Source organism: Caldibacillus debilis DSM 16016 (assembly GCF_000383875.1).
GTDB classification, from domain to species: Bacteria; Bacillota; Bacilli; order Bacillales; family Caldibacillaceae; genus Caldibacillus; species Caldibacillus debilis.
Genome location: NZ_KB912889.1, coordinates 4,717 through 49,084 on the forward strand (window position 1 = coordinate 4,717; position 44,368 = coordinate 49,084).

Annotated in this window: 27 protein-coding genes and 3 pseudogenes; 11 read left to right on the plus strand and 19 right to left on the minus strand. The window is 49.1% G+C overall.

What is annotated here, in order from left to right; all coding sequences use genetic code 11:
- Positions 1–706: 706 nt before the first annotated feature.
- The 4 genes from A3EQ_RS0109165 to A3EQ_RS0109205 all read right to left on the minus strand — a co-directional run bounded on the left by A3EQ_RS0109165 (position 707) and on the right by A3EQ_RS0109205 (position 8,510).
- Positions 707–4,234 (minus strand): AAA family ATPase, encoded by a 3,528-nt coding sequence (locus A3EQ_RS0109165; protein ID WP_020154878.1) that lies wholly within the window; start codon positions 4,232–4,234, stop codon positions 707–709.
- On the minus strand, positions 4,231–5,481 hold the full coding sequence (locus A3EQ_RS0109170) for a metallophosphoesterase family protein (RefSeq protein WP_020154879.1): 1,251 nt from the start codon (positions 5,479–5,481) through the stop codon (positions 4,231–4,233). The genes A3EQ_RS0109165 and A3EQ_RS0109170 overlap by 4 nt, the downstream gene beginning before the upstream one ends.
- A gap of 1,063 nt (positions 5,482–6,544) precedes the next feature.
- Positions 6,545–6,841, minus strand: a complete 297-nt coding sequence (locus tag A3EQ_RS0109190) for a HesB/YadR/YfhF family protein (protein ID WP_026499863.1) — start codon at positions 6,839–6,841, stop codon at positions 6,545–6,547.
- 667 nt (positions 6,842–7,508) lie between these two features.
- Complete coding sequence (locus tag A3EQ_RS0109205; protein WP_020154886.1) at positions 7,509–8,510, minus strand: zinc-dependent alcohol dehydrogenase family protein; 1,002 nt, start codon at positions 8,508–8,510, stop codon at positions 7,509–7,511.
- A gap of 612 nt (positions 8,511–9,122) precedes the next feature.
- On the opposite strand from A3EQ_RS0109205, the gene A3EQ_RS0109215 reads away from it, so the two are divergent.
- The 6 genes from A3EQ_RS0109215 to A3EQ_RS0109240 all read left to right on the plus strand — a co-directional run bounded on the left by A3EQ_RS0109215 (position 9,123) and on the right by A3EQ_RS0109240 (position 15,320).
- Complete coding sequence (locus A3EQ_RS0109215) at positions 9,123–9,761, plus strand: endonuclease III domain-containing protein (RefSeq protein ID WP_051091409.1); 639 nt, start codon at positions 9,123–9,125, stop codon at positions 9,759–9,761.
- Positions 9,762–9,904: 143 nt separating this feature from the next.
- The gene (locus A3EQ_RS0109220; RefSeq protein WP_020154889.1) at positions 9,905–10,627 is read left to right on the plus strand and encodes an ABC transporter ATP-binding protein; all 723 of its coding nucleotides are present in this window, start codon (positions 9,905–9,907) and stop codon (positions 10,625–10,627) included.
- Positions 10,624–11,682 (plus strand): ABC transporter permease, encoded by a 1,059-nt coding sequence (locus A3EQ_RS0109225; protein WP_020154890.1) that lies wholly within the window; start codon positions 10,624–10,626, stop codon positions 11,680–11,682. Before A3EQ_RS0109220 ends, A3EQ_RS0109225 begins: the two co-directional genes overlap by 4 nt.
- A 171-nt stretch (positions 11,683–11,853) precedes the next feature.
- Positions 11,854–12,513 (plus strand): TetR/AcrR family transcriptional regulator, encoded by a 660-nt coding sequence (locus A3EQ_RS0109230; RefSeq protein ID WP_020154891.1) that lies wholly within the window; start codon positions 11,854–11,856, stop codon positions 12,511–12,513.
- Between the two features lie 511 nt (positions 12,514–13,024).
- Positions 13,025–15,085, plus strand: coding sequence for a carbon starvation CstA family protein (locus A3EQ_RS0109235; RefSeq protein WP_020154892.1), 2,061 nt, complete (start codon positions 13,025–13,027; stop codon positions 15,083–15,085).
- Positions 15,086–15,116: 31 nt separating this feature from the next.
- Positions 15,117–15,320 (plus strand): YbdD/YjiX family protein, encoded by a 204-nt coding sequence (locus A3EQ_RS0109240; protein ID WP_020154893.1) that lies wholly within the window; start codon positions 15,117–15,119, stop codon positions 15,318–15,320.
- Between the two features lie 905 nt (positions 15,321–16,225).
- Here A3EQ_RS0109240 and A3EQ_RS0109260 read toward each other — a convergent pair.
- The 8 genes and pseudogenes from A3EQ_RS0109260 to A3EQ_RS0109310 all read right to left on the minus strand — a co-directional run bounded on the left by A3EQ_RS0109260 (position 16,226) and on the right by A3EQ_RS0109310 (position 29,972).
- Positions 16,226–17,512: a TIGR02679 family protein gene (locus A3EQ_RS0109260; RefSeq protein WP_020154896.1), complete on the minus strand. Its 1,287-nt coding sequence runs from the start codon at positions 17,510–17,512 to the stop codon at positions 16,226–16,228.
- Positions 17,513–17,958: 446 nt separating this feature from the next.
- Positions 17,959–22,167 carry a TIGR02680 family protein gene (locus A3EQ_RS20860; protein WP_169382671.1) on the minus strand — a complete coding sequence of 1,403 codons (4,209 nt, stop codon included), beginning with the start codon at positions 22,165–22,167 and terminating at the stop codon, positions 17,959–17,961.
- Positions 22,151–23,338, minus strand: coding sequence for a TIGR02678 family protein (locus tag A3EQ_RS0109275; protein WP_020154899.1), 1,188 nt, complete (start codon positions 23,336–23,338; stop codon positions 22,151–22,153). The genes A3EQ_RS20860 and A3EQ_RS0109275 overlap by 17 nt, the downstream gene beginning before the upstream one ends.
- Before the next feature lie 161 nt (positions 23,339–23,499).
- Positions 23,500–25,020, minus strand: a complete 1,521-nt coding sequence (locus A3EQ_RS0109280) for a TIGR02677 family protein (RefSeq protein WP_040369303.1) — start codon at positions 25,018–25,020, stop codon at positions 23,500–23,502.
- Between the two features lie 772 nt (positions 25,021–25,792).
- Positions 25,793–25,999 (minus strand): annotated as a pseudogene (locus tag A3EQ_RS20865) (hypothetical protein); the annotation flags it as partial.
- A gap of 399 nt (positions 26,000–26,398) precedes the next feature.
- Positions 26,399–27,067 carry a hypothetical protein gene (locus A3EQ_RS0109300; RefSeq protein WP_020154904.1) on the minus strand — a complete coding sequence of 223 codons (669 nt, stop codon included), beginning with the start codon at positions 27,065–27,067 and terminating at the stop codon, positions 26,399–26,401.
- Entirely contained in the window at positions 27,064–27,933 is an 870-nt protein-coding gene (locus A3EQ_RS0109305; protein ID WP_020154905.1) for an ATP-binding cassette domain-containing protein, read from the minus strand. Before A3EQ_RS0109305 ends, A3EQ_RS0109300 begins: the two co-directional genes overlap by 4 nt.
- Positions 27,933–29,972 (minus strand): ABC transporter permease, encoded by a 2,040-nt coding sequence (locus tag A3EQ_RS0109310; RefSeq protein WP_020154906.1) that lies wholly within the window; start codon positions 29,970–29,972, stop codon positions 27,933–27,935. Before A3EQ_RS0109310 ends, A3EQ_RS0109305 begins: the two co-directional genes overlap by 1 nt.
- A gap of 236 nt (positions 29,973–30,208) precedes the next feature.
- Between A3EQ_RS0109310 and A3EQ_RS20870 the strand changes: the two are divergent.
- From A3EQ_RS20870 to A3EQ_RS0109340, 3 genes and pseudogenes are all read left to right on the plus strand, one after another.
- Positions 30,209–31,374, plus strand: a pseudogene (locus tag A3EQ_RS20870) (IS256 family transposase).
- A 372-nt stretch (positions 31,375–31,746) separates the two neighbouring features.
- Entirely contained in the window at positions 31,747–32,997 is a 1,251-nt protein-coding gene (locus A3EQ_RS0109325; RefSeq protein ID WP_244874572.1) for an MFS transporter, read from the plus strand.
- An 870-nt stretch (positions 32,998–33,867) separates the two neighbouring features.
- On the plus strand, positions 33,868–35,049 hold the full coding sequence (locus tag A3EQ_RS0109340; protein WP_020154910.1) for a M24 family metallopeptidase: 1,182 nt from the start codon (positions 33,868–33,870) through the stop codon (positions 35,047–35,049).
- A gap of 488 nt (positions 35,050–35,537) precedes the next feature.
- Here the strand turns inward: A3EQ_RS0109340 and A3EQ_RS0109350 are convergent, their stop codons facing one another.
- The 3 genes from A3EQ_RS0109350 to A3EQ_RS0109360 all read right to left on the minus strand — a co-directional run bounded on the left by A3EQ_RS0109350 (position 35,538) and on the right by A3EQ_RS0109360 (position 39,504).
- Positions 35,538–36,728 (minus strand): MalY/PatB family protein, encoded by a 1,191-nt coding sequence (locus A3EQ_RS0109350; RefSeq protein WP_020154911.1) that lies wholly within the window; start codon positions 36,726–36,728, stop codon positions 35,538–35,540.
- 19 nt (positions 36,729–36,747) lie between these two features.
- Positions 36,748–38,310, minus strand: coding sequence for a maltose/glucose-specific PTS transporter subunit IIBC (gene malX, locus A3EQ_RS0109355; protein ID WP_020154912.1), 1,563 nt, complete (start codon positions 38,308–38,310; stop codon positions 36,748–36,750).
- A gap of 402 nt (positions 38,311–38,712) precedes the next feature.
- Positions 38,713–39,504: a MurR/RpiR family transcriptional regulator gene (locus A3EQ_RS0109360; protein ID WP_026499867.1), complete on the minus strand. Its 792-nt coding sequence runs from the start codon at positions 39,502–39,504 to the stop codon at positions 38,713–38,715.
- 91 nt (positions 39,505–39,595) lie between these two features.
- Between A3EQ_RS0109360 and A3EQ_RS0109365 the strand changes: the two genes are divergently transcribed.
- Complete coding sequence (locus A3EQ_RS0109365; RefSeq protein WP_154652843.1) at positions 39,596–39,793, plus strand: hypothetical protein; 198 nt, start codon at positions 39,596–39,598, stop codon at positions 39,791–39,793.
- Between the two features lie 113 nt (positions 39,794–39,906).
- Positions 39,907–40,134: a hypothetical protein gene (locus tag A3EQ_RS0109370; protein ID WP_020154915.1), complete on the plus strand. Its 228-nt coding sequence runs from the start codon at positions 39,907–39,909 to the stop codon at positions 40,132–40,134.
- A gap of 648 nt (positions 40,135–40,782) precedes the next feature.
- On the opposite strand, the gene A3EQ_RS0109380 is transcribed toward A3EQ_RS0109370, so the two are convergent.
- From A3EQ_RS0109380 to A3EQ_RS22785, 4 genes and pseudogenes are all read right to left on the minus strand, one after another.
- A complete protein-coding gene (locus tag A3EQ_RS0109380; RefSeq protein WP_020154917.1) occupies positions 40,783–41,301 on the minus strand; it encodes a DoxX family protein in 519 nt (172 codons plus the stop codon).
- 306 nt (positions 41,302–41,607) lie between these two features.
- Entirely contained in the window at positions 41,608–42,114 is a 507-nt protein-coding gene (locus tag A3EQ_RS0109390) for a hypothetical protein (protein WP_154652844.1), read from the minus strand.
- Positions 42,115–42,212: 98 nt separating this feature from the next.
- On the minus strand, positions 42,213–43,628 hold the full coding sequence (locus A3EQ_RS0109395) for a SpoVR family protein (protein ID WP_026499868.1): 1,416 nt from the start codon (positions 43,626–43,628) through the stop codon (positions 42,213–42,215).
- Positions 43,629–44,143: 515 nt separating this feature from the next.
- Positions 44,144–44,368 (minus strand): annotated as a pseudogene (locus A3EQ_RS22785) (ISNCY family transposase); the annotation flags it as partial.

Genomic DNA, 44,368 nt, shown 5'->3' on the forward strand with positions numbered 1-44,368 from the left:
CCGCAAGTTTCAATCCCTCATAGGTAAGATACAAACTTTCAACTGCTCCTTCCCAGGTCTCGCCCATATGGTTGTTTCAATCCCTCATAGGTAAGATACAAACGCAACAATCCGGAAATCAGAGAGAAAGCCAAGCAATTGTTTCAATCCCTCATAGGTAAGATACAAACCCCAAAAAATATTGAGAAATCAATGTTTGGAAAAAATTCCTAAATTCTTTAATTAGCATTATACGGCATAGGGATTTTTTTGACAATACCCGGGGATTACTTGATTTGCAAGGATTTCATAGAGATTGTGAAAAGAAAAACAACTGTCGTCGATCCCCCGGGGTTTGTGCGCTATTGGGGGTCGACGACAATTTCGGGACCCGTAATTTCAATCGATCGACTATTGCCGAAAAAACAGGGAAGGATTTTCCTTCCATTTATCCCGTTATCAATTCTGTAGCCGGGCTGTTCCTTATGCTGCAGTGCGATTTACCTACTCAACCATTTATGCAGTAATCTACGCCCAGTCCGAAACATAGATGCCGGTGAGCGTTTTATGACACGGTACTTTCCGCAACCGTCGCGGAACATTTTCAACCCTAGGGGAAACTTTGTAAAATGAAACCGATCCGCCGGATTCTCCCTTTAGTCAAAACCACCCCGCCCAGCCGACAAACCGCCTCCCGTTCGTTCCGGAATCCGGTCCTCGTCCGAACCTACTTCAGCGCCGCTTCCTTATACGCCTGCAAATCATAGGCGCGCAAGCGGCGGGTGTCCTCCATCTGCCCCGCGATTTCCAGGACGGAACGGTGGTGGGTGAAATAAATCAACTGCGTCTTTTCGGACAAGCCGTGGAGAACTTCCAGGGCGGCCTTCGTCCGGTCGTCGTCGAAATTGACGAAAATGTCGTCAAAGATCAGTGGGAGCGGGCCGTTTTCCTCAAGATGGCGGTCGATGAACGCCAGGCGCAGCGACAAATAAAGTTGGTCGCGGGTGCCGTCGCTCAACTCGGCGACCCGGCGCCGGGTGCCGTCTCCGTCAACGGCTTCGATATAGGGCTCGGTTCCTTCGTATTCCACGGACAGGCCCTCGTAACGGCCCAGGGTCAGCCGGCTGAAAAACCGGCTTGCCCGCTCGATGACCGGGGATTCGTTTTGTTCCCGGAACCGCTCGATTTCCCGTTCGAGAAGCCTTTTCGCCAGTTCCACCCGCAAGTACTCGTTCCAATACCGGTCGACTTCGGCCCAATGGGCTTCCGCTTCCTGGGCGTTTTTGACCGCGTCCGCCTGGCTTCCGTCCAATTGATCGAAGGCCTTGGCCAAATCCCAATATCGCTCTCTTTCCTCCTGCAAAATCTTTTCCAGACGGCCGCATTCATCCCCCAGTTTCCCGATTTCGTCCGCCAATCCTTCGGGGTTTTCCGTTTCCTTCACTTCCCGTTCCAGCTGTTCGAGGGGAAGATGGTCGCCCGCTTCCCGGATCAGCTGCTCCTGTTCGGAGCGGCTTTGATCCAGCGATTTGTAGGCTCTCGATTTCTCCACGAGCTCGATTAACGCTTCTTCCGAGCCGCATCCGTATTCTTTTTTGAACCCGTCGATTTGGGAGCGGCGGGCTTTTTCTTCTTCTTTTGCCTGATGCAATGCCAATTCCAAACGCTTCCGTTCCGTCTCCATGCTTTGCCGCCGGACAAAGCCCTCTTTCGCTTCCGACAACCGTTGATAAGCCTGGCGGATAAAGGTTTCCGGCGACGCGAACGGTTCCCCGAGTTTTTCCGCCAACGCCGCGGCCTTCTCCTCGAAGGTTTGGCAGTACGCCCGTTTTTTCGCCAGGGAGGCTTCAATTTTTTCCAATTCCAAAAGGCTTCCGAACAAATCCCGCAGCTTTCCGATATACTTGGCGGCGATCTCCGTCGCTTCCGGGAGATGGGGAAATTTTTCCCGCATATCTGCCCATTCCCCGGCCAGCTGTTTCAGCCGGGCTTCGGCTTCGTCGAGTTTCTCCTGACACGCCTTCAGCTTCTCGTCGGAATCCCGTAATTTTTCCTTGGCATTTTCGATTTTCCTTCTTTTTTCTTCCTCATCCCGGATGATTTTTTCGCATTCGGCCAGGAAGGGTTTCAGCTCGCGGGGTTCCGCCGTCCGGCGAAAGGGCGATGCCGCGGAAACCAGGCGGGCGAGATCCTCTTGAACCTCCGCCACACTTTTCGCGTATTCCTGCTCCGCCCGTTTCCAATCCTTCCAGCCTGCCTGCATCGGAGTGAGGAAATGAACGAGCCACCCTTTCATTTCCGCGGGAGATTTCGGGTCGATGCCGGCCGCCGCCCACTCCTTTTGCCAGGCTTCCCGGAGGGATGCGAAGACCGCTTGTTTTCCTTTTATTTGCCCTTCCAGCCGCTCGATCGCCCTCCCGTTTTTTTCCTTTTGCAGGAGGAGCTGGGCGCGCTGGGCGGTGCGGGCGGATTCTTTGCGCAAAAGATCGGCGATCCGGTCGGCCTCTTCTACCGATTTTTCAAAGGCCTCGGGCAAGGACCGTTCCCCGGCAAAAGCGCGGACCTCTTCCGGCGCAACGCCCCCTTCCAGCCACTCCCGTCGGATCAGCCGCCAGCCCGCATCCCGGAAAGCTCTTGCCTCGGTCAATTCCGCTTCCGTCGGCACGGGACCGTCCAATTCCAACCGTTTCAGGGCAAAATCGATCTCTTCCTGGTCTTGCCGCAATTTTTCCAGCTCGCCTTGCAGTTTTTCCAGTTCCTTTTCCAAATCCTCCCAACGATTTTGGAACCGTTCGATGGTTTCCATTAAAGGAACCGGCAATTTCTCGAGTTCCTCCCACGGCCCGCGCCACAGGGATTGGGCATGCAGCAGGGCATCCAGTTCCGCTCTTTTCCGCTCGATTTCCTCTTTTTTCTTGGACAAGGCGGCCTCCAGATCCCCTTTTTCCCGGATTTCCCGGACAAGCCGCTCCAGGCGGGAAACGTCTTTCGGTTCGCCGAGTGCTTTCAGTTCCGCGACGGCCTTTTCCCGGTCGGCCCGGATCTCCGCGAAGCGCTCCAGGATGCGGTCGTGCTGCGCGCGGGCCGTTTCCGCCGCTTCGGCAAGGGCGAGGATTTTTTCCTCCTCGGCAAATGGGATGCGCAAGGCCGAGGCCGATTCCAGAGCCATGCCCGGCGCCAGGGAGTCAAGGAGAGAAACCAATTCCCTTTCCTTGGCTTCCCGCTGTGAAACCTCATTCGGAATCTCTTCCCGGAGCCGGGTTATATATTGTTTGAGCCCTTCGTACAAGGATTCAATCTCGCTTTCCATTTGCAGGACGAGGGGATCCTGCCGGAGCAGTTTGATTTCTTCCTCTTTTTGGCGGAGATCACCCTTCAGGGCTTCGATCTTTTCGGCGATTTTTTTCCGCTCCTCGATCGTTTGCAAAATTTGTTCGTCCAGGTCTTCGGAAAGAACGGGGCAGCCCGCAAGCTTGTCCAATCGTTCCCGCAGCTCCCACAGCTTGCGGAAGGATTTATGGAGGCGGTTCACCCTTTCCAGTTTTTCCTTTTCCCGTTTCAGGGCGTTGATTTTCCGTTCCAGCTCCCCGATCTTTTTCGCCGCCGCCTCCTTCTCATTTTTCAGGCGGTGCCAGTCTTCCCCTCGGATCGCCGACGTGCGGACGGCCCTTTCCGCGTCGGTAAATGCCCGATACGCAAGGTTGACCGCCTTTTTGGAATTCGACGGAAAGCGCGGATCCAGCAAGGCGGAAGACCGGTCGGACAGCTCCTTGACAAGGTTTTGCAAAAAGGCGAGCCCGCTCCCCGTTTCAAAGAGGGAGATGCCGGCCTGTCCGCCGGATTGCAGCAAGCTTTCCCCGCCGTTTCGGAGCCTTTCATGATCGAAGCCGAACAGCAGGGAAAATTTCTCCTTATCGTAGCCGTTCAACAGCTGAAAGAGCCGTTCCTCCGTGACATCGGATTCTTCTTCGTCGAGGACGAGCTGGCTGTATTTTTTCTTCCGGACGAGGCGCAAAGGACGGCTTTCCCCGTCTTCGATCACGCCGGAAAGCTTGGAACGGGAGATATAGCGGTTTTTCCAGGGACCTTCGATCTTCCCGCCGAAGAGCCAGTCGAGGAGCGCCTGCAGCAGGGTGCTTTTCCCCGCTTCATTGGGGCCGTAGATCAAATAAAGGCCGTTTTTCTCTTTCCCGAAGTCCAACCGGAAATCTTCCCCGCCGGCCAAATGTTCCACGCCGAACGAACGGATCTTCATGGCCTTCCCCCCTTCGTCAACAAGGCGAAAATGTACTCGCGGGCGTCTTGCAAGAGCGGCTCGAGATCTTCCTCCGTTTCCACCCGCGTGGCATCTTCCCTCCGGATATAGGCGCCAAGTTTCGCCTGAACGGCTTTCACGTCCCGCAAAAATTCGCGGATCAGCCCTTCATCCGGCTCCCCATCGATGTTTCGCCGGAATGCAGACAGGGCGTCCTTTCCGCTGGCCGCCCGCCCCCTTTCTTCCGGCGGCTCCGTGTGAAATTTTACTTTTTCGATCCAAATGTCCGCATTCATCATTTGCCCGGCATTGACGATTTCATGGAAAAAGCGGTCCCGGTCCTGCTGGATCGTCCGGTGCAGGGGGGTTCTTCCGAAAAGTTCCACCCTGACGGCCAGAGGATAGCCCGGGTTTTCCGCGGCGAGGGCGGACAAGGCTTCTTCCACCCGCCCGGCAAAATCGCCGATCGTTTCGGCATCGGTCAAATCCACGGAACAAACCTGCCAGCGCAGCACGTCCAGGGGCCGGTGCTCGACCGACACCGCGGATCCGTCCACCTTCACGAGGGTGCAGCCCTTCTCCCCCGTTTCCCGCACGTGCCGGCCCTGGATGTTTCCCGGAAAAACGATATGGGGATTCTCTCGGACCACCTGCCTTTTATGGATATGGCCGAGGGCCCAGTAGTCGTAACCCTTCTGCACCAGCTCTTCCGCCCGGACCGGGGCGTACCGTTCGTGTCCTTCCGCGCCTTCCAGGGACGTATGCAAGAGGCCGATGTTGAAATAGCCGGGGACGGGATCGGGATAGCCGGCGGCGAGGTTCATCCACACCTCCCGTTCTTTGTATCCCTGCCCGTGGATGGCCACCCGCAAGTCCTCGATTGTCACAGTGGCCGGGCGGTCGACGGGAAATTCGGTGACGTTGTCCGGGAGGACGAGCCGGCGGGTGATGTTGCTCGCCGCATCGTGGTTGCCTCGGATCAGATAGACGGGGATCCCCCTTTCCCTGAGGCGGGCCATGCAGGAGTTGAAAAAGAGACCGGTGGAATAGTCCTGCCAATCCCCGTCGTAAACGTCCCCGGCGATCAGGACGAAGTCCACCCCTTCTTTCAGGGCCAAATCGACGAGATTTTCCAGGGCCCTCCGGGTCGCCAGGCGGATTTCATCAACCGGCGCATCCTCTTTTTTTGACAATCCGCGCAACGGGCTGTCCAAATGCAGATCGGCGCAATGGATGAAGGAAAACATGGAACCCCCCCTTAAGAACCGGTTTGATTTGTTTCCAATATAGCAAACGAATGGATGTTCGGCAATCCTTTGCAAAAAAATCCGACGGAAGCGTGCCGTCCTTCGGCATTTCGTTTTCCGGCGGCAAAAAGGTTCGAAGCCGGGTCGGCGGGACCAACCGGAAGACAAAGGAGGGCGGCGTTGTCCTTCCCGGTTTCGCCAGGTTGGGATTGGAAGGAACGGCCCCTTTCAGTTCGTTTCAAGGAAAAACCGTCCAGGATTTTCCGGCAAGGCCTGGTTTGAAAAGGCATCGGCGCCCCGATCCTCGACGCGGAAAAACGCCGGGTTCCCGACCGGACGATTGAAGATGCCGGCATCCATTCCCTTTCACCGGGAAAACGTTTGAGGAGGATTCGGACGTCATCCCCTGCTGCCGCTCGTCGCCCATGCCGCTTTCTCCTGAAAAGTTCAAGGGTCCTCCCCGGGCTCCAAGGAAGTCTTTCTTGGGGAAAAATGATCCCCGGAATGCAATTTTTATCTTTCATTCAGGAAAAATCCCGCGGGAATGATCAACGACGGCTCCGCCATCTTCAAGGGGGCTAAAAAGCGGCCTGCTGATCCCACGAACATCCAAGAAGCCATCCGGTTTTCAATCCCCCCGGTTCCGCCGGCAAAAAATGGAGCCGCAACCTTGGAAAACATTGCGGCTCCTTCTTCGGAACGGACCGGGCCTCCCGGTTCCTCTTTTGCATTGGATCCTGGAGGTGGCAAAAAAGAACCCTTTCCCGGACCTGCTCCGCGCAGGGATCTTCACCCCCCTGTACGGTCCCATCACCGGCAAAAAGCACCCTTTCCCGGACTGTCTCCCCGGTTCCCGCATTAAGGGCTTGCCGGGAAACCCGTGCCCGTTCCCATTGGCAAAATATTGGGCAGCTAAAAACTCGCGGGATTACGGACCCGGTCCGTTCGGAATTATTTTTCTTGACAGTCATGCGTTCACCGGGAGACAGTACCCGGGCCATTCGGGATTGTCCTCTTGGCGGCCTTCGGGAGCTCCCGATTCCGGCGAGACGGAATCCGGATTTTACGGTTTGGTGTAGGTATATACCAATTCATCCTTTTCCGGATTGTAATCGACATGCAAATCATGGCCGTCGAAAAACCAGGCGTCGCTTTCTTCCACGTAAAATTCAATGCCGTCCGCCTTCACGGAAACGGCGGCATCAATCGGTTCATTATCCTTCGCAAAGCCGAGGGCGTAATTTTTTTGCACCGGGCTCGACCCGTAGATTTGCACATAAAATTTGATCTTGTCTCCTTCTTTCAGCCCCATTTCCTCTTTAAACCAGGCGAGTGCCGCCGGACTGACGGTAATATTCATGCTTTTCACCCCACAGATGATCATTTGGACATGGATAATCTTATTTTATCACTACTTCCCTTTTCTTTTCCGGCGAAACGCATTGACATTTTTTAAAAATTTGAGGCGAAAGCGTTCGGGGGACCCAAGACGGATCCTGCCCGAGGTCTTCCGCCGTCCGGCGTCGGCAGAGGGGCAGGCCGTGAATCCTTTCGGCCGATCCGGTGCCTGTCCTTTTTCGCCCATGGCCTGCTTGTTCGACGATTCGAACCCGCCAGTAAAGCAAGGGCAAAAACGGGGCATTTGCCTAAGGCAAGCTCAGACCTCCACCGCCGGAAACCTCCTGCCGCTTTCGGATCCGAAAAACCTTCGGAACGGTATCGGCGGCCGGCGGGCCCTTTTCGTCGTCTTCACCTTTGCCCCTGGAAGAGGCTTTTTCCCGTACGCGAAGGCGGCAGCCGGCACTTCCTTTTCCTCAAACGCATTCCTGTCCTGACATTTGCAAATCACGTCCCAATTGCATCCGGCACTCCTTCGCCCCAGCCCCTTTTCATGGATGGACCTTTTCTCCAAACGCCTACCGGGAGGGCCTCCTTTTCAAGGGAACTCCGAACGGGACCTTTTGGCAAGACGCATTCGTCCTGGATTTAACACCACCTTTTCATGGGAGTTCCGAAACGTGACAGGCTTAATCGAATCGGATCAGCACTTTCACCGCATCGGGGCTCGATTGCATAGCAAGGGCGGTTTTGATGTCTTCCACCGGATATGCGTGGGTGATGATCGGTTCCAGCTTTATTCGGCGATGGGCGATTAAATCCGCGGCTCTTAAAAAGGTCGACGGGTTGATAAACGAACCTTTAATGGTGAGCTCTTTTTCGTAAATGTCGAACGGCCTGACCGGCAATACTTCATCGGGGGAAGGAACGCTGAAAAAGAGGACCGTTCCTCCGCGTTTTGCGGCCTTTAAAGCCGTTTCCATCGCCTTTCTGTTTCCCGCGCATTCGATAACCACATCAAACTGATCCGCTTCGACCGTTTCATGGACGGGATCCGCCGCCCGGTCGGCGCCCAGCTGCAGCGCCAATTCCCTCCTTTTCTTTACGGGTTCGCTCACCATGACGGAGCTGGCCCCGCTCAAAAGCGCCAGCTGGGTCATGATCAATCCGATGGCCCCGCCGCCGATCACGGCCACCTTTTGACCCGGGGAAATGCCCGCCCGGTCGATCCCGTGCAGGCAACAGGACAAGGGCTCGGTCAAGGCGGCCGCTTCATAGGGAACGGTTTCCGGCATTTTCACCGCATTCGCGGCGGGGACGATGCAATATTCGGCGAATCCCCCGTTCCGGCTGACCCCCAATGCGTTCAATCGCCGGCAAAGCTGCTTCTTGCCGGATTGGCAGTAGGAACATTCGCCGCAGTAAATATTCGGATCGACGGCCACCCGGTCGCCCGGGGAAAAATGTTCCACCCCTTCCCCGACTTCGACCACTTCCCCGGAAAATTCATGGCCGAGGATCACCGGCGGCGTCACCGCCGTGGAACCTTTTTCGCCGCGATAGATATGGATGTCCGTTCCGCATATGCCGCACGCTTTTACTTTGATTAACAGTTCATTTTTTCCCAAGTCCCTGAGGCCGGTTTCTTCCACCCGGATATCTTCCGGTCCGTAATAAACCGCTGCTTTCATCTTCCATCACCCCATGAAAATTTTACTTATGCGGATCCTTTTCCCGTTTGATGATGCTCAAAGGAAGCGTTCGGCCGGCCGGCGCCGTTCGCGACCCGCGCCATGCCCGTCCCGGCCGTTTTTCGAAAACTTTTCCCGAATATGCGGCGCTCCGCTTCCGGGAAGTTGATGGCCGAGCGCCGACTCTCCCGGATCTCCCCGGCCGCAAAACGAAAGAAATGAAACCGCTGTCTTTTTGCCGCCTGGTTTTCCTTTATCCGTATGCAAGATCCGGTCTCCGCCCCGTTCATTCCCGCCGACGGGTATTCTCCGGCCCGCTGGATGAGGCGCTTTTTTCCGTCCGTTTCGGCCGGCAATCCCCGCTCCTTCGCCGCCTGCCGGGTCGGCAGGGAAGCCGCTCAAACAGATAGGTTTATTCCTTTTCATTCCCGGGCCTCCGGCATGGCGATCGGCAGGAGTTGAATCAAGTCCCGATTCTTGTACAATATCAAGTAAAGGCGGGCGGAGATGGCCCGTCGGCCTTCCGCTTTTATTTTACAGAAAAGAAGAAAACCATGGAAGATTTCTCAATCGGCCGTAGCCCATTCTTTCCAGAAGAATTGGAGGATCGAAGTGAAACACCATTACCCGCTGATCTACCGGAAACTTTACGGCCACTACGGTCCGCAAAACTGGTGGCCGGCGGATACCCCCTTCGAGATGATGATCGGGGCCATCCTCGTGCAAAACACCAGCTGGCGCAACGTGGAAAAGGCGATCAATCGGTTGAAACCTTTCCTGGAACCGCGGAAGCTGGATGATTTGCCGGAGGAAAAAATCGCCGAACTCATCCGCCCGAGCGGGTATTACAACATAAAAGCCCGCCGGATCCGGTCCTTTTTATCCTGGTTTAAAACCTATGCGTACGATTTGGACCGGATAAAGGAACGGGAGAAAGCGGCCCTGCGCGAAGAGTTGTTGAACGTCAAGGGGATCGGGCCGGAAACGGCGGATGCGATCCTCGTCTACGCCTTCGAAAAACCGGTATTCATCGTGGACGCCTATGCCCGGCGGATTTTTCACCGGATCGGCTATGACATGCCGCAATCCTACGACCGATTCCAGAGGCAAGTGGAGGCGCAATTTCCCCCGGACGCCAAAATCTTCAACGAATTTCACGCCCTTTTGGTGGAACACGGAAAAACTCGCTGCCGTACCGTTCCCCTCTGCGGCGGCTGCCCCCTGGCGGATATCTGTCAAAAAAGGAAGTAACCGGAAAACGAGAGGGAAGAGTCGGCGGATCAAAAAACAAATAAAAAAGTGAGTGATCACTTTCTTTTTTATTGATCTTTCCGATGAAAGGCCGTAAAATTAAAGTAAGTACTCACTTTTTTCCATTTCTAGGGGGGATCTTGATGAATGCCGCGGTTTCCGTGGAAAACATCAGCAAAACCTACGGCAAAAAGAAGGTTTTGGACCGGATCAGCCTGTCCATCGCAGAAGGGTGCATTTTCGGGTTCATCGGCCCTTCCGGGGCGGGAAAAACCACTTTGGTCAAAACGATCGCCGGGATGGAAAAACCCGACGGCGGCTCCGTTTCCGTCTTAAACGAAAAGATGCCCAGTCTCCGAATCCTGCAGCATATCGGCTACATGGCCCAATCCGATGCCCTGTATTTGAATTTGACCGGGAAGGAAAACCTGGATTTTTTCGCCGCCCTTTACCGGCTGAAAAAAGCGGAAAAATTGGAACGGATCGGCTACACGGCAAAGCTTGTCAACCTTACGGATGACCTGGACAAAAAGGTTTCCGCCTACTCCGGCGGAATGAAACGGAGACTGTCCCTGGCCATCGCGCTCATCCAGGATCCGAAAATCCTTATCCTGGATGAACCGACCGTCGGCATTGACCCGGAATTGCGCCTGCAAATCTGGGAAGAATTGTTCCGGTTAAAGAGAACGGAGAAAACGATCATCGTGACGACCCACGTGATGGATGAGGCGGAAAAATGCGATTTGATCGCCATGATCCGGAACGGAAAGATCATCGCGAGCGGGTCGCCGGATGAATTAAAGGCACGATTCCGCGCAAGAAACCTCGATGAAGTATTTTTGCACGCGGGAGGGGAAAAGGAATGAGAGTCGCGGCGTTGATCAAGCGGATCGTTCTGGAAATGCTCCGGGACAAACGGACGTTGGCCCTGATGTTTATCGCACCCTTATTGATTTTGACCCTGATGCATTTTTTGTTCAACGGGGAAAAGGCCGGCCTGAAGCTGGGGGTGGCCGGTGTCGATGAAGCGCTGACCGATCGTTTGGACAAGGCGGGAATCGTCGTCAAGGAGTATGCCTCGGCCGACCGGGCGGAGGAAACCGTCGTCGATGACGACCTCGACGGGATGCTCATCGCGCAAGAAGGCGAATACCGGCTCGTCCTGCAAAACAGCGACCCGTTGTCTGCCGGATCGCTGAAAATGAAGGTGAACCAGACGATCGCCGCATTTCTCCAATCCCAGCAGATGAAAGGGCAAGCCTTCGGAAACATCCCGAAACTGCAGATCGACACGGATTATGTGTACGGCAGTAGCAAAAGCGAATTTTTTGATGTGCTCAGCCCGATTTTGGTCGGATTTTTCGTCTTCTTCTTCGTCTTTATCATCTCCGGTATCGGCCTGCTGAAGGAGCGGATGTCCGGCACTTTGTACAAACTGATGTCGACGCCGGTCCGCCGATGGGAAATCGTCACGGCTTATCTCTGCGGCTACGGGATCTTCGCCCTGATCCAAACGGTGATCGTCATCCTGTATGCCTTGAACGTTCTCGATATCGTGCTCGCCGGCTCCTTCTGGCATGTCTTGCTCATCAACCTAATTTTGGCCCTTGTCGCCCTATCCTTGGGGACGCTGCTTTCGTCCTTTGCCGAATCGGAATTCCAAATGCTCCAATTCATTCCGGTCGTCATCGTTCCCCAGGTATTTTTCTCGGGGATTATCCCCTTCGACGGTATGGCCAAATGGGTGCAAACCTTGGCGAAATTCATGCCGCTCTATTACGGCGGTGACGCTTTAAAAGAAGTGATGTATAAAGGGAACGGATTGGGCGCGATCGGCAGCGACCTTATCGTCCTCATCCTGTTCGCCGCCTTCTTTATCGCCTTGAACCTGTTCTCCTTGAAAAAATACCGCGCGCTATAATACGGCAGGCATCGGCCGTTGTGAAAGAAACGGCCATTCCGGGCGCAGCCGCGCCTAGATGATGGCAGTTCCCCGCCTGTTCCCGACAAAGGAACGGCTGTTCCGTTCGGGCGCGGCATGCGCCAAAAACACGGCAGTTCCCCGTCTGCCGTTGACGAAGGAGGTGAAGCTATGTCCAAGGACAATCTGTTGGAGGCCCTGATCGCCCGATTACAGAGCGATAAAAAACCGACGGACAAAAAGCAAAAAATCGCCGAAGCCGCCGTCCAATTATTCGCCGAAAAAGGCTACGCCAACACGTCGACCAGCGAAATCGCCAAGCGGGCCGGCGTGGCGGAAGGCACCATCTTTCGCCATTACGGCACAAAGGAAAATCTATTGCTTTCCATCCTGTTGCCCTTTCTGAAAGAATCCTTGCCGGGCATGGCGGAAAGCGTTTTTCGGGAAATTTCCAGCAAAGGGATGGATTCCTTCGATGATTTTTTCCGGGCCTTGTTGAAAAACCGTTACCAATTCTTTAAGGAAAACCGGGAAATTTTTCAGGTTTTTATAAAGGAATTATTGTACAACGAAGATTTCCGCAATGAAATCGTTCCTCATTTTACTGAAAACATCTTTCAGCGCATCCGGCAAACGATCGTTCATTTTCAGCAAAAGGGTGAGATCGTGGATCTGCCGAGTCTGCCCCTTGCAAGGACGCTATTTACCTTCGTTTTCAGTTTCTTCGTCTCCCGTTTCGTCCTAATGCCGGAAAACGCCTTTTTGGATGATGAGACGGAACTGGAAAATTTTGTGCAAATCGTTTTGCACGGCATTAAGAAAGGGAACTGAACGGAAAGGAATGGGTTTCCGTTCTTCATGGAACCGGAGTGCCCGCATCCGGCATGGTGGGATCTGGATTAGGGCCGGGTTGCGCCTCATCCTATGGAAGAACCGGATAAATTCTTCCGCGGGCGGCGGGCCTCCCGGCCGGGGTGTACGGCGGCAAAACCGTTCGGTGGTTTTCCAATGCCACATGCGAGAAAATCCCGGCAGCCCGTGATATGCTTCCGCCTTTGCATCTCCATTTGCGGCCGTTCCTTTTTGGGGCGACAAGGAACACACACCCATTTACGGCGCAAAGGGCACCGCCCTTGACTTGCACTTTTCTGCGTCACAGCTGAAAAGCAGGGTATCCCCCTGCTTTTCATTTTTGATTATTTCTTCGACCATCAACATATTTTGTCAAAATTAGACAAATTCTCCGTTTATTTTTTCTTGTAAAAATATTGGGAATATGATATTTTATGTTTGTTAAACGCCATCCTTTTTATGAAAAAATGCCAAAGGAGGGAACAGCTTTTTGAAAGCGCTTAAATCCATCGTTATCTGGGGAATCATTTCCGCGCTTGGCGCCGTGAGTTTTGGGATTGTGGCTCTGAAAAGGGGCGAAACGATCAATTCGATCTGGCTCGTCACCGCCGCCCTTTGCATTTACGCGGTGGCCTACCGGTTCTACAGCAAGTATATCGCCAGGCGGATTTTTGAGCTGGACGACAACCGCAAGACCCCCGCGGAAGTCAATAATGACGGGAAAGACTTTGTGCCGACGAACCGGGTCGTTCTCTTCGGCCACCATTTTGCCGCCATCGCCGGCGCGGGGCCCTTGGTCGGACCGGTGCTTGCCGCGCAGATGGGCTATTTGCCGGGAACGCTCTGGATCATCGTCGGGGTGGTTCTAGCCGGTGCGGTCCAAGATTTTATCATTTTATTCGCATCCATCCGCCGCAACGGAAAGTCGCTCGGGGAAATGATCAAGGAAGAAATGGGGAAATGGACCGGAATCGTCTCGATGATCGGCATCTTGGGAATTATGATCATCCTGCTCGCGGTTCTCGCACTGGTCGTCGTCAAGGCGCTGGTCGGCAGCCCCTGGGGATTGTTTACGGTGGCGTCCACGATACCGATCGCCATCATCATGGGCATCTACATGCGGTTTATCCGCCCGGGGCGCATCGGGGAAGCTTCATTGATCGGCATCATTTTATTATTTTTAGCCCTTCTTTTCGGCCGGTACGTCGGCGAACATCCCCAGCTTTCGGAAATCTTCAGCCTGAGCGGGGAAACGATCGCCATCCTGATGATCATCTACGGCTTCGTGGCTTCCGTCCTGCCGGTTTGGCTCTTGCTCGCACCGCGGGATTATTTGAGCACCTTTTTAAAAATCGGTACGATCGCGGCGCTGGCCGTCGGGATCTTCATCGCCATGCCGGAATTGCACATGCCGGCCGTCACCAAATTCATCGACGGTACGGGCCCGGTCTTTTCGGGCAACCTGTTCCCGTTCCTGTTCATCACCATCGCCTGCGGCGCCGTATCCGGATTCCATTCCCTCATTTCTTCCGGGACAACGCCAAAAATGATCGAACGGGAATCCCACGCGCGGCCCATCGGTTATGGGGCGATGCTCACCGAATCCTTCGTGGCGATTATGGCGATGGTGGCGGCTTGCGTCCTGACGCCCGGGATTTATTTTTCCATCAACAGCCCGCCGGCAGCCATCGGCGCCGATCCGGAAACGGCGGCCGCGACCATCTCTTCCTGGGGCTTTAGCATTACCCCCGAGATGATCACCGACGTGGCCGACAAAATCGAAGAAGAAACGATCCTGTCCCGGACGGGCGGAGCGCCTTCCTTTGCGATCGGGATGGCCCAAATCTTTTCCGATGTCATCGGCGGTCCCGGCTTTATGGCCTTCTGGTACCACTTTGCCATCCTGTTCGAAGCCCTGTTCATCCTGACGACGGTCGACGCCGGAACCAGGGTGGGCCGCTTCATGATCCAAGAAATCATCGGGACGTTCTACAAGCCCTTTGCCAATACGGAAGCGTGGATCCCCAATGTGATCGCAACTGCCCTCTGCGTATCCTTCTGGGGCTATTTCCTCTACCAGGGCGTCATCGATCCGTTGGGGGGCATCAACACGCTGTGGCCGCTGTTCGGCATCTCGAACCAGATGCTGGCGGGAATCGCCCTATTGTTCGGCACGACCATCCTGTTTAAGATGGGCAAGAAAAAGTACACGTGGGTGACCTTGCTGCCGACGGCGTGGCTCCTCCTCGTCACGCTGACGGCCGGCTTGCAAAAAATCTTCCATTCCAATCCGGCCATCGGCTTCATGTCCCACGCCGCCAAGTTTAAAGAGGCTTACAATAACGGGGAAGTATTGGCGCCGGCGAAATCCATGGCGGAAATGCGGCAAGTGATCTTCAACGATTATGTGGACGCCGCCCTGTGCGCCATCTTCATCCTCGTGGTCGTCATCGTGTTTTTCTCCGCCCTCCGATTGTGGCTGAATGTCATGAGGGATAAGGAAGTCACCCTGTTTGAAGCGGAATATGTCCCGCGGAATGTCAACACTTGAACGAAATGAAAGGAAAACAGGAGGGACCGTCATGCGGGCATGGTTAAAAAATGCCTGGAGCTACCGGAAACAGTTCATCAGTTTGCTCGTCGGCGTGCCTTGCTATGAGACCTATGTGGAACATATGAAGGAAAAACATCCCGGAGAACCGATCAAATCGAGGAAAGAGTTTTTCTGCGAATTTCTCGAGGAACGGTACAACGCCAAAGGCGGAAAAATTTCCCGTTGCTGCTGAGGAAAAGCCGGGGCATATGGGGCGGCGGGAATCCCGGTTTTCGGACGCAGGAAGGACGAAGCGGGAGCTCTTTCCGGAGCCGGCTGCCTTCCCCCTCCGCAAGCAAAAGCATCCTTCGCCCCCGCCGGCCCGGTGCAAAAGGCATCGTTTAGGGCATCCCGATAATCTCCGGGATGCCCTTTCCTTTTGGCCAATGTTCATGCTTGCAGGGAACCGCTTTTCCCACGATTTACGGATGGCCGGCACGTTATTCGGCGATAAGATTTGCCATACGCGCACCTTTCCCGCTGTCTTTCGAGCTTATTGGGTCATCGCCGTTCCTTGGAAATACCGGTGAACAGAATCGGACGCTTTCAGATCAAACGTTCAACCGGTTCGTCGATAGGGACAAAATACCGGTGAATAAAATCGAACGCCTTCAGCATACCGGACCTTTTGCGTATCGGCCCGCCTGTCGGGGGCTTAGAGGAAAAATACCCATCTCCGGGTAAAGTCCAAATCGTTGTAAAATTTTCGCGTCCCGTTTGCCGGGTTCAAGTCTCGGCAATAAGGACCGTTTCGCGCCTGCTTCTTTTTACACAACTCCTCGGCCTTCTTCCATTTTCGGAAGATGGTTCCGTCCGCCGGCGGCCGTCGGCATGCGGAAAATGGGTTCCGTCATTCCGGACGGCCTCTTCGTCCGGGGCTTGCAAATCGCCATTCAGCAGGCCTCATCGTCTGCCATACACAAAACCGCCCCCCTCATCCGGGGCTTGCAATCCGCCATACAGCCGGCCCTTTCATCCGTATCCGTTCTTCACAATTGATACGGTTCAACGGTTCTATCCTTCTTGACATAACCTTCATCCGCTTCCGTTTTTCGAATCCTGACGGATCATTGGTTTCATGATTCTTGGCGAGTCTCTTCATCCGTTTTCGTTTTTCAAATCCTTCACCAGCCATTCGATCAACGATTCCTGGTAGCCCGCCCTTTTCGATTTTTCCATCTCCTCGGCTACCGGCTTTAAGTCCGCGTGATCAATCCCTTTTAATTTTTCCAGACGGGTCGGGCTGATTTCTTCCGCTGGCCTGCTTTTCCGATAATCCTCCAGCGAAAGGCGCCACAACCGCACCCGGCCGGGGAACCGGTCCATCAACCGTTCCGCCATTCCCAATCCTTCCGGATCGAAATCGCCCGAATAATAAAACGTGCATCCTTCCCGGGCCAGTTTTTCCAGGACGAACCAGGTTGCGAGCTTAAACTGCCCGTTGGTGCAAATGATCGGGGCTTCCGGCGCCTCGTCCAGCAGCGTGGAAAAAACGCCGGAATTTTCCACGATCCAGACTTTCTTTCCTATTCGCGGGTAAATCCGCTTCAAACGGACGAGCGCCCTTAACGGATAATGGACGACCGTTTGCGATTCCGCCGACGCCTTCCACACGGGATGAAGGGCGCCGTCCTCCCCTTCCGCGAAAAACCCGCTCATCGTGGCAAAATTCAAAAGATCGTCCCGATAAATCCCGTATTCATTTAACAAATCATTGATTTCTTCCGTCGTATGGGGAAAGCGGGAGGCCGTACCGTCCAATAGGAACGCCAAAAGATGCAAAAACATTTTTCCCAATTCCGTATGGACATCGAAGGAATGGGGATTGGACGTAATCCTTTGGCTGAAAAAAGGCAATCGCTCCGGTTTTTCCGGCAATGACCGGACCGCTTTCGCCAACTGGTCCGCATACGCTTTGAAACGGCCGAAATCCTCTTCGGCCAGACGGAGGATCCACCGGCTGTCCCCGTGTTTTTCGGAAACATAATCGAGCCATTCGGCCAAAACCGGATAGCTCTTCTTCAGAACGGAAAATTTTTCTATCCGCTCCTCTTCTTTCCGGCGTTCCATTTCTTTTTTGGAATAGATGACTTCCCCGAAAAAATCGTCGAGCAGCGTTTTCAGACCGATCCCCTGAAATCTGGTTTTCTCCAATTGCTCCTCAAATTTTTGCAAAGAAAGGGAACCTTTTTTTTCCAGTTCGGAAACGCTGACACCGAAAAACTTGGCGAACACGGCCAATTCCTCTTTGGAAAAGAACCGGACGGGGACGGTCCCGCCGATCCGGCCGATGGATTGGTATTTTTCCCTGAACTTTTTAAACAGGGAATGATAGGCTTTTTCGCTTTTGAAATAGTTGACCGCTTCTCTCCGGATCTCATTCATCGCTATTCACCCTTATTGGACGGCATCCGGATCGGACTTGGCAGATGGTCTTGAACCCGTCCTTCCTCGCTTTCGTCACCGGACGACGTTCAATTTTGACAAGATCTCAAAAAGCCGGCGGAAGTCGGTTCGGATAGAATCTCAAAGAATCTCGTCGGAAGGCGTTCGGATTTGAACCTTTCCTTCTCACCCATGTCCGTTGAACTCCGGTATCCGAAAACAGGACGGTAATGCAGCCCGGCCGCACATTACGGATTACATTCTTGCCGAAGCCATGGCTGCCAAAACAGCCCCCGCAAATTTATGATTTTCATATGTCCAAATCCATATTTTTTAAAATTCCAATATTCGCGAACCGCGGCTTCAAGTTTACCGTTCCATGGCTGCCAACGGCCCAATCCCTCGGTTCAAATTCGGTCATAGTGACTTCTAGGATCCGCTTTAAATCAGGCCTTCTCAAGAACTTCCTCTTCCTCATCCCCGGACGGGCGGCCTTGGGCAGGTGAACGCGAATCATCCTCAAGATCTTCCTCATCCTCCGTGATCAGCCTTCTGTGGTTGCCGTCCCAGTGATAACGGATCAAGGTCACAAAATTTTGGTTTTTCGGCCGCACGAGTTCGTAAATGGACAATTCTTTCACCGACTCGTAATCGCCCCATAAAACTTGGGAATTCATGATATAATCAAAGCCCAATTCCTCGACGATCCCAAACATCAAATTAATATTTTCTTCATCGACGCCCGCGAAGGCCTCATCCAGCGCGATGATGCGGGGCGCATCGGGGGCGGCTTCCAAATATCTGGAATATATGGCGCTGAACAGGGGAATATACATGGCCATCGCCTTTTCGCCGCCGCTGAATTTGTAAAAGGCACGGTCTTTCAATTCCTTTTTCGGTTCCCCTTTTCTTTGATAATACAAAGTAAAGGAAAACCAACGCCTGTAATCCAATACTCCTTTCAGCTCCTCGAGCAGGGTATTTCCCGCACCCTTTCCTTCCGCCGTTTCTTTCGCCCGGTTAATTTTCGAACGGAAATGTTCCACGACTTTTTGAAAATCGGTCTCTTTCAACAGGCGGGGATCCAGCTGCAATAAGCGGACCAGCTCTTCCGTATCCAATTCTTCCTCCGTTTCCGCTGTTTTCGGTTTCCACCGGATGGAAAAGGATATGCCGGAGGAGGAGTCCCGCGATTGCATCAGATGATCCATCTTTTTCGTCCATTCCTGTGCCCGTTGGATGCGCACGCGCAGCTTATTTCCGATCGAACCATACAAGATTTCCTTGTACAATTTTTCGTCCTGCTCATTCCAGATGCTTTTCTGCCGTTCCAGCTCATTTTCGATCATTTCCTTGACATAATAGGGGCTGACCTGCTTCCCGAAATAATCCAATTGGATGATCCGCCTTATTGACTTTTCTTTCCAAAATTTGATCACGGCCTGTTGTTCTTCCGGATAATCTCCATCCATCCACGGGAATGGGGGCAATTCGGCCGGTATGTCCGTCATTCGGTATTCGATCAAATTCGTATATTGTTCATTAAAAATCTGGGACAATTGGGAATCGACCGATTGGTTGTCTTTTTCTTGCAAAAGGCGGCCAAATTGTTCCATTACCCATTTGGCCCGTTCGTCCCAATCGGAAAGTTCATCCGGGGCGGGAACGAATTGATACTGCCATTCGCGGGAAAAAGCCTCCTTCCAGGCCTCGATCATATGGCGGGTGAAGTCCAGCTTATTCTTCCATTCCCGGATTTCCGAGGCGACCCTGTCCGACTCGGCCTGTTTGCGCGGCAAAGTGTCGCGGACGGTTTCCAACTCCCGTTTGCATTCCGCCAAATCCCGTTGAACTTCCCGAATCTGTTTCCGAATCTCTTCCACGCCGGCCAGCCGCAGCTGTTTCTCGATTTCCGCCACGTTCGTCCTGCATATTTCCATTTTATCTTTTATGGCATACAGTTCGCCGGTCAACTCATCGATTTCGCGAATCAGGGTGTCGTGCCATTCTTTTGCCGCGGCCAAATGATCGCTTTTCACGCGGTAATTGGTGTATGCCTGCCTGAATTGATGGAGGGTTTGTTCGTAGCTCCGCATCGACCGCTTGGCTTCGTCGTAAGCCGCTAAACTTTTCTCGATATTGAAATCCCTTGCGGCCCGGTCGATTTCCCGTTTGATCTGCTGGAATTCGGAAAGGGACGCCTGCATTTGTCCGTCCGTCCGGCTCCGCTCCTTTTCCCGCCATTCGATGTCAGCCCTGATATGTTTTATCTGATGAAAACTTTCCTGGAGGTCGGCATCGCCGGGAAAGGCGGCCATGGCCTCTTTGGCGGCGTAAATCTCTTCCTGGTAAGATTTCAAGGTTCCCTCCCAATCGCCGATTTCCCTTTGCAGTGCGGCGATCTCTTCCGTCAGGCGGAGGATCTGCTCCTCACGGAACCGTTTTCGGGCCGTTTTCCCGATAAAGCGGACCGAATCGACGGGAACGGCATGTCCCTTCAATAATCCGATTTCGTAGGAACCGTCTTCCCTGACGGCAAAGGAAACCGCCGCCTCTGAACGGTCATCCACGAGGATGGAAAGGAGAATCTCATCGACGGTCTCCCTCGATATGGGAGATTCCTCCGGGACGTCCGGCTTTAAATAATCCGCCAAAGTATGGGCCAACATTTTCGGGGCGGGGACAAGCACCCGATCATGCCTGATCGGCGTATTTCGCTTGGTGATCAGGGCATCCAAAATCCCCGCGTCCAAGAGCGCCGCCTCCAAACGGTTTCGCACTTCCTTCGGCACGTGGTCACGGAATTCGACGGCTTCGTAAAAGGGAATGAACGGATAGTGATTCTCCGCCAGCCATTTTCTCGCCTCCCGCGTGGCGTCGCTCCTTCCCGGCGGCTCCGGATCCCGTTTTCCTTTCCACGATTCCAATTCGGCTTCCTTAAATCGGATGTTTTCCTGCAAGGACTGGAGATGATTGTTTACCTTGGCGATTTTCTCATTCATTTGCAGCTGGTAGTTTTGAAAGACCTCAAAAAACAATTGCCGGACCGCTTCGTAATGATACGGTTCATACAGTTGATCCGTCCAACGGGCGGCCTGCCGCAGGGTTTCTTCCGGAACTTGCAGGAAGGGATGATCCTTGGCCCAGGAAAAGATCTCCTCGATCTTTCTTTGCTTGTCGTTATCAAAGAGCCTGCGCCATTCCTCTTCTTCCCGGCGCAGCCCGTCGATTTCCCTGTTGATCTCCCCGATCCTTTTCTGGTATTCTTGGATTTTTTCTTTCAATTGTTCATAGTTTCGCAAAAGGCCGCCGATGTTTTCCAGCTCTTGATAATGCGTTTCCGCTTCTTTTTCCCACAAGGAAAAATCAAATTCCCTTTCCCATTTCCGCTGAAATTCTCCCGCGTTGGCGGCATGTTGGCGGAAGGAGGCTTCTTCGGCCAAGCTTTCCATTTCATGCAAGTGATCTTCCATCCGGCGTTTTAAGTCCGCCAATTCTTTTTCCAAACGGCCGACCGTTTCCTTCTGTTTCCATTCGGCCTTCCGTTTTTCATCCCTTTGTCCGTCTTTCTTGTTGTATTCTCCCGTCAATTCCCGGAGCCGTTCTTCTTCCTCCCGCTTCTCCTTTTCCAAGTTCCAAACTCTGTGTCCCGCAAGCCTCTCTTGTTTTTGTTCCAAAACGGCAAGCTGCTGCCGCAATTCCCGCTCCCTTTCCGTCAATTGGCGGATCATTCCCTCAAGGGCGCCCTTTTCTCTCTCTTTTTCTTGCAACTTCTTTTCTTCTTTGCTTCGCCGCTTTTGCCATTGCAAATATTCATGGGCTTTTTCCGCCAGACGGTACCGGTTGTAGACATCATAACGCCGGATCAGCTTTGAAAGGGCTTCCCGCTCCCTTTCCAATTGCTCGATTTGCTGCTTCGCCTGGTCCATGTTTTCGACCGTTTCGGACAAATGGCGCAAATCTTCATCGGATAAGGGCGGCAGCGCCTCTTCCAAAATTTCATGGATGACGCTCGGGCGATATTCCTTGGACAATTTCGGGCTGCGCAATTGAATGAGCAATTTCACCAAATCTTCGAAGGCCTCCAGATCCTCGAAGCCAAAAATATACTTGTTCACCAGATCCATATAATCGCCTTGGGATTGAACCACGTATCCCCCGCCGCCGATCCGGTTTTGCAGTTGGGTGCGGGACAAGGGAATTTTTTGCTCCTTCCCGGCGTGAGATTCTTTTTCATACAGGAAGAAGTCGATGCCGATGCGGCGGTTGTCGGTAATCACAAAATACCAAGATTGGACGCCTTTATCCTTTTTCGCCTGCATCCCCATTCCCGTCGTCAAATATTGATTCGTCTCTTCTTTGACGTATTCGAGAAACAGGTACCCCGTCCGTTCATCCAGCTGGGAAACATCCTTCTCCCCCAACAGGTAATCTTCCATTTTCCTCGCTTTCGAACCGAAGGGATCGAGCCTGTCCGGCGATTTTTTTCCGTCCAATAAAACCGGGATCAAGCTTTGCATCGTAACGGACTTTCCCGAACCGTTCGCCCCGCGGAGCAATAATTTTCCGTTGGAAAAATGAAAAATTTCCTCGTCGTAATACCAAAAATTCAGGAGTCCCGCCCGGCTTAGCCTCCATTTATTCCGTTTCTCCACCATCAACTTCCTCCTTTGCCTCCCCGGAAAAATCCTTCGGATAATGTCCGGATAATCGTCCGATCGCCGGTTTGAAAAGATAGGAACCGGTAAACTCCTCCGCTTCGAGCAGCTCCCATTCTTTCAGGAGTTCGATCACATCGCTTTCCAATGAAGCCGCCGTCCCTTCCCGGTACTGTTTGCTCCAGCCGTACCCGTACTTGTTCTTCAGCTCTTTCATGAGGTCGGAAAATTGCACTTTCGTCATTCGGATCCTTCCGTATTCGTCGGGAGGGAATTCGGTAATCTTCTCCCGCAAAAGGGAGCCAAGATGCAGCACAATGTCCGATATCGCCCTTTGATCGGGAAAGAGGGTGAATTCCGGATGTTTTTCGTCGGCGACGAGAAAGGCGGCATTTTTAAAAAGTTCCAAACGTAAGGAGGTGTGGGATTCGATATCATCCCGCAGCCGGTTCCGGAAATTCCGCATGTACAAAAAATCCGCATCATCCTCCCCTTCCCGGCAGACGGCCGGCGACAAAAACAGTTTCCGGTACACCCTTTTTCTCCGGACATCCGATTGCCTTTCCCATTCCGCCCGCAAGATTTCTTCCGCCGAGGCGTATTCGCTCAGATCGTCGGGAAAGGTCCGCATAAAATAACGGGCATACACCGTCACTTCATAGAGGACTTCCTCCTTTTCGTGGGAAGCGAATTTTTCAATATCCCCCTCCACCCGCTTCAAGAGGGACAATCTTTCCATGAATTTGATCACCCGGATCAACGATTTCCGGTCATTGTAATTTGTCCAATCGATGGGAAATTCTCCGGGATACATGTCTTTGATGTCTTCGCAAATTTCCGAAAGCAGGAATTGTTCATCCACTTGCTTCGACTCGGTAAAAGCCAGGGCGCAACAAAACATCGCATAATCCCGGACACTCTGAAAGTCCAGGATCCCCATCCAGGCCTCCGGTTCAACGGGGGTTTTTTCCAATTTGATAAAATGGCGATGAACGATCAAGGAGTAACCGAATTTTTCATCGATAAACCGTTTTAATATCCTTTCCCGCTCACGGATCAGCTGGTATTGTTCGGGGTTTTCTTCCCGCAAGATCCAAAAATTTTCAAACAGCAGCCTTAAGGCGGTTTCCGCCTTTTCGTCGAACTTCCGTTCTTCCAATTTTTCCACCCTCCCTTGCGGCCGTTTCCCGGAAATCGGAATCGGGCAAAAGATTCCTTGATCAAAACCCGAGAAGGATTTTTGACGCGCACCTACGGGGCACCTTGCAATAGCTTTCCTTGATCGAACCCGGCGCTTGCGGAAAGGTTTCCGGATCATGGCCATTGATGTTAGGAGAGCGATGATTTCGCCGGTACCGTTTCTTCCCGATCGGCATCAAGAAACTGAAACGTGATCGCGGGCATTTCCAAAACGCCGTCGTCCGAGCGCAAGAGAATTCTCCGGTCTTTGGCAATGTGGACTTTGACCGTCCGCCCGAATTCGGTTTTGATCACCCTGTCCGCCCGGGCGGTCGCTTTGGAGATCCAAGTCAAAAACATTTTTCTCACATGGCTTTCAATGAAGGGAATCTCTTCCAGACGGATCTCGTTGCCGCGCATATATTTCCCGATCGCCTGTTGTTCCAGCCTTTTTTCCCGCAAATAGGCTTCCCGCATCTTTTCCTTTAAATCTTTCCTGCTTTCGATGGCTCCCGCCTTCGTTTTTTCCCGGTAATTCCGTATTTTCGGTTTCGTTTCGAAACGGATCGGTTCTTCTTCCCATACGTCGGTATGGATATTGTCCGTCGGGATCTGGTCGCCGTAAAAATGCCGGGTATGAAAAACGCCGAATACGACGGCTGAAAGGCGGTGGGCTTCCTCCAGATTCTCGAGGGAATCGAACCATTTTGCCAAGTGCAAATAATCCCGCTTTCGGCTGCGGAAGAGATGATGCCGTTCCCCCAACCGCTGGATGATCCGGGTGATTCTCCGAATCTGTTCATTCGTGCGGTTTTCCAATTCTTCATAAACGCTTTCCCCGTAGGCGTTGCCGAGAAACCAGGAATGAAGGGAGAGCCATTTATCTTTCAGTTCATCGATCTTTTCCTTTTGTTCTTTTTGGATGCCGTCAAAACGGGGAATTTGCAGCTGATGGGCAACGACCCGCTGGATGAACGGGGTCAGCCGATCCAAGGAAATCTCCTGTAAAACGGCTTTGATTTTTTGGGCCGTTTGCTGCAGACCGATGATGAAATCCCGCAAGTAGGCGGTAAATTGATCCTTATAAACCAGAAAGCTTTCCGACTGCATTCTTTCTTCCACTTCGACGCTGTTTAAATACGCCATGTAGTCGGAAGTGTTTTTCACGATGGTGCGGAAATAGCCGAACAAATCGTTCCAGATCTGGGAACATTCATCGTCGCTTGGGTAATCCCCCTTGGTGAGGATTTGATGCAGGAGGCCCAAAGATTGGTACAACCTTTCAAACTCTTTCTTTTCCAAGGATCCCCCGAACCCTTCGCCGCTCTTTTCCATTTGTTCCAGCATCCGTTCGAATTCGACGGTATAGGGCGTACATTGATAGCGGAACCTTTTTCTTTTAAACTCCTCGATGGTCCGTGCCTTGCGGGGATCCTGAGTGGCTATCAAATTATTCCATTTCACCAACTGATCCAAATCCTGCTGTAGTTCTTCGAAGGTGTACCGTTCAAATCCCGGCTGGTCTTTTAAATAGGCAAAGACCTCTTCCGGGAAAATAAATTCGCGCATCCGTTCATGCTGTTTGTAAAAATAATGGAGGATCGCCCGGTAGCTCCAAACCTTGTCCGCGGTCAAATAGCTGGCCTCCACCACCTTTTTGTACGGTTCCATCCTCACGCTGCTCACCTTCAATCCGGAAAATAAATAAGTGAAAATCGTTAAACTCAAGGTTATTCGTTTCTGCCTAAAAATCCGGAAATTTGGGAATGTTGTTTTTGTAAGGGATCAAAGACTTTCCAATGTTCTCCTTCAATTCTTTAACAATGCGGCAATAACGTCTCCCTGGACCCCGTGTCACGGCTTCTCCTGTGTTATCGTCAAGCCGGGAAAAAGCGCGATTGTTTTTCCTCCATCCGGGCAAAAGGGATGGATTCATTTCCATAGGATGCAAAGGTCTTTCCTTGCGCCCGCAAAAGGTTCGGGATAAAACGGTCCATCGTCCTTGCTGCTGCTCCGTTTCGGCGGCAATGTCTTGGGACAGAAAATCCATCCCTGCCGGACGGACCCCGCACACCTTCCATCCGATCGACGAAATCCCCATGTTTTCGTTCCAGGTTCAACAGCCAAATTCACTCACATTTATTGTAAACAGCGGCAGAAAAAAAATCTATGGACAATCATGTCCATTATATAAACCTTCATGTATAGAATCCTATTTTTCTTCCGGCATGCGAAACGGATCGCAATCCACAATTCGTTTCCTTGTTTGTGTAAATACTATCACATTTGTCGGAAGGGGGAAAAAATCCGCTGGAAAAGTGAACTCGATTGAGAGAAGGATGAAGCGCGTCCGGTGCGACGGGAAACCAAAATGGAGGGATTGGGTAAAAATACAAAAAACCGGCGGAATCGACGCAGCCGGCAGATGTCCGAGCATCATAATCGTAATAATTGATCGTTGATAGTAGCCGTTTCTCATATTGGACGTGTCTTCCTGTTCGATTTCGAGGAAATTTTTGATTTCTTCCCTTATAATCAGCTCTAATTTTTCTTTCACAAACTGACGAATGGCATTTTCCGGTCGATTTGCCCAGTCGATATTCGATATACCTTTAGATAGATATAGGTAGGGTTCTCCTTTCTCTGGAATGTTTTTCTTCCAATCCGAGAATACCCTGCCTTTTTTCTTTTTGTCTGGCAAAATGCTTTACACAAAATTTTATACATCATCATTAACAGATGGGGATTATTTTACGCTTACCAAATTTATGTATCAATTTGTTATTTTTAGTTTTTTACCATAACAAAAGCCGCCATTTGGCGACCCTTGTTCTTGTCAGTCAAATACTGTCCCGGGCATTACCTTAAAAGGTATATTGATAATATTATCAATATTAAACCAATCACAATCAGAGTAATTTTTGAAGTATTTGATTCGCTCTTCTTGTAGCCCAGCACAACCATTATTATTCCAATAATTAGCATTAAAAAATAGTATAATCCCATTACTTATTCCCCTTTCAAATGATATTGAAACCAATAGCCAAAATTATTTTATGGAATGATCCGGGCTTTTCCTTATTAAAAAAAGTGTCGTGAAGAATAAGATAACAATATAAATACAAATTGAAATGAGCTTGTATATCAATTGAATATCTTCCATTATGGCAGGCCTAAATATAAAAACGTGGGGCCAAGGCATATATTCTCCTAATGTGGCCAGTTCTATAACCACATAGACAAATAAAACCGTTAATGAAAACTCGATGTTTTTTATGATTAGTATTAAAGCTGTACTTAAAAACATAAATAACAGGGTTATCAGGAAGAAATGGATCATATGAATCGGCCAAATGATGGTAATACTATATTTCATTGAAAAAAATAAACACCAAATCATAGTCCCGATGAAATGGATTGAAAGATAACGGCTTATATCGATGATCAGATAGGAACGATAGTACGGGAATAAAGTCTCACTTGCTCCGTCTTCATATATTTCTTTCAGCCTATACATTAGTCCCCAGCCTGCAAAAGGGAGATAAATTCCCTGAAAAAGAATGATACTATTTAATCTATCATTCTCATTCAGAGAGTTTTGCATGATTAATTGAAGAACGGAGACAAGCCACATGATTGTCGGAAAAAAAAATACCGATCCCGCTTGTTTGAAGTCAATTTTAAACAAGAGATAAAGATTTTCCAACTTTTTTGTCATGGATGCGCCTCCCTGATAACCGCTAAATATCCATCTACCAGCCTTGGTGCAGCCAATTCATAATTATCGTTTAAAGCATTTTCTGAAAATATTCTTACGGTAACATGATTTTGTTCCTCATATATGGAAATGACGTCTTCATGGATGATAAAGTCATTTAACTCATTTTTTTGAATTTGTTTTGTCCATATTTTTCCCTCCGCCTTTTTCTTTAAACAATCCGGAGTTCCCTCGAACAAAACATTTCCTTTTTTTAAAATGCTTATTTTAGTTGCCAAAAACTCGATGTCTTCAATAATATGGGACGATATTAAAATCGTATGTTGGTTACCTAATTTCTTTATTAAATTCCGAAACCGTATTCTTTCTTCAATATCTAATCCTGCGGTGGGTTCATCAAATAATAAAACAGAAGGTTCATCAAGCAATAATTGTGCAATTCCTACTCTCCTTCTCATACCTCCTGAAAGTTCACTCATTTTCATTTCCCGATAGTCTAATAAATTCACTTGTTCTAAAGAATGAATGATCTTTTCCTCCCTTAATTTTTTTTCCGTCATTCCTTTCAACAGGGCCAAATGATCCAATGCATCAAATACGGTGAGTTTCGGATATATCATGAAATTCTGAGGTAAATAGCCTATATATTTATTTGCTTTTACATATCTTCCATTTGTGTAATCTTTTCCGTTTATAAAAATTTTACCTTCATTCATAGAAGTTAGGCTTGAAAGGATTCTTAATAATGTTGTTTTTCCTGCACCATTGGGGCCAATTAAACCATATATGCCCTCTATATTGAGATTAACGTTATTCAGGACTTTAGTTTTTTTAATTCTTTTACTTAAGCCGGAAACCTGTATCATTACCGATTCTCCTTTAAAAAGCGCTCCATAAACGAGGTTGCCTCATCCCAATCTTCGATCGATGTGAAGTTTTCATACCAACTTATTAAAAAATTTTTCTTTTCTTGTTTCGACATGTTTGAATAATTTTCATAAAAAGCATCTATACCTAATGCATGAATATCTTCATAGCGTATTGTGGCATCATGAGGATGAATACCAAACATTGATCGATAATAAATATCCGTGTCGTATTCGATTTCCTCATATAAAAAATCATTAAGCAGTTCATTAAAAGCTTCTATTAAACCGGGATCCATATTGCCCGTTTGAACATCACTCCAAAGGATTCCCGGGATATACATTTCTGGAATTTCATGCACCGCTGCTCCCAATTCATATAAGGTTGCATGATGAATGAATAAGTGGTCACTCGTTAAAAAAGAACTATATTTTGAATATGGAGTTAAAAATACAATCTCATCCGGGATACGATCTTTACCCAAATTGAACATATTGTTCAAATAATTGTGGGTTTCCTTTAAAGCGGCATAATAATGGTTCCACCCCTCTTTTACATCCGGCCAAGATTGAGGATATATCAATAAAATATCTTCCATTCTTTCTTTTTGAATGGCACCCGCAATTAAAGTCACGCCGTTAACTTGTTTCCCGCTATATGTATTTTTCCCTTTTTTCGGAAGATTTGTATAGTAATTATCGATACCTGTTATTTCTAATTCGTAGTCGGCCGGTTCCTGGCCGGATACAATTATTCTATCTTCTTCAATAGGCTGATCAAGTTTTAATTGGGGACTATTCGACTTTTTCGGAACCCAATTTATATAGCTGGGTAAAAACAAATATTTCTTCGATGCGGGCAACAAAGCTGAATCTTCCATCGTATATTCAAAGATCAATGGATCTGTTGGTTCATGAATAAAAACAAAATCACCTTGTTGGGAAAATTTTATCCGATCCCCTTTTTTATTTTTTACATTGTTTACTTTCATTGAGTGGTAAAGAGAAAATGCGATTTGTTCGGAATCTTCTTTCCAAAGATCCAGATCAACTTCTACTGTTGCCTTCACTTTGTCTTTTCGATGAATGGAAATCTTATAATTTCTTATATCATAAGACAATAATTCATCTTGTATGTCAGGCGTTTGGTTCTGAGAATACTTTGCTTCTTCTATAATTTTTTTATAATTAAATGCCGGAATTTTTTCCATCGTGGCATGTGGTAATATACAGAAAGCAACGATAAGAAGGGAAAAACTTACAAATAAACTTGCCAGTTTAACGTTTTTAGTATGTGATCCCTTAATCAAACTGGCTATAATTAATGAACTAATAATAAGTAACCATATTAGAAAGGCCAAGAAAGACGAAAGGTTTATATTATATCCGATAACATCACAGTACACGTTAGAATAATTTAAGGGATATAAATATAGCAATTGTCCTATGTCTCCTGCATGAAGCGAGACAAAGAAGTTATAAAAAAACTCTGTATTCATTGGCCCGATAATTAGCCAAATACCAATTATGATGGCATAAGTGATATGTTTTCTCCCAAAATACAGCGCAAGCAATATCCCGATAAAAAATGCAAGGATGGATGGGGCAAACCAGTAATAAAAAATATACACGGCCGTTTCTAGATAAAAGCCCGAAAATTTAATATCTTTGAAATAAAAGTAGGTTAGAACAATAATGATTTGCAGAGCAGTGAATATAGTAAGGATAATAAAGTGATTAACAAACAAAGCGATTAATTTTAATACAGAAATTTTTACGCTGCCCGCAAAAAACTGTTCTGAGCCATATCTATATTCATTAGATAAAAATATATAAAAGCAGACAATAAAAATAAGAAATGCTGCGTGAATGATTACAGCCATGTCTCCGACAAAATTGCCAAAGTTATTATAATGACTTTCTTTTTCATTTAATATCATATTAATAATTAACATTAGAATGACAAATAAGTGCGTACCGATGTATACACGGGATTTTAACAACTGTTTGATATAAAATGTCAACAATTTAAAGAACATGGGAAGTCACCCATTTCATTAAGAAATAATAAATTAGGGGCTGTCCAGAAAGTCATATTTTTACACTTAAAATTTTACAAAACAAGTAATGTTAAAACAATAATTAATTTATAAAATAAAAAATATTTTGATTATGTATAAAATTTTGTGTAAAGCATTTTGCTAGATCAAAAGAAAAAAGGCAGGGTATTCTCGGATTGGACGAAAAACATTCCAGAGAAAGGAGAACCCTGCCTATGTCTAAAAATATATCGAATATCGACTGGGCAAATCCACTGGAAATTGTCATTCGTCTGTTTGTCAAAGAAAAATGCTGATTATGCGGGAAGAAATCAAACATTTCCTCGAAATCGAACAGGCGGAAACATCCAATATGAGAAACGGCTACTGTCAACGAAATCTAGATACACAATATGGCATGGCCGGATTGAATGGCTTTTGGTCCCAAGAGACCGAAACGGGGAATTTCAAACGCAGCTGTTTGCCCCTTACCAACGACACACCGGCTGGCTGGAAGAAGCCATCATCAAGATGTATCAAAGCGGCATGAGTACCCGGGAAATTGGCAAGTTTATTGAACGAATTCTAGGAAATGCTTATTCTCCTGCGACGATCAGCCATATTACCGATGTCGTAAAGGAAGACATCGAAAAATGGCGCAGCCGTCCACTGCCCAAGCGTTATTCCGTCTTATATTTGGACGGTTTGTACGTGAAACTTCGCCGCGATACGGTAGAGAAAGAAGTCATTGATGTGGTGCTAGGAGTAAATGAAGAAGGATATCGCGAAATTCTCGATTTTTTCGTGGGAGGACAAGAAAGCGCCTATGGTGGCGGGAGATTCTCCAACAGCACTACAAAAGAGAAGTCAAGGAAGTGCTTCTGGGCGTATTTGATGGTCTTCCGGGGCTGGAGGAAGCCTTTCGGGCGATTTATCCGAAAGCCGATATGCAGCGTTGTGTCGTTCATAAAGTTCGTAATACTCTTATCGTGTTCGGAAAAAAGATCAATTTGAAGTGGCAGAGGGTCTCAAACTGATTTATCGCGCACCAAATAAAGAGATGGCGTTACAAATGTTTCAACAGTTTGAGTCGAAATGGTCCATCAAGTATCCGAGAGAAGTTCAATCTTGGGCCAATGAGTTGGATGTTCTTCTCACCTTTATGGACTATCCAAGCAGTATTCGAAGTATGATTTACACGATGAATGCGATCGAACGAACCATCAAGGAGATTCGGAAACGTCTAAAACCGATGAACAGTTTAAGCAGTGTAGAAGCCGCGGAAAAAGTCGTGTATTTGACCATCCAAGATTTTAATGAGAAATGGGCAGGGCGAAAGTTAAGAGGATTTGCCGAAGCGCAGGAGGCCCTCGTGCGAATGTTTGAAGAACGTTACAATTAACCAAATACTGTAAATAGACAAAGTAAGTGGATTCTCCCTTTCTGCACAGGAGACAGAATATTCAGTCTCCTGTGTGGAGGAAACCGGGTACCCTGTCCATCTAAACCCATCCAGAGATACCCTAACTATCCTGTATTACACTAAATTCTTGACGGTACCTTTTTATTTGGTTTACCACGAAACTTATATATTCTCATATACTATTCTTATATAAATTTATTCTTTTGAAAAAAGAATATCTATTTTATCGATTTATAAACATGTTTACCATATTTTTTTAAAAATATTATAAAAATTGTTTTATAAGATAATATTTTAAAATTTATACGATATGAATTATTATATATATAAAAAACTGAGGTGGGATATAGATTGGAAAACCAATCAGAACGTACAAAGCCAAAGTCATTGCAAATTCCTGTTAAACGAAATATGTCATTAATTGTTAGTACGACAACTTTAGGTACTATAGCAGATGCAATTTTTACACTTTGTTTATCATGGTTTGTCCTTGAACGAACTGGTTCAGCTTTTATTACTTCAGCCATTACTGCTATTACATATATTGTTAATGTCTTTGCCGGCCCGTTGATTGGGGTTTTCGTTGACCGCACAAGTCCAAAAAATGCAATGATAAGGGCATATATCGCATTGGGGTTAATCGGTTTTATCCTTATATTTTTTTATTTATTTTTGCATGACTATATTATAGTTGCTGTTATGGCAATGGTTATTTTAAATGATATTGCACAAACATTCATTTCACCTTCACGAAGACGTATGTTACCAAATTTAGTTGGTACTGATCGTATTGCTGAAGTTAGTGGTTATTTATCATCTGCAGGTAAAACAGGAATATTAATTGGTAATGCTGTTGGTGGAATATTGCTTTCTCTTATTGGTTTTATCGGGATTATGTTCACTCATTCATTCATATTTTTATTCGCTGCACTTTTATCTTCTTGGTTAGTACTTCCAAAATATGAAAGAATCGTTCATCATGAAAAATCCAAACAAAAGAAACAATTTTGGAGAGAATTTAAAGATGGAGCTAAGTTATTGTTAAAACTTCGTGTTTTACTTGTTATAACTTTAATAAATATGGGAGTAAATATTGTCTCTGTTGGTCATTTGAATATATATATATTTAAAACACAGTATGGAGCAACTGCAGCTCAATACGGGTTCATTGAAGCAACTGGTGTGGCAACATCAATAATCACTGGATTGTTTATTGGACGAATTATAAAGAAAATAAAACCAATATTTCCCTTAAGTTTAGGTTTAATAATCCCAAGTTTAAGTATTGCTCTAATTGGGTTTTATGATCAATTGTTTTTTGCATATATTTTAATAGCTATTCAAACATTTTTCTTGCTATTTTATACGGTTACAGTCCATACACTTTTAATAACGCTTGTCCAACCAGAATATCGTGCTAGAATTGATACATTAGTAGCAAGTATTTCATCGTTTGCAATGCCATTAACTGTATTTCTAACAGGATACTTAGCGGATATCATACCTGTTCGGTATATTTTTTATTTCACTGGAATCTGGGGAACTTTGATGGGGATTATTCCTTTACTCAGCAAGGAAATTCATCAATTGGAAAATCTTTAAACATATGAAACGTTAATATCAATTATGTTTAACATAATAAAAGCCGGTTAACTTTAAAATTGTTTAACCGGCTTTTATTTGTTATTGTATTAATTTATTCAGATTTTATTTACCTGTTTCGCGATAAAAAATGCCACCATTAATATCCTTTCAACAGGCGGGGATCCAGTTGCAACCGGGTACCAGCTCTTCCGTATCCTTTTGCAATCTAGGGCGACCGAACCGCGCCGGACAAATCCGCGTCATCGGACAATCATAAGAAAGGAAATCCCCTTCCCGAAAATGAAACGTCCCCCTATTTTGCGAGAGAACCGCTTCTTTGCATAAGAAAGGCGAGCGGATCCGCAAGTTCCGGCTCGCGGGGATCCACCCGTTTCGGGAAACAGTCAGACCTTGGGTTCCGGCCGGAAGCCGCTGTTTTAACGGGATTTTCTTCTTCGCGCCGGACGGGCGTCCATCCTTGTTCCGGGCTGGTCCGGCAATCCTTACACAAGGATCAAACCAAAGATTTTTCCCGACTCCTTTCGTCGGACTGCGGATAATTGCCCAAAAAAATTTTACCGAATAAGTATTGTTTATAGTAAATTTGCTGTGAACAGGTGGATTTTCATTTGGGATTGGAAATTTCATTTCAAGGAAAAGGCCGGGAAAATCCTTCGCCGGTTGAGCGTGGAACCGTCGCGCAAATATTCTTCAGCAAAAATCCCGGATTTTCATCATCCCGGCTTCCGCGGAAGCAGGAAAATTCGACGTAAAAGCCGAATCTTATGATTTATGATTCTGCGAAAAGAAAGGGAAGCGGCAAGAAGAACCGGACATTCGAGACCTGCCTCCCATGCCGAATATCGACAACGACAAGGAGGAAAACAGATGTTGCTGTCCATACCGAAGGAAGAATTGAAAGAAAGGCAAAAACGGTTTATCGAAAAATTTTCCGAAAAAGGCTGCGACGGGGCCATCCTCTTCTCCGTAACCGACATTTTTTATTTGACCGGATTCCATTTCCATCCGACGGAAAGGCCGATCGCCGTCATCATCGATCCGAATCGCGGCGTCCATTTGTTCGTTCCCCTGTTGGAACACGAACATGCGCAACAATATGCCGCCGTCGATTTCGTCCACTCCTATCCGGAATACCCGGGGATCAGGCATCCGATGGAGATTTTGAAAGACATCTTGCAAAAACTTGGGTTTGATGGGAAAAGGATAGGATATGACGCCATCGGGTACGGGTCGCCCATGGGATACCGGGGGCCTGCCCTTGATCAGCTCATTTCCGCGAAGCAGTTCATTTCCTTAAAAGGGATCATCGAAGAAATGCGTTATGTCAAATCCGAAAATGAGATCAGGCTGATCCGGGAATCCTGCCGCTGGGCGAACGTGGCCCATCGCCTGCTGCAAAATTATACGAAGGCCGGCTTGAGCGAAATGGAAATCGCCAACCGGGCGACCATGGAAGCAACCTTGACGATGATCGAAACGCTGGGACGAGACTACAAACCCCATGGGACCCCGGTCATCGCCACCTTCCGCGGGCAAGTCGGGCCCGAATCCGCCTTCCCGCATGCGGTCACGCAAAATATCATTCTTTCCAAAGGGGACACGTTGGTGACCGGCGCCGGCGCCAGCGTCTTCGGCTACGTCAGCGAATTGGAAAGAACCATGTTCGTCGAAACGGTTTCCAAGGAGCAGGAAAAATTTTTCCGCCACATGTACGAGGCGCAACAAATCGCCTTCTCCGCGATTAAACCCGGCGTTCCCTTTTCGGCCGTCGATGAAGCCGTGCAGAACTATTTTGCGGAGGAAGGGCTTACCGAATATGTCCGCCATCACACGGGGCACAGCATCGGGCTCCTCGGCCATGAGGCGCCGTTCTTCGACAGGGGCGATCACACGCCGATCCGCCCCGGCATGGTCGTCACCGTCGAACCGGGGCTTTATGTGCGGGGGCTTGGCGGATTCAGGCATTCCGATACGGTATTGGTCACGGAAAAGGGCATTGAAATCCTGACGGATTACCCCCGCGATCTGGAATCTTTGATCTGCGCATAAGCTGAAGGCAAGGGTGCCGAACCTCCCGATCAAAGGACGCATGGAATGGCTCCCCCGCTTTCATCGATCCGGCTTGGGAGATCCAAGGCTCACAGGATGTTAACCATTGAAACTATTCCGGAAAAAGGCGGACAAAAGATCAAAACATGACAGGGACCGCAAGGATGCAGGCGCTCCTTACGGTCCCCTTTGTTTTTTCCATTTCCCCCGGCGCGGTCCTCTTGTTCCGCCATGCCGACCGGTGAGGAAGACATAACCTTTTTCCCTTATAAAACCGGCAATTGGCCCGAATGCTTTTCGCGCGGCTTCTGGGAGCTGGGAGATCGACCTTTCTCGCGCAAAAACCCTTCGGCCTTTCCGTGAAATTCACGGGACGCTTGCCCCCATGCCATCCGGCGGCATCGGCGGAAATTTTCCGGCCCTTTTTCTTCCCTTCGGCTTAACGGGAAAAATTTTCCTCCCGTTTCTTCCGGGCCCTTCGGGAACAGTTACTTGTTTTCCTCCAAATATTCGACCGCTTTTTTTAAGCGCCGCAAACCCTCCACGACCTTTGCACGGGGACAGCCCACATTCATGCGAAGAAATCCTTTTCCCGGGCTCCCGTAAGTTTCCCCCGGCATAATCGCCACCTTCGCATGATGGACAAGGGCATGCTGCAGCGCTTCACTGGAATGGGGAAGGCCGGAAACATCGATCCATGCCAAAAAAGTCGATTCGGGCACCCGGAATTTCACGCCGGGGAGATGGGTCCGGATAAAATCTTCCACCGCGATCATATTTCCGTGGATATAGTCCGCCAGTTCCTTTACCCATTGGCTGCAATGATTGTATCCGGCAATCGTCGCCAGCATGCCGAAGATGCTCGCCGAAGACAATCCGTCCCGGTTTTTTAATATGTTAAGAAACCGTTCCCTTATGGACGGATCGGGAATGATTGTATATGAACCTCCTAGTCCGGGAATGTTGAACGTTTTGCTTGCCGATGAACAGACCATGACATGATTCAATTCTTCGGACACGTTCAAGATCGGAAGATGCGGACGGGGGCCGAAAACGATGTCCATATGGATTTCGTCCGAAATCAAATAGACCCGGTATTTTTCGCATAAACGGATGACGGTTTTCAATTCTTCCTCCGTCCACACGCGGCCGGTCGGATTATGCGGGCTGCACAAAAGCAGAACCTTTGCCCGTTCGTCGGCCAATTTTTTTTCCAGATCGGCAAAATCGATCCGGTATACTCCGTCCTCATTTTTCAACGGATTGGCAGAAAGGACCCGGTTGCTTTCGCGGATGACTTTAAAAAACGCGTCATAGGCCGGGGTTTGCAGAACGATGCGGTCGCCTTCCTCCGTCAAAATCTCCAGCAATTTGGAAATGGAGTAGACGACCGAAGGGCTGTACACGATCCAGTCTTCGTCGACCGGGCAGGAAAATTGCCGTTGGAACCACCCGCGGACCGCTCCCTTAAAATCGGCATGATTCCAGCGGGTGTAGCCGAAGACGCCGTGGTTCAAACGCGCCTCCAGCACGCGCAAAATTTCGGGCGGGCAACGGAAATCCGTATCGGAAATGGAAAAGGGGAGGAGATCCCTCTTCCCGAAACGGTCTTCTATATAGTCCCACTGCGTGCAATACGTGCCGCGCCGGTCAATGATTTGGTCAAAACGATTGGTCATGATGGACAACTCCAGTGGTTCAAAGTAGTTTTTCTAGCTGCGATTTAAGGATCCCGACTTGCGGGCCGATAACGACTTGCACATTGTGTTCGTCCAATTTGATTACACCAAGGGCCCCGCATGCTTTCAATACCTCTTCATCGATTCGGCTCATATCGCTGACGACAAGGCGCAAACGGGTGACGCAATTGTCCAGGGATTGAATATTTTCTTTTCCGCCCAATGCCTGGAGGATTCTTTCCGCATTGGACTTCGTGCCTTTTATGACCATTTCCCCTTCGCCGTCATTTTCCGCTTTTGCCTTTTCACGGCCGGGCGTTTTCAAATCAAATTTGACGATGGCATAACGGAAGGTGAAGTAGTATACGGCAAACCAGACGGCCCCGACGACCGGCACGAGGTACCATTTGGTCGACGGCCCCTGGAGGATGCCGAAGATAAGGAAATCCAAAATGCCGCCGTCCGTGTTCCCGATCTTGACTTCCAGCAGGGCCATGACCATGAAACCAAGGCCCGTCAGGACGACGTGGACCAGGTAAAGGGCGGGAGCGACAAACAGGAACAAAAATTCGATCGGTTCCGTGATCCCCGTGACAAAGGTGGCGATCACGCCGGAAATTAACAGCCCTTTAATTTTGTTCCGGTTCTCCGGCAGGGCGGTATGGTAAATGGCCAATGCGACGGCCGGAAGGCCGAACATGAACGTGGGCATTTTCCCTTGGGACAAAAACGCCGTGGCATCGGCGCTGAAGGGCAGCCCGTTCTTTAACTGGGCATAGTAAATGTTCAACGCCCCGGACACCGTTTCCCCGTTTACGATTTCCGTTCCGCCCGCTTCCGTGAAACGGATCATCGCCACTAAAATATGGTGAAGGCCGAAGGGGAGCAATAACCGTTCCCCGGCACCGAACAGGAACGGTCCGAACACCCCGGCTTTTTGGATCAATGAACCGATGGCCGAGATGCCCATGGCAAAAAACGGCCATACCATCGGAATGAGGATGCCGGCCGCCGCCATGACCAAACTGGTCACGATCGGAACGAAACGGGCGCCGCCGAAGAAGGCAAAGGCATCCGGAAGTTTTGCCGCATAGTAGCGTTTATGCAAAAAATAAACGATGATGCCGGCAATGATCCCGCCTAAAACCCCCATTTCCAACGTTTGAATGCCCAAGACCGTCGTTTGCCCGGCTTGGCGCATTTGCTCGGCATCCACAAGCTTTCCGGTTGCCGCCAAATAAAAATTGATGGATAAATGCATGATCACATAGCCGATAAAACCCGAAAACGCGGCAACCCCTTTTTCGTAGCGGGCAAGCCCGAGCGGGATCGCCATGGCAAACAGTACGGGCAAATAGGAGAAGGCGAATCCTCCGATCGTTGAAAGGAAACGAAAAATCGTCTGAAGCACCGGGTTTCCTAAAAAAGGAAGGGTTTCAATCGTCGACGGGCTCGTAAAGGAACTCCCGATCCCCAATAGGAGACCCATAAAGGCCAGCAATGCGACCGGAAGCATGAAGGTTTTTCCCAACCCTTGGAAAAATTCCCACGCCCCCGTTTTGGCAGACTTTTGCTTTTCCATTGCGGAACTCCTTTCCATCCTGTTTTTGAAAGCAATTTCAGCATAATGCCATCCTCCTTTTCATACAAGACTTTGCGGGGCGAATGTAAACGCTGTACATTCTTTGTAAAACGATTACAATTTTCCGGCAAAAAATGGCCAGTTCACGAGCGGAAACCGGCATTTTCCCATAGAAAAAAACTTGGACGGAATTACTAGCACCAAGCAATGAAAGGATATTATTGATGATGGTTGGTGTTTATGCGTCTTGACTTAAATAAAAATTAGGATCTCGTTTAAATCTTCATTGTTTGACTTGTTCAGCGGAAAAGATATGGATGGGGCATAACTAACCTTTGGTGTTAGTTATGCCGTCCAAGAAAAAAAAGACCGCTGCCCCGGAAAAACGGCGGGCAGCGGTTCTCACCGATCCCTTTCCTTGCCAGCGTTATTTTTAAGATTTAAATAAGTAATGATGATAAAATCCAAAATGATGCTCAGCGGGAATCGGGAACACATATCGAGATCGTCAAAATAGCAATGGACGATATGGGCATGCAAGGCCAAATCGGCTTCCTGCTGCAGGCGGTTGTGCGGGGTGCCGGTAATGGCGATCGTTTTCACCTTTCTGCTTTTTAAGATTTGGGCGTATTCCAGCATATAGAGGGTTTCGCCGCTGTAGGATACAAGAATGGCCAAATCCTTTTCCGTCAAACTGTTGGCCGCGCTCCGCAGCTCGTCCCAGTCTTCCCGGGCATGGCAGATTTTCCCGGAAAACATCAGCTTTCTTGCCGCATCGACGCAGATCGGCAGGGAATTCCCCACCCCGAACAGTTCGATATGGGTACTCTGCTCGATATATTCCGCCGCCCGCTTGATTTTTTCTTCGTCAATGGATTGCAGCGTTTTCTCCATTTCCCGCTTGACCCTTTCCATATGCTGAGAAAGAAGGTAAGACGGAGGCGATGCGGGAGGCTGGGCGGCTTGGGCAATGTTTTTGGAAAGCTCGTATTTGAAGTCTTGAAAACCGCGGAAACCGATCCTCCGGCAAGTCCGGCTGATCGTTGCCGTCGAAACAAAAATTTTTTTTGCCATTTCCTCCACGCTGAGCCGGATCACTTCTTCCGGATGGCGCAAAATGTAGTCCAGCACTTGCACTTCCAGCGGGCTCAACTTTTCCCGGAATTGCATGAGTCTTTTTTGAAATGCTTGCATAGGATCACCTGATTGGGGGAAGTTTTCTTGCGATTCTAACCTTATCATAAATGATCGGGAACATGGCGGGTACTTTCCTTGCGGTTTGATGATGCCGAAACAAGGAAGAAACGGGATCGTCAATGAAAGGGCGTCATCGGAACCGAACCGGAAGCCTGCCGTCCCGAACCGGGGAAGGTGCATCAGCCTGCCGCTTTCCGCATTGCGGACCGACCGCCGTTTCAGCGCCCGCGCCAGTTCATGGAAAGGATTCCACCGTTATTATCGGTTTGATCTCAAGATTTTATGACTGCTGTTCGATCTAAAATTTTCTATCAAACAAACATCTGGTCAGGCATATGCCGCTGATGCCGAACAACAATTATTAAAGAAGTTTTCAACATATTTGTTAGGATGAGGAAAATGAAGAAAAAAGCAATCATTCCAGTGATTATTTTGCTGATCCTATTCATCGCCGTGATGTGGTATACGTTTCCAAAGGAAATTTCGATACCAGGAAACAATAACGAAGTTGTCATAAATTTTTTGGACAACGGATTAGGTCCTTTGGTTTACACCGGCATCGCAAATGATCAACCTCATACTCATGGATACGGAGCAATCTTTATTAATAGCGATTTAGTTAAGTAAACATTTTAAAGGGAGATTGGGACTCAAAAAACAGATATATGATTTCTGCGCCTGCCGATTATCGGGAGGATGCTTTAAAAATTGCCGACGAACTCATGAGGAAGTTCTTAATAGGAAAAAGTTTGGAGTAATGCTCGGGCATCATGCACATAAATTTTGTCTCACCCCGAATAAGTCACAGATCAATATTTCGAAAATCGTCCCGACAAATGTAAAACAGTAGTAATAAGGCAATTAGGGGTGAAAAAATCCCGTCGCTCCCTGCCGGGCCGGTTTTTTGCCTAAAGGCAAGCGGTGAAAGAAATCCCATATTCGTATGGGAGATACGAGTATGGTGATGTGATTACAAGAGATTGAAATGGCATGAAACGTTTGGGACGCCAAAACTGGCAAAAAACACGGTTTCGGCAAATCCGGGTGCTCGCTGCCGTCGGCATAAAATTTTTTGCCGATTCCTTACGCCGGGCCGGACCGCTCCTTCCGATGGCGCCCCCGCTTCATCCGCCCGCTTCCCGAAACAATCCGTCATGAATTGTTTCGGATGACCTTTTGGCTGCCCGAAACCCCGCCGGCAAATCCCCTAAATTTAAAAAAAGCAAGGAACCTGCCTCGGTTCGCTTGCTTTTCGGACGTTATTCGAAACCGGTCTTATGCGGAGACTTTCTCTTTATTCTCTCCGTTTCCATGATGAAAATGTTGTTTCATCCATTGTTTCAAGTACGGAATGGCGAAACGGTCAACGCCCCAATAATAGCTTCCTTTGCCCGTAAAGAGAAGGATCATTTCCAGGGTGTACATAATCGGATTCGTGCTGGTCGTCCCGGCGAGCATAAAGTTCAAGTTCATAAACATCCCTGCGAGCAGGGCCGGAATCGTAGCTACGCCAAGGATTAAAGCGAGTCCCGCGAGAAATTCGCCGACGGGAATGATAAAGTTGAAAAACCCGACATTCGGCAAAGCGACATGTTCCAGGAAGGCGGCGTACCATCCTTGCACCGCCGGGTGTTCCCCGGTCGCTTTGGCGATGGCCCCTTGCAAAAATCCCGTCGCATCAAAACCGCCCGCCAATTTATGGAACCCGGAAGTCATCCATTGGATCCCCAACCAAACCCGGATCACCGTCCAAAGGATGCTGGCTTGCGGTGTCTGCCACCATTTCGCTTGCATATCCATTTCCTCCCCCTTTGTTTTTAGTGAAATACTTCACATATTCAATGAAAAAATATTGGAATAAGTTCCCATTTCTTCGATCATTTTGTGAAATATTTCACTATCCTTTCTACTATTAATATAGAGGAAATGTTTGCCGAAAGCAAGACCGTTCATGAATCTTTCACACTTTTCCGGAGAAGGCGGCGAAGGAACGGGCATGGTTCCGTTTTTTGCTGTTCCGTCTTGCCGCAGGGGCGGGGCTGGCATCCCCATCCGTCCCCCAAATAGGGATGGACGGGGTGAAATCATATACATCCGTTTTTATCGCTGGCTTTTCGTGAACTCTACAAAAATTCTCCCTTTTTTTAATAAAAAAAACAAGCAAAAAATCAAAAGGAAGACCCATCCTTTAGGATCTTCCCCATCCGATGTCGGAACCGCCGGTCGATGATGGAACATAAATTGCGGGATGACGGACAATTTTTTTGCGATGATGGACATATTGGGCGTCCATGTTGAACATACTTTTTTCCATGTTGGACAATCATTTTCAAATGTTGAACCAATGGGAACGGATGCCGGACAAACCGGTTTCTCGGCCCCAAAAATGTTGGACCGACTTTTCGCCATGATGGACGAATCGGAACGGATATCGGCCATTTGGATAAAATGTTGGCCGATCGGAACATCATGGCGGACTCCGGTGAAAAAGAGCGGATATCGGACATTCCCCGTCGTGCCAGATCCCCCAAGCCGGCCATCTGGACGAATGGCAGAGTCCGACGGCAGGCCCCGACTTCCCGGATTTCCGGAAGAAAACTTTTCCAAAACCCAAGGATGGACCCACCGGCCGCTCCCCATCTCCCCCTTGAACATTCACAAAAAAATAGCCTCCGGGCCCGGCCCGCCTTTGAAAATTGCCCCTTTTACAAATAATCCCTTCCCACACTTTTTCCGTTATAGCTGAACCGGACCGGGTTCTCGTCGACGACGGTTTCCAGATGCACCGGCCGGCCCCACAACCGATAAATATACGGGAGCACCTTTTCCAAATATTTGATGTCCAGCTCGATGCCTTCATAATGATGCTGCAAATACAGTTCCCCGTTTTGGGCATAATCGCCGTCGGTTACGGTGATGTAGGGAAAGCCGCCGTTCACCCGGAGATTGACCAGATGGTCGCGGATTTCCTGCCATTGTTTGCTGGATATCTTGTAATCCCGGTCCTGTTTTTCGAACAAATAGAAGTCTTCCCGCTGGATCAGTTCCTTCGTTAAATAGTTCCTTAAAAAAGACTGGTCCGATTCCAGTTCGCGGACTTCGAAGATCTTCTCCCGGCCCGTGCCCGGCCGGATTCCCCTTTTTTTCATTTCCTCCGTCGGGCGGTTCCAGCGTTCTTCGATCTCCTCGAAAATCTTCAACCCCAAATGATACGGATTGAGGCCGGTTTTGGACGGCTGAATGACGCTGGCGTTCAATTTGGCAAACTCGATCGCCTCATCGGGGCTCAAATCCATTTCCCTTAAAATCCGCTGATGCCAATAAGTAGCCCAGCCTTCGTTCATGATCTTCGTCTCCAGCTGCGGCCAAAAATAGAGCATTTCTTCCCGGACAATCGCGACGATGTCCCGCTGCCAATCTTCCAGCGCCCGGCTGTAATGGATCAGAAATAAAAGCAGGTCCTTCTCCGGCCGGGGCGGAAGCTTTTTCCGTTTTTTGGGAGCCGCCGCCCGCCGTTCATTTTTCTTGTCCAGCGCCCAAAGATCATCATAGGGCGTGCTTCTTCCCGGCCGCTCCCCTTCCTCCTCCGCTTCCTCCTCCATCCAGGAAAATTGCGGGCGGAGCAGGGAAGGATCGATATGCTCTTCGATGGACAAAACCGCGTCCAAAAAAGACTCCACCCGTTTTTTCCCGTATTGGATCTCGTAATGGCGGATCCGTTCGGCGCTGGCGGCCATGCTTTCCACCATATCCCGGTTCGTGTTCATGAAACGGACGTTGTTTTTGAAAAAATCCGAATGGGCCAGCACATGGGCGACGATCAGCTTGTTTTGAATCAAGGAGTTGGATTCCAGCAAGAAGGCGTAGCAAGGATCGGAGTTGATCACCAATTCGTAAATCTTGCTCAGGCCCAGGTCGTATTGGACCTTCATCTTGTAAAAATGTTTGCCGAAGCTCCAGTGGGAAAAACGGGTCGGCATCCCGTAGGCGCCGAAGGTATAAATGATATCGGCGGGACAAATTTCATAGCGCATCGGAAAAAAATCGAGCCCGAAACCGGATGCGATTTCGGTGATTTCGCCGATGGCCTTCTCCAAGGCTTTCTTCTCGTCTTGGCGCATGCGATGATTCCCCCTTGGCCTTTCCTTATTTTGGCTGACGCGTTGAAGCTTGACAACACCGATTCCTCTTCTCCCGGTTTTTTTGGAAAATTCCCGTGGATTTTCTGATTTCTTAATATCCAACATATGTGTTTGGGAATAATACAATGAAAAAATTGGGGAAACCGCCGCAGGGGAACCGGGGGAATCCCGGAAGGCAACGGGAAGGGATCCGTCCGGCAGGAGCCGGGCATCCGGAGATCCTGGCGGACGGCGAAACCTTGCCGGCAGGATCACCGCGGCCGCGGCAAAACCGCTCGGATCCAAAGGATGCGGCGCCGGAGGAAAAAGATGCGGGCGGGCAATCATGGATATTTTCCCCGTCATTTCCGCTTTCAGAGCGGCTTAGGCCGCAAACATCCAGGGATCGGGCAGGCATCCGCCTGAAAATCATTTTCTGTCAATCGTCAGTGAAAATGTCATACTAACGCGTCAGTGAATATGTCACTGATATATTTACTTTGACCTCAGTTCATTCAAGCCGGTTTCAGTTCCTTTGAATTCGTGGACCTATATTTGCGCCAAGGATGATCAGGTCCTGGCTTGTACGATTTCTTTTCTGAGCTCTCCTTTTTCTTTTCAGGAGTTTTTGCCGCTTTGTTCCGGGTTGCTTCCATCAAGGGGTAGGGCTTACCTTTGTACCAGACAAACAGTCTGCCATCCAGCGTTTTTCGGACTTCCACCGGCGTTTTGGCCGGAAT

Coding starts and splice junctions, on each gene's coding strand:
- malX (WP_020154912.1), bottom strand. CDS start 38,310: ATGGAAAAGCAAAAGTCTGCCAAAACGGGGGCGTGGGAATTTTTCCAA.
- A3EQ_RS0109230 (WP_020154891.1), top strand. CDS start 11,854: ATGTCCAAGGACAATCTGTTGGAGGCCCTGATCGCCCGATTACAGAGC.
- A3EQ_RS0109205 (WP_020154886.1), bottom strand. CDS start 8,510: ATGAAAGCAGCGGTTTATTACGGACCGGAAGATATCCGGGTGGAAGAA.
- A3EQ_RS0109305 (WP_020154905.1), bottom strand. CDS start 27,933: ATGATACAGGTTTCCGGCTTAAGTAAAAGAATTAAAAAAACTAAAGTC.
- A3EQ_RS0109240 (WP_020154893.1), top strand. CDS start 15,117: ATGCGGGCATGGTTAAAAAATGCCTGGAGCTACCGGAAACAGTTCATC.
- A3EQ_RS0109365 (WP_154652843.1), top strand. CDS start 39,596: ATGCCGAAACAAGGAAGAAACGGGATCGTCAATGAAAGGGCGTCATCG.
- A3EQ_RS0109340 (WP_020154910.1), top strand. CDS start 33,868: ATGTTGCTGTCCATACCGAAGGAAGAATTGAAAGAAAGGCAAAAACGG.
- A3EQ_RS0109190 (WP_026499863.1), bottom strand. CDS start 6,841: ATGAATATTACCGTCAGTCCGGCGGCACTCGCCTGGTTTAAAGAGGAA.
- A3EQ_RS0109280 (WP_040369303.1), bottom strand. CDS start 25,020: ATGGAACCGTACAAAAAGGTGGTGGAGGCCAGCTATTTGACCGCGGAC.
- A3EQ_RS0109165 (WP_020154878.1), bottom strand. CDS start 4,234: ATGAAGATCCGTTCGTTCGGCGTGGAACATTTGGCCGGCGGGGAAGAT.
- A3EQ_RS0109300 (WP_020154904.1), bottom strand. CDS start 27,067: ATGACAAAAAAGTTGGAAAATCTTTATCTCTTGTTTAAAATTGACTTC.
- A3EQ_RS0109260 (WP_020154896.1), bottom strand. CDS start 17,512: ATGAATGAGATCCGGAGAGAAGCGGTCAACTATTTCAAAAGCGAAAAA.
- A3EQ_RS0109225 (WP_020154890.1), top strand. CDS start 10,624: ATGAGAGTCGCGGCGTTGATCAAGCGGATCGTTCTGGAAATGCTCCGG.
- A3EQ_RS0109370 (WP_020154915.1), top strand. CDS start 39,907: ATGAAGAAAAAAGCAATCATTCCAGTGATTATTTTGCTGATCCTATTC.
- A3EQ_RS0109170 (WP_020154879.1), bottom strand. CDS start 5,481: ATGTTTTCCTTCATCCATTGCGCCGATCTGCATTTGGACAGCCCGTTG.
- A3EQ_RS0109360 (WP_026499867.1), bottom strand. CDS start 39,504: ATGCAAGCATTTCAAAAAAGACTCATGCAATTCCGGGAAAAGTTGAGC.
- A3EQ_RS0109220 (WP_020154889.1), top strand. CDS start 9,905: ATGAATGCCGCGGTTTCCGTGGAAAACATCAGCAAAACCTACGGCAAA.
- A3EQ_RS0109395 (WP_026499868.1), bottom strand. CDS start 43,628: ATGCGCCAAGACGAGAAGAAAGCCTTGGAGAAGGCCATCGGCGAAATC.
- A3EQ_RS0109350 (WP_020154911.1), bottom strand. CDS start 36,728: ATGACCAATCGTTTTGACCAAATCATTGACCGGCGCGGCACGTATTGC.
- A3EQ_RS0109310 (WP_020154906.1), bottom strand. CDS start 29,972: ATGTTCTTTAAATTGTTGACATTTTATATCAAACAGTTGTTAAAATCC.
- A3EQ_RS0109380 (WP_020154917.1), bottom strand. CDS start 41,301: ATGCAAGCGAAATGGTGGCAGACACCGCAAGCCAGCATCCTTTGGACG.